Below are 57,671 nucleotides of genomic sequence, written 5' to 3' on the forward strand. Positions count from 1 at the left end.
TGCTGGGGCACCCACAAGAGGAAAACTGGATGTTCTCCCAACCGGACGTAATCTGTATACGGTTGATCCACGTGGTATTCCCACTCGTACTGCCTATCTTCTGGCAGAAAAGATGGCAGGACAGCTTTTGCTGAAATTTATACAGGAAAATGGTGATCACCTGCGACATATTGTTATTGATTTATGGGGAAGCACCAATCTTAGAACAGGCGGTGAGGACCTGGCTCTGGCCTATATTCTCATGGGGGTCAAACCCATCTGGGATACAAGTTCAAATCGTGTTACTTCAATTGAAATCATCCCATTGGCAAAATTGAACCGACCGCGCGTCGACGTAACACTCCGCATTTCAGGATTTTTCCGTGATGCGTTTGAAGATCAGATCACATTGTTTGATCAAACGGTTAAAACCCTTGCCCAACGTGCCGAAGATAAAGATTGGAATTACTTGGCATATCTCTTTCAAAATACCCCCCCCGGAAGCCATCATTCCCGGCTTAATCGCATTTATGGTACAGCCCAACGCACATATGGAACGGGCATAGAATATGCCTTGAATACTGGAAATTGGCGTGAACAAGCGGAACTGGGCGAAAAATGGCTGGAAAATTCAGCATATAGTTATGGAAACGGGCAAGATGGCATTTACGATAGACAAGGGCTTTCAGAACGTTTAAAAACAACACAGGCTTTTTTTCACAGTCAAGACCATGCCGAAATTGACCTTCTGGATAGCGCTGACTACGCTGCCCATGAAGGTGGTTTTGCGGCAGCTGCAAAACTCTTTGACAATACACCCAACTTATATCACGGTGACACTTCAAAAGCAGAAAATCCAAAAATCCGTTTATTGGTTGAGGAAGTCAACCGTATAGTGCGTGGACGTGTTGCCAATCCCATGTGGATAAAGGCAATGATGAATCATTCCTATCGTGGAGCCGCGGAAATAGCCCGTTCTGTCGATGCACTTTTCAGTTTTTCAGCAACGCTTTCCCATTGTTTTGATCAACAGTTTGAACTCGTCTTTGCAGCAACGCTTGGAAATGATACTGTTAACCGATTTTTACAAAATTCTAATCCAGCGGCAAAAAAATCCATTCAAAATCGCTTCAATGAATCCCTTAAACGTGGCTTGTGGCATCCAAAATCAAACAGCGTTTTCATGAAACTGGAAGAAAGCGATGAATAATATACGTCGGGGATGGTGTCCATCGCTTTATCATCCTATGGTGACAGGAGATGGATGGTTATGTCGAGTTAAGCCTTCTTTTGCAAAATTAACCAGTCGACAGGCCCGTTTTATTGCAAGATCAGCATCTGATTTGGGAAATGGCTTTATTAATTTATCACAAAAGGCCAATCTGCAACTACGGGGGTTTACCCGGGAACATATCCAACAATTCATGCCTTTAGCCAAAAATGAGAATCTATGCAGTCCCGATGCATTGGAAGAAGGTAAACGCAATATTCTTATTTCACCCTTGGCCGGTATCGACCCTTCTTGCCACCAAGATACCATACGCTATGCCCAGTGTATACAACATGAAATCATTGAAAATGAGACTGTAAAATTTCTGACTGGCAAATTCAGTTTCGTTATTGACGGGGGCGGGTTATTCCCCTTAACCCGTCATCATGCCGATATTAATCTACGTATCCATCATGACCAATGGATTTTGCAATTAGGTCATGCAAAACAGGTAATACCCTGTAACTTGGATAATTGTGCCAAACTGCTTAAACAGATTTTGCAATTTTGCCATAAACACAATTATTTCCGCCTGCTTCATCAAGACTATGCTGATCAATTTATAAAGGAAAATTCATGCTCCAAACAATTCTATACCTATCCAACTTCAATTGAAAAACTTTCAATTGGTCAATTTTCACATGGTTATCATCTCGGCATTCCCTTTGGATTGCTCCATAGTCAAGATTTAAGTCTACTGGCAGACATCTCTGATCAATATGGAAATTCCACCCTGCAGCTCACCCCCGATCGGACAATTATACTGCCCTATTGTTCAAACGCAGCTCATACCCATTTGAAATCATTTATTACCGATAAACAGGATCCTCGTTTAAATATCATCTTATGTCCGGGTAAACCCTATTGTCTTCAGGGAATGCAACCCGTGATGAAAGATGTTAAAAAACTTATACGCTTCTGGCATTCCAAACTACAGACACTGCATATATCTGGCTGTGCAAAAGGATGCGCATCTCCCCTGAAAAATCCTTTAACCCTATGTGCAACCCCCAAGGGATATAATTTTATATTACACGGCAGGGCAAATGATGAAAGCCTTTACAAAAATCTAGACTTGGAAGAAATCAGCGCTAAACTCATTACATATTCTGAAATGAAATAGGAAAAACATTCATGCCTCTTTATGACTATATCCATGATGGCAAGATTATTTATCAAAATTCCTTCGCAACCATTCGCAAAGAAGCTGACCTATCTAATTTTACAGAAGATGAAGCCAGAATTGCCGTCAGGGTTATCCATGCATGTGGACGGATCGAAATAACAAAAAATATCGTATTCAGTCCCGATTTTATTGAAAAAAGTGAACAGGCCCTGTTCATGGGTTCCATGATTTTTTGTGATTCAGAAATGGTTGCTCATGGAATTACTCGACATAGACTGCCCGCCAATAATAAAATTATTTGCACCCTGAACCATCCCGATACAGTCAAGATTGCCCAAGATATAAAAAACACACGTTCAGCTGCTGCCATCCATTTATGGGGGGACACCCTGAAACAGGCGGTTGTGGTCATTGGTAATGCACCAACAGCCTTGTTTCATTTGATCAATTTATTAGACCAGAAGAAAATCCCCCAGCCTGCAGCAATTATCGGTGTCCCTGTAGGTTTTGTGGGTGCGGCTGAATCAAAACTGGCATTGCAAGAATGGGGAAAAATTCCATATATGATCATAACGGGCAGACAGGGTGGAAGCGCCATGGGTGTTGCCGCATTGAACGCTTTGGCCCAAAAACAGGAAATATAAAATGAAAGGCACATTATTTATATTGGGTATGGGACCGGGCGATCCTGAATTGGTGACAAAAAAAGCCGGACGCATTCTAAATTCTCTTTCTTTTATCGCTTATTTCTGTAAAAAAGGTGAAATGGGTCATGCACGTCAAATTGCCACACCATTCCTTATCCATGATTTAACAGAATTACGTTTTGAATACCCCTTGACTACAGAAATCCCTCATTATGCTCCTGAATATAAAGAAACGTTAGAAACATTTTATGATCACTGTGCCTCTAAGATTCAAAAAAAACTCGATGAAGGACAAGATATAGGATTGTTATGTGAAGGCGATCCATTATTGTATGGATCTGCAATTTATATATTGGAAAGATTACAAGAACAATATACCATAGAGACCATTCCAGGCGTTATGGCAATGAATGGTTGCTGGAGCCGATTACATTTACCGATTGTTCGCAATGATCAAACCTTAACCATTTTGTCCGCGACTTTACCCCTCGACAAACTTTTGGTAAAATTGAACCAGTGTGAATCCATCGTCATCATGAAAATTGGCCGCAATCTTGCAAAGGTTAAAACCGCTTTAAAGCAGACCCATTTGCTTGAACAAGCAACCTATATTGAACGTGGCACCCAAAACCAGGAACGTATCTTGCCATTATCACAAATGCAGGATGAAAAAGCTCCCTATTTTTCACTGATCCTTATCGCCGGTAAGGAGAATTGAGATGACGGGACATCTATACATCATAGGCCTTGGTCCTGGAGATCCTGATTTACTGACGATTGAAGCATCAAAAATTTTGCCAACCTTAACAGACCTGATTGGCTATGGTCCTTACCTTGATCGCATCCCTGATAGACCATCTTTACGAAAACATAAATCAGATAATCGCGAAGAACTCGATCGTGCCGAACATGCGTTAACACTTGCCGGAAAAGGCTATAAGGTTGGGGTTGTCTCTTCAGGAGATGCCGGCGTTTTTGCCATGGCCAGTGCTATTTTTGAAACCATTGATCATGGAAAACCAATATGGAAAGAGATTGAAATAACTGTCTTACCAGGAATTTCCGCCATGTTTGCGGCTGCTGCAAGACTAGGGGCGCCTTTAGGTCATGATTTTTGCGCCATTTCCCTTTCCGATAACCTGAAACCTTGGAAACTTATCCTGCACCGTTTAAGGCTTGCGGCTCAGGCTGATTTTGTCATAGCCCTTTATAATGCCGTTTCCAAAGCGAGACCATGGCAACTTGATAAAGCTTTTGAATTATTGAAGGAAATTTTACCTCCCTATATTCCAGTGGCTTTTTGTCAGGCAATTTCCCGAAAAAACGAACATATTCACCTAACCACCCTGGGCGATGCCAAAGGTTCCATGGGAAATATGCAAACCCTGGTCTTGATTGGCAGCCGTTATAGTCAATTAATTCCCCAGTCACGGGAAAATATACGTCCCTGGTTCTACACATCTCGTTCGATTATAACCGAATAAATTATCCCTGAAGATGACTCATCAACCATTGATAAGCCTTATCCATAGTTGAAACAGAAGGAAGTTGGGGCATAACAGGTCTTTGAATCATGATCACAGGAATTGACAATTTTCTTGCCGCATCAATTTTCGCACAAACAGTCTGACCACCGGAGTTTTTCGTAACAATACATTCAATATGGTATTGTTTTAAAAAATCATATTCGCTTTGCACATCAAAAGGCCCTCTGGCAGCAATGACCTCGGCATGACTTGGCAAAACCGTATCATCAGGCTTATCAACACTTCTTATCCAATAATGATGCTGGATAATATTCTCTTTAAATAATAATATATCTTTACGACCGATAGTTAAAAATACCCTTAACGTTCTATGACCCAAAACCTTTACAGCTTCAGGAATTGAATTTACCTCATGCCAATGATCACCATCCCGCTTCTTCCATGCCGGACGTTGCAAATTCAAAAAGGGAATTCTGCAAATCTTCGCTGCCTTCCAGGCATTATTAGTCATCTGTAGGGCAAAAGGATGTGTTGCATCAATTAGGAAATCTATTTGATTATTCTTTAACCACATTATCAATCCGGTGACACCACCAAACCCACCCACACGTGATATCACATTTTCGGGTAATACAGGATTTTTTGTCACACCCGCTAGAGAAAAAATAACTTCTATGGAATCATTATTTTGCAGACAGTGTATTAATTGGGAAGCCTCACTGGTGCCACCTAAAAGCAAAACCTTTTTTCTTTTTTGTCCCACTAAAGATACCTATAAAAATTTGTCATTACATAAATAGATTACATGATTTTTTCAATTACCCCAGCTATAATTCATTTCCGTTACCTGATAGAATTAATAAGTGATTTTTGTAAATAATATGACTTACCCTTTTCTTAGCATTATTGGTATTGGCGAAGATGGTATCAACTCCCTTTCCGATCAGGCTCGTAAATGTCTAAAAAACGCATCCTACGTTTTCGGTGGTAAGCGTCATTTGAGACTTGCAAACACCCTTATTCAAGGTCAAACAGAAATATGGTCGTCGCCCATTCAAGAATCCATAAACAAAATCAATAACCTTAAACCTGAATCAGTTGCAATTCTTGCATCAGGTGACCCGTTCTGGTATGGGATTGGTCCTTTAGCCGTTCAAACCTTGGCTATCAATGATTGGCAAAGTTTTCCAACCCTTTCATCCTATAGCCTTGCCTGCAACCGGTTAGGTTGGTCAGGACAAACCATTGAGACAATCTCCTTATGTGGTCGCTCGTTGGAAACCTTGCGCCCAGCCTTAATACCGGGTCGTAAAACACTTATTTTATCCGAAAATGAATCAACACCTCATAACGTCAAGGCATATCTGGAAAAATGGCAAATCCCATATAAATTATTTTATATTCTTGAAGCACTTGGTGGACCGCGGGAACGGATACGTTCTTTTTTATTAAAAGAATCCCTGCCCGGAACAATTGACCCTTTAAACATGATTGCCCTTGAATTAGACCGGTTTGAAGGGCTTCCCTATTGCCATGGACGAAAAGATTCCTATTTTCGACATGATGGTCAATTAACAAAGCAATATATCCGCACGGCAACTTTATCAGCATTGCAACCTTTTCCTGGCGCTTTGTTATGGGATATTGGCACGGGATCCGGTTCCATTGCCATCGAATGGATGTTAACCCATCCCGGCTGTAAGGCCATTGCCATTGAATCACGTCATGATCGGGCTGTAAGAGCAAGGGAAAACGCATATAGTCTGGGTGTCCCCTCCCTGAAAATCATTGAAGGCAAGGCCCCCGAAGTTTTAGATAAACTGCCACGTCCTGATGCCGTTTTTATCGGAGGTGGATTAACAGCACCTGATCTTTTAAAAACTGTATGGAGAAACCTTCATCCTTATGGACGGCTGGTTATTAATTCCGTAACGACCGAAAGCGATCAAATTCTTTTTCAAACTCAACAACAATTGGGCGGAACAATCAGCCGCCTTCAAATCCAGCATTATGAATCTTTAGGGAATTACCATGGTTTCAGACCCGACCGTACCATTACCCAATATTGCGTCACGCGCCTCCCCTGACACTTTATTAATTGGTCTGGGCAGTCAAAAAAAAACAAATGCCAAACATATATATTGTACACTGCAAGAAATTAAACGAAACTATCGGGCTTCTATTTATTTAATTGCTGCGCCTGCTTTTAAACAAAAAGATAGCACTTATCTAATCCTGCAACATCATTATAAACTACCCATTCAATTCATTGCATTGGACACGCTCAAAAATCTTCAGTCCCAATGTCAATCTTATTCAAACAGAATTTATGAACTAACCGGTTTTGGTGCTGTTTCAGAAGCCTGTCTTTTAGCCATTATGCACAAAAAAGATCATTTACTGATACGAAAGATGATCTATAAAGGAATTACCTTATCTTTAGCCTATAAAGGATCCTCAACACCATGACCGTCCATTTTATCGGGGCAGGCCCAGGGGCTGCTGACCTTATAACATTACGTGGGAAAAAGCTTTTGGAACAATGTCCAGTATGTCTTTACGCCGGATCTATTATTCCTAAAGATATTCTGAAATTTTGCTCTTTTGATACACAATTAATTGATTCGGCCCCATTAAATTTGGATCAGATTGAAGCTGAATTTGTAAAGGCAAATCAAGCGGGAAAAGATGTCGCCCGTTTACATTCAGGGGATCTCTCTGTTTATAGTGCTGTTGCTGAACAAATCCGCCGACTTGAAAAACACGCCATTCCCTATACACTTACACCCGGTGTACCCGCTTTTGCAGCCGCTGCTGCAATCATAAAAAAAGAATTGACTATTCCAACAATAGCACAATCCATTGTTTTAACACGCATTTCTGGACGTGCATCAGTAATGCCAGAAAAAGAAAAATTAGAAACCTATGCACAAACTGGCACTACACTGATTATTCATCTCGCCATTCATCGTATTGAAGAAATTGTTCAGCGTTTGGTTCCTTTTTATGGAGAAAATTGTCCAATCGTCATCGCTGCGCATGTAAGCTGGCCAAATGAAAAAATTATACAAGGAACATTGGCCACTATTTTAAAAAAAATAAACGCCAATCCAATCCAACGTACTGCGTTAATTATGGTTGGTCCTGCTATGGGTAGTAAAAACCATATGGAAAGTGCCCTATATAATGTTAACTATCAACGTCGTTTTAAAAATCAATAATATTTATTCTATTCAATAAATATTAAAACCTTTTTCGATCATTTTTCAGTCCTTTGATTTTTATCACGTGTAATTATAAAAAAACAATTCATACAGAATGAAATCATTTTTTAAAACATATCTCTTACCATTGCCAACATTAATTCCAGTTGTTGTGAACAGTAAATGCATTTAAAAAATTTTAAAATACAAACCTATTTTCATACAAAAGTAATTTGTGACAAGAAATTGCAAGATTTAACCCAGCAATCTGGATTCATATTACCCCTAAAACCATATTCAGGAACTAAAAAAATTCATAATAATAAAATATTTAATGTTATCTCAAACTAACAACATATTCCGTTGGATCACATTCCCATACAATACTTTACGAAAAATTGAGTTAAACACCTTCGATCCTAAAACACTTAATCAAAATGCATAACATAAACAAGACACGACTAATAACCTTAACACATGTCAAAATTATTTTAATTAATTATTAAGAATTAGGTAAAAAAAATATATAAAATTTATCTTTACCTATTCTTGAAATTAACTTGATATAAAATTTAATTCTAAATTTTTACCTTTCTTTTCAATAAAGTATTCCAATATTCTTTAGTGGTTGTTTTTTTTCTAAATTGCAGCATTTGTTCCCTAAACTTACTTTGTCGCAAAAAGATACATAAATAATTTTTAATAAAAAATGTAATATAAAAAATTAAATGTTTTCTCTCAAAAAAATGTTTCTCACCACATTGTTTATGAAAATCATATACAATTACTTCACGTTTTCTTATAAAATCAGAAGGTCTACGATTAAATCCTTTTTGTGAAACACCTTGTTCAGAAGGTGAAAGAATAAAATTCAATAAAAATAACAAAATCTTTTTTCTTAACCTGATATGCGTATACTGATTTTCATAATAAACAAACCCTTCAACACTACTTTTCTTTTTAACAGAATTATAAACATTGACAATTCTTTGATGATTTTCATATGGATTTGCTTCATATCTACCTGAAATGAAATCCTCAACAGCCATCATATTCATTTTTAAGGCTACATAATTCCAAGTCGTAATATTTCTAATGAATTTGTTACGAAAAAAACGCATGCCAAATTCGATTAAATTTTGAGGCGTAGAAAATGAAAAAATCAATACATTACGCAGGAGATAGTAATCTTCCATAATTTCAGAGTATTTTTTGTAAAAAGGCTCATGCCAAACACAAATTCCAGGCAATGACAATATTTTAGCATTACAACGTCGAGAAAATTCGATATCATCACCACGGATAAAAATTGGCAACGGCATTCCATAATCTTTTAAATGCTGGGTTGAAAATGCACAAAACCACCAACCAGCAACACCATTGACCAATCCACAAGTCGCGTTTTGTAAAATTTCCCCATACAAACGCAGGTCTTGACAATGACCCTGATGATGCATGCCATAATTGTCAATGATTGTATTTCTTTCATATTGCAACCATTTTTCATCTAAAGAAAACATGGAACCAGAAAGAAAAATATTCTTATATTTACTGGCTATAAAACTATAAAAAGCATAAGTTCTAAATACGGACTCAAAATTTAACTCGATATCATCATCCATGAATATAATATGAGTACAGCCCATCTCAGAGGCCATTAATGCAGCTCTTGTAAAACCGCCCGCCCCACCATAATTATCGCTATTTTCCAAATGAATAATATCATTATTTTTTATATTTATTTTTTTTCCATTATTAGAAATAAAAATTAAACTATTTATTTGTGAATTAACAATACCTTCATGAATTTTCTTAACATTTTTTATTATATAATTTTCTCTATTATATGTACAAAAACAACATCCTAATTTTACATCCTGTGTCGGTTCATCTTTGGTATAAAAAAATATTTTTTTCAAAACAACAACATCTTCACATGAAGCCAATCGACAATAAACAGCATCATATTTTGACCAGTTTTCAATTGTTAAATTCACTTCATTAGTAAAATAATGCGATAGTAAGTTAACTTCATAGGAATGTGCCAATTCTTGTTTAATCCCATATACTTCTATCTTTGCTTTACCTTTTACAACCACCCCAACATTTAAATCTTTAATATTCGTATACTTAACATATTGTTTGGAAGGAAAGATATTATAATAAGTGTTAAAAGACACATGTGAAAAAGCATCAATATAAATATTACCATCCTGTATAACAATATCTTTTGGGCATCTGAAAAAAATTTCATTTTCTGCAACATATGGAGTTTCTACGCCCCAAGAAAAATTATGTAATATGTGCTTTTCCATTAAAATTGTTCCTTTCTTTTTAAATCATAATTATTTAAAAAAATATCAAAAATCAATTTACTTTCTTATAAGAATAATTTTAAGCTCAATATAAAAATTTATTGTTTTTATATTTTTTAAACACATTATTAGGGTTAATATAGTAATGATTTATGTTTCTTTGCTCGTTCATGAAAATATTGATGTAATCATTAATCAAATTGATAATTTAAACAAATTTTATTCTAACTGCATCATAATCATACATATTTCCAAAATTTCGAAAATAACAACAAATAATTTAAATGAAAAAATAAAAAATTTAAAAATCAAAAATGTTATTATCAATAATAACCAAACTGACACATCATGGGGAAATGTAATAGCAGGGCATATTGCCAATATTGAGTATATTAAAAATATGAAAGAGAGAGGCATTATCGTATTTCATGCATCAAATGATATGCTTATTTCCAATGAAGTTGAAGATTACGTTTCTACCACAAAATCTGCCTATAATTTAAGATTGGTTTTACCCGGATCTTATTGGTGGCCTGCACATATGGTTTTACAGGATAAGATTTTCACTAACTTTGTTAACTCTTTTAATTCAGGCGCTATCTTTGCATCACAAATAGAAGGATCCTTTTATGAAACAGATGTTTTATTCGAAATTATAACCCTTATTAACAAACACGATTTGCTGGATACTAACTATCACTACACTAAAGAAGAAATATTTTTTTCAACGCTAGCTCATTGCATAGGATATCAACCCAATGGATTACCCTATATTTTTTCAGAAGTTCATGATTTTGATAGGATACTATGGAGTAAATTTACAAAAATAGACAATAACAAATTTCTTAATCCATTCATTAAGAATAAATTAAAAAAAATCTTAAATAATAAACTGTTTAAAAAAGGTAATTACAAAATTAATATTAAAACGGTTCTATCTCTCCTAAATAAAGATACAGATTTCCTTCAAAAAAAAGAATACCTTAATGATGGCAATTATATTTGGCAAATTTATGATAAAAACCATTTATATGGGGTTAAAAGAATTAATAGAAATATTTGTGATCCTGTCAGAAAGTTTATTTCTAATTTGTAATTAGATTACAATCTATCATTAAATCAACAGTGAATTTGTTTATGATCATTAATTATTTTTTTTGATATAACTTTTATTTAATATCAATTAAGGTTAATGTATCGAAATATAAATCTTCATATATGTTCAAAATATTAAATTTTCATAAGATTTCTACATCAGTTTAACAATTAAAGACATTAAAAATAATGATGCAAAAAATATGGTTTCCTTCTAAAGTTTTTGACTTAGGAAAAGAAAATACAATTGATACACTTCATATCAAAAACTTTAATAACAATGATATCAGTATACCTTTATTTTCAATATTCTTATCTAACAATAACCAGGATTGGGTATGTTATTATACACAACCCAGTCATCATTGGGATAATCCAACCGAATTTGATATTCATTTAAGTAAAAAGGTTCAAGCACAGTATATTAAATTTCAATTAAATTCTAAAGGCAATTTAGATAAATTGGAAATAACACTGGACAATAACCACATCGACAATAATGAAGAAATAATAAATATCTCCTCTTTTATAAAAAAAACAAAAAAAGAGGCAGCTAATAGCAGGGTAGTTATTAGTACATTATTCAATGAATCTGATGATTATTTAATGTTATATATTAATAACTTTCTTTTTTTTACACCAGAAAATGTTATTTTAATATTAAATTTTCCACATAATAGACCCATTCCTAAGGCTGCTTTAACAATTAGTGACCGTATTATCATCATTAATGGAGGGTTTAAAAGACACAAATGGGGAAATACTCTATTATTAGGACATCTTGAAACGTTGGATTACGCAAAAAATAATCTTGTTTTTGACTACTTTTGTACAATGGCTTCAAATAGTCTTTTTGTAAGGCACCTTACAATATCCTCCATACTAAATCAATTGAATCAAAAAGCTTTAACTCCAATTGCCTCACAAAGATCTTACGATTATGATGTTGATCTTGACGCTGAAATCACTACTAATCATGGAACTTGGATGTGGCATCACTATAAATCTCTTCCCCAATTAAAAGAACATATCATTAATGAAATCGGACTTACCCGTATTTCAGCAACCCAAATCGAAGGATTATTTGCCCATAAAAAGGATTGGTTTTTAATTCTTGAAAAAGTTGAAGAGATAAAAAACTTGGCACCTTTTTTATCCTCTCATTTTTTCGTTGCACTTGAAGAAGTCATTCCTATTTCCATTTTCAACCAGTTCGGCTCTGGATATTATACTCATATCTGTTTTATGTTATGGACAAAACCTAACTATTTAATAGAAATCAAGGAAATTTTATCTATAGGATCACAATTACCAGATCATATTTCATCCATTAAATGGTTTCCGAGAGATTGTTATGCATCAACAACCTTGGCTGTTTGTACATCATGGGGAAGACAATTAATTGGACTAGAAAAAAAAGAAAGATTGCCTAACAAATTACAAGCTTCAATCATCCTTAATGATTTTTTGCAAGCCATTAAATCCAGAATACAGACATTGCCACTGACTGAAAAATGGAAACTGGATAAAAAAAAATCGGCTTTAGATTTTCACTGGAACTATAATAATTATCCAGTGGAACGACAAAGATTTTATTTAGATATAGGTCAGTCCTTCACAGATTCAGAAGATCCAGAAACAGGACCTGCACACTTATTTTTTGAAAATACAAATCACCTTGTTGATTTATCCCTTTTTCTCATCGAGAAAAAAAATACCTGTAATATTTTACGCTATTTTTGTCTCTCCTTTGATGCCCAGAAAAAAACTTTGGTTTCTAATATTTCCGAATTGGAGGGATATTTGTATTTATCATCACAGCAAAAGAATAAATCAATAAAAATCTCAATCGATAAAAATAAGATGAATAACTATCATCATTATCAAAAATTATTTGAACGTTTTGTAGAACATACAAATATTGAAGGGCCTCATAATTATTTTGTAAGAAATTGGGATTTAAAGGAAGAAAATGAAAATAAAATAGATTACTATTTTCTTAATTGCCAATGTATTGGTACCCCAATTATTTCAAACAATTTAATTGAAGTTGAAATGTCAATTTTTTAACATTTATATATAATTTTATACATATTAATAATGAATTGAATATTTATATGAAACGTTTGGTTTTCGACCTTGATGATACCTTAACAATTAATACTTCGGGTGTTTCCTATGCTGACAAACTCCCGAATCTACCAGTTATTCAAAAATTAAGGGAATACAAGAAACAAGGATTTGAAATTATTATTCAAACAGCCAGAAATATGTATACTTATAACGGTGATATTGGAAAGATTAATGCCAATACTTTACCAATTATCATTGAATGGTTAAAAAAACATGAAATTCCATATGATGAAATTTATGTAGGAAAACCATGGTGTGGAAAAGAGGGATTTTATATTGATGATCGTGCCATACGACCGTCTGAATTCATTTCAATGTCTTTCGATGAAATTACAAAATTAATTGAAACAAAAAAATGACTTCATCTTGCGTAAATATTATCACTTCTGCCGCATATGTGAATCAAGAACTGGCAGCCGAATTTGGTTTAATTCCCCCTTCCTTTCTACCTTTGGGAACGGGAAGATTATTTGAAATACAGGTTAAAAATTTTAGAAAAAACTTAATTGAAAATTCACCGATCTACCTGACTTTGCCTGATAGCTTTATTGTTACTCCCTATGATCAACATACTTTAAAAGAAAAAGGTGTAGTAATCGTTTCTGTCCCGGATGACATGTCTCTAGGAAATTCCCTAGTATATACGATTAACGTCATCAATGCATACAATTCAAACATACGTATTTTACACGGTGATACAATTCTTGATGATATTCCTCAAGAAATGGATATTATTGCAAGTTATCCTGATGGTGACGATTATTCTTGGGCAGTAATCAATCAAGCTGATAATAAATATATTAAAAACCTTGAAACCATCAAATCAACCAAAGATGAAAATAATTACCGTCCAGTAGCTTGTGGCTATTTTTCTTTCTCAAAGGGGAATGAACTGATCAAGTCCTTATGTCAAGCACGTGGAAATTTTATTGAGGGAATAAACTTATATAACAAACATCAGCCCTTAAAAATAAAAGCTATTAAAAACTGGTATGACTTTGGACATATTCAGACTTATTTTCAATCAAGACGTTTGGTTACAACTGCAAGGGCCTTTAATTCACTCCAAATTACCTCAAATACAGTTAAAAAAATTTCTTCTGATTCTTTTAAGATGCTTGCTGAAGCAGAGTGGTTGGAATCAACTCCACCAAATCTAAAACCCTTCACCGCTCGTCTTTTCGAATACGGACAAGATAATGACAAAACATTCTATTCCACTGAATATCAATACACACCAACGCTAGCTGAATTATTCGTATTTTCAGATATTGGAAAAGCTACATGGAACAAAATTCTGGCCTCTTGTACTGATTTCCTGAATTTATGCGCAAAACAAAAAGGTAAAAAAAAGCGGGACGATTACACTGCACATTTAGTAGGTAACAAAACCTTTGAACGTTTGAAACTCTTTTCAAATCAAACAGGTTTTAATATCATGCATGACCTCGTTTTCAATGGTAATAAATATCCATCATTATTAACTATTGCAAATAATTTGTCAGATTTTATTACAAAAAATCCTGAAGAATTATGTACAATCATGCATGGCGATTTTTGTTTCAGTAACATTTTATATAATTCACGCAATCGTCGTATTACAGTGATTGATCCAAGAGGATATGTATTTCCCCATATAAAGGAAAATTATGGTGATTTACGTTATGATATGGCCAAGCTATCCCATTCAATTAACGGGTTATATGACTTTATCATAACAGGACGCTATAATCTTATTAACAATAATCAATATGATTTCGAACTAACATTTGATTTATCATCTTCCCATAAATGGCTACAGACATATTTTAATAAAATAAATATTGCAAATATTACGGTTTCAAGCAAAGAAATCCAAGCTATGACCATAGCATTATTTTTGTCGATGTTACCTTTACATGCTGATCGCCCTGATCGACAAAAAGCATTTATTGCAAATGCCTTACGTTTATATTCGATATTTGAAAGAAAAGATTAATGATAGTTATTCCAATGGCGGGACTGTCCAGCCGTTTTTCAAAAGCTGGATATACGCAACCTAAATACATGTTGCCTTTAAATGGGAAAACAGTTTTTGCCCATTCAGTTGAAAGTTTCAAAGCATATTTCCAAGATACTCCATTTCTGTTCATTGCCCGTTCAATTATGAATACGGAAAATTTTATACAAACTGAAATTGACAAGCTTGGTATCAAAAAAGCAAATATAGTCATTCTAGATCATCCTACCGCTGGACAGGCAGAAACTGTAGAATATGGAATTCACAAAGCCGGTCTTGAAAATAACATGACGCTGACAATATTCAATATTGATACCTTTAGAAGGGATTTTCATTTTCCCAAACAAGAATGGTTTAAACGTTCTGACGGATATCTAGAAGTATTTAAGGGTGATGGTGAAAACTGGTCTTACGTGGAACCAGATTCTGAAAGTCAAGAGCCTATCGCTCTAAGAACCGCAGAAAAAAAACCAATATCCGATTTATGTTGTAACGGTCTTTATCACTTCAAGAAATCTGGAGATTTCCTATATGCTCTTCAACAAGAAAGAAAAACGCCTTCTACATCCGAATTATATATAGCGCCCTTATATAATTATTTAATTCAAAATAATAAAAAAATTCACTATAAACTTGTTAATAAAGATTGCATAACATTCTGTGGGATTCCCGCGGAATATGAAGCTTTATGCAAAAACTCTTAGCTTTGATATAAAACTGGACTATGTCCAGTTAACCAATCATCTCTTGAATTGATAAACCTTTCTCCAAAATTTTTCTGTCATGATTTTTGGAACCACTTGTCTATATTCTCTTTTTAATTTTTTGAATCTAACAACAAATTGAATCATCAATTTCAAACCTAAAAACAATTCGGAAAAAAATTTTTTTTTATTATATATCGCTACATAACCTTTATTATATTCACTTGAATAATATAATATATTCCTCTCTAGAAATATTTCATATGGAAAATGTTTTATTTCCTTTTTACTCAGAATAAGTCTGTCTCTAATAAAAAAATCAGGAAGAAAAAAACCATTGAAGGTCATAATAATAATGATTTTTTTCAATATGGGAAAACGAACTTGCCTGATACTTGGTTTTAGTTGATCTATATCAACATCATCCATTTTCTCTTCCGACAATACATTCGAAATGGCAGGATATATATCTGTTAAGGATAAATAGCGTGTCCAGAATTCTGGACCTCGCATAACATGTTGCAAAGCAATGCTAGTAGCTCGGGCAGAAGCATAACGATAGGTTAAAATGGAAATAAATATCCAACGTATATAACGCCAGACATAAATCCATAAAGAACAATCTGAATATATCAAAGCCAAAGCAAAATTGGCCCTTACGCTTAAATATCGGGGTAAGGGGCCATCCTTGTAACGGAAATCCTCTCCAAAAACACATATGCCATTCACAGTAATGATATTGAAATGATTCATTAATCCGAAAAGCATATCATCTCCCTTAACAAAAAAAGGAAATGGAAAATAATTTACATCTTCAATCTTAAAGGCAAAATGCCACCAGGCACCATATTCAATTTTCTTTTTATCTAAATCAGTCGCTATAATAGTTTCAAATTTCGATATATCAAGACCACAATATAGCTGTATCAAGCTTAAGGGCTTATACTGGGCACCCTTCTCATGAATGATTGTCGATTCTTTTTCATATAACATGGTTCCAGCTATTGCCAATCGCTCCACGACTGAATATTGCAATAATCTGAAAGTCTTGATTATAGATTCAATTTCACAACTGGCATCATCATCCATAAAAAGACAATGTGTATAATGACGATCTTTCAAATACAGTAATCCGCGTGTAAATCCCCCGGATCCTCCATAATTGAGATTAGAAATAACAATCGCCTCCCCTGCCTCTTCTGAAGAAACATCTCGAGAATTATCTACAATAATAAGATCAATGTTGTTTTTAAAAGATTCATTAGATAAAAGCTGCGTTTCTATCCGCCGAATGGCAGGGATCAGATATTTTTTACGATTATAGTGCGTAATAACTATTCCTAATTTTACATAGTTAACAGGATCTGTTTTGGTGCAAAAAGAACCACCCTGTATGAAACATTCGCCCTTTGTATCTATTGTAAAATGAAGAATGCCTTGTTTTTTCAATAAAAATGAGCAATCAATGCAAAAACAATCTTGATCTTTATTTAAATAAACTTGTTTTTCAATAACACGCTTTGATGAAGAAGGCTGGTAATTTTTGTCTGTCAGCCAGAACCTCAATACAAATTCACCTTTTCCCTGTAACTGAAAATGAAGATCTTTGAGTTGGCAATATTTACGCCATGTATTTAAGGAAAAATAATTGAAATATGTTCCAAAAGAAATTCTGCTATTTTTTTCAAGAATAATTCCATCATTTTCCGATAACGGTTGTATACCGCCTTTTTGAATATCAAAATATAATTTTTCTGAAATATCTGATAAATGATTATTAAAAAGCAGATTTTGAAGAACATGCATATAATATCGGACCCGCTTTCATCTAATGATTGATCTAAACACTTACCTTATTTTAGCAATATTTTCTAATAAAATATGATAATCTAATAATTAATCAGAAATCCAATATTTGATATTATTAATACATTATGCAAACGCCCTCCCAAGACAATTACCCTTACGATCAACCATCAGAATTTCGATTTTAAAAATCACGGGATCAAGTGTTTCTTTTACAACTGCCCGTGCCTTTTCTGCAATAAAATCAGCCAGGGGCAACCGTTTTACATGACAGTTCCTGAAAACCTCCAGGGCAGTATTAGCCAGCCTGACTTTCTCAACAAAACTATCCTCCGCCCCCAATTCCGCAACCCATTCTGCCAATTGTGCAAAATCTACCTGTGAACGACCAGAATGAAGATCCAGATGACCTTGTGCCAATTTTGTAAATTTGGCAACACCTCCTGCCAAGGTTAGCCATTGAACTGGATGTGTTTTTAGATATTTCAGAACTCCCCCAACAAAATCACCCATTTCAATAAAGGCTGATTCGGGCAGTGTATAGATTTTTTTGGCCGTTTCTTCAGATACATTCCCGACAGAGGCAATCAGATGCGTCAAATTTGCAGCCCGTGCCACATCTATCCCGCGATAAATGCTCGCGATCCATGCTGCGCAAGAAAACGGTACAACAATGCCTGTTGTTCCTAAAATCGATAATCCACCCATAATACCCAATTTTGGATTCATCGTTTTTTTTGCAAGCTCCTCTCCATTAACAACGCTTATTTCCACCTCTACATCAGGGGAAGGAAATACCTCGTTCAATGCATACCGGATCATTTGACGAGGTACTGGATTGATTGCAGGCTGACCAACAGGCAATTGTAATCCCGGTTTAGTAATTGTCCCCACACCTTTTCCTGCCTTGAAAACAATTCCACGATCAATGGACAAGATTGTTATTCTTACACGGATTTCCGCTCCGTGGGTAATATCAGGATCATCCCCCGCATCTTTGATAACCGAGGCAATTGCACAGTGCCGATCCAGAATTTTGTGGTTAAAAATCCTAAATGAAACTCTTTTCCCCTGTGGAAGAGTAATTGTAACACGATCCGAAAAAAAACCACGTTTTAAAGCCAAATAAGCCGCTTTTGCAGCTGCTGTCGCACAAGCCCCCGTTGTCCAACCATATTTTAATTTTTTGACATGTTCCAATATTCCTCCTTTTCACGAAATGGTAATTTTTTTAATTTAATTCTAAATCAGGGAAAATTGATCTATGATTACTATTCTTCAAATGGCTTGTATTTTACAGGTTATTTCAATCATCAATAAACTTTTTTTCATTCAAGTTCAAATATTTATATGAACAATCAACCGCATTCTATCAAAGCGTTTATGATCGCCGCTCCCAAATCGGCAAGTGGAAAAACAACCATCACCCTAGGATTATTAACTGCTTTACGCCGTAAAAACATACATGTTCGTGCGGCAAAATCAGGACCAGATTATATCGATCCCGCCTTTCACGCCATCGCAACGCAAGACACATCCTTTAATTTAGATAGCTGGGCCATGCCTTTTCCTTTACTTGACCATTTATTTAATGCCTCAACAAAAAGTGCAGAATTATTCATCATTGAATCCTCAATGGGGTTTTTGGACGGCATCGAAAATGAAGAAGGCAAAAGAGGATGTGGAGCCGATCTGGCAATACGCTACAACATTCCAATCATATTGGTTCTGGATATTACTGGTCAGGCGCAATCGGCCGCTGCTATTGCCTATGGTTTCGCCAATATAAACCCGAAATTCAAGATTCTCGGTGTAATTTTAAATAATGTGGCATCCCCCCGTCATTATCAAAATACCAAAGCTGCCTTTGACCGGATTAATATTCCGATATTGGGCAGTGTTCCCCGTAATTCAAAACTTCATTTACCGACAAGGCATCTGGGATTAATTCAAGCCGAAGAACATGAGGATCTGGATAATCACCTTGATTTTCTGGCTGATTTTATTGAAGAAAATATAGATCTGGATAAATTATTGTCATATATTCCTCAGCTTTCCATCCCATCAGATAATTCAATTATTGCCCTACCACCCCTTGGTCAAAGAATAGCAATCGCAAGAGATCTCGCTTTCAGTTTCATTTATCCCCATATTCTTGATGGATGGCATCGACAGGGAGCATCCATCCATTTTTTTTCTCCACTGCAAGATGAGGCACCATCAGAAAAATGTGATAGTTGCTGGCTACCAGGAGGATATCCAGAGCTATATGCGGAAAAAATTGCCAATGCCAATCAGTTTTTACAGGGTTTACAAAACTTTGCCCAAACTAAAACTGTGCATGGTGAATGCGGGGGATATATGGTTATGGGGAAAAGCCTCATTGACAAAAACGGGCAAGCACATAGAATGAGTGGGCTGCTCAGCCATAGCTGCAGTTATGCAAAACCTAAAATTCATTTAGGATATCGTATAGCGAGGTTACCTAACCAAAACGGGGATCTTACAATATATGGCCATGAATTTCATTACGCAACCCTTTCAGATCCAGGATCTGACCAGCCATATGCCTTACTGAGCGATGGAACAGACAATTATCTTGGCCCGGAAGGTGGAAGACGTAATAAAGTTACAGGCTGTTTTTTCCATAGTATTGCATTAAAATCATGAAACACTTTAAGTCTATTACCGAATTAAGAAAATTGTGCCTTGTACTGCCCGAAAAGGATAAAAAAGCTGAACAGGCCACTTTTACCCGCCAGAATAACCTTTTAAAACCTCCTGGCAGTTTAGGAGAACTTGAAAATCTGGTTGCATGGCTAGCATCCTGGCAAAAAAAAGAAATGCCCAGCCTCGATAAGGTATGTATCATGATTTTTGCTGGAAACCATGGCATTACCGACGAAAGTGTCACACCCTACAATGCTGTCGTTACGGAATTGATGGTCACCCAGATCGAACAGGGACATGCAGCCATTAACCAGCTGGCAAAAACTGCGGGAGCAGAACTGCGTATTATCCCTCTAAATCATTTTGAGAAAACCAAAAACTTCTGTCATGAAGCGGCCATGTCAGAACATGATTTCCTTAAGGCGGTCGAGACGGGATATAATGCCGTAACACCCAATATCAATCTGCTTTGTTTAGGGGAAGTTGGAATTGGCAATACAACAATAGCTGCCGCTTTGAGTGCCGCCCTGTTTGGTGGAAATGGTGCCCAATGGGTCAGCAAAGGCACAAGTCAATCGCCTGAATATATCCAGAACAAACAACGTGTTGTTGATGAGGCTCTAGCCAAACATCAGGATATTCTCGATGACCCACTTGAAATTTGCCGCCACTTTGGTGGATATGAAGAAGCGGCTTTGTTGGGGGCCACTTTGGCTGCTCGTTATCTCAATATTCCGGTATTATTAGATGGTTTTGTTTGCACCAGCGCTGTTGCTGCATTGCAAAAGCTAAACCCGTCAGGTCTTGATCATGCAAAAATCAGCCATCTTTCTGCAGAAAAAGGGCATTTGTTATTGGCCGGAAACCTGAACCAATATCCTTTGATAGCCTTTAATATGCGATTGGGAGAAGGCAGCGGATGCGCAATAACCATTCCAATTCTTCAAGGTGCCCTAGCCTGTTATAGAGGTATGTCCACCTATGATGAGGCCGGATTACCGTATCCTAAATGATTTTTCTTTTCATAAGGAAAGTCATAACTGATTTTTTCAGTAGTCTTTCCTTTTTTTCACGATTGCCAATTCATTATATTTATAATGATTTTCATTTCTTTTCATTTGCCAGATCCATATGGATTTGGCCATTTATTTCCGCTTTTATCGGTGGGCTTGAAGGATGTTTTATTTATACCCTTTCTTTCACCACTCTATCTTCGTCAATTATCGCCTTTTCAGCATTAGGATTTCATCTATTGCTAACCGGTTGTTTACACGAGGATGGATTGGCAGATTGTGCAGATGGATTTGGTGGCGGACATAGTATTGATCAAAAATTGACCATTATGAAAGATAGCCGTTTAGGCACATACGGGGTTCTAACATTATTTATTGTACTCGGAATACAGATCACCTCCTTGATCTCTCTAATGACACTTCATCAGAAAATTATTCCGCTTTTAACAGCCATTGCGATTTTATCCAGATCATCCATGTTGATCCCCATTTTTATCCTTTCCCCTGTTCAATCAAAAAGTATGGCCAGTCAGCTTGATCATATTCCATTTATTTCCAGTTTCATTCATTTCACCATAACGATAAGCATATGTCTCTATCTCTTAAACTGGAAATTTACAATCTTGTATCTTTTGGTTTCCTTTATAACCGGTTTTTTATCCAGCTTGATTATCAACAACCATATTAAAGGATATAACGGAGATTGCCTGGGCGCTGTTCAGGTATTATCCACAACCGCTTTACTCGTTACAAGCAATTTGTTGTTTATCTAAATAATGTTTTGAAAAGGTAAATAATTCAATTCGACCAAAATCTGGTAATGGACCTAACAGTTCAATTGATTTTTCTAACGCAATCTGCCTTAAAAGCCGTAAAGGGCCACCATGTGAGACAATCAAAATATTTTGACCCTTTTTTTTAATTTCATGCCAAATTTCAATAACCCTAGCAAGAAGTAACCGACCTGTTTCTCCTTCCGGAATCTGCCAATCCCAAGGATTTTCTGCCCATGCATCAATGAATTCCTTAGGAATTTCATCCCATTTTTTTCCTTCCCATAAACCGAAATTCAATTCGATCAAGCGCCTATCTTCCTGATATGGGATCTGATATTGCAATGCAATGGCACGGGCCAACTTGAGACAACGTGACAAAGGGGAGGTATAAATCTGATCAATTGCAAACCCTTCTGGAATCGAAACATATTGTTCCCATCCATTTCGTAAAGGTATATCTGAATGCCCGTAACACATGCCAGCAGGAACCTGAACAGGTGGATGACGCATTAAACCAATCTGGAAATGATCATTTATGCTCATAATAATGAATCAACCTGTCCTTTCATTCATCAAAATCATTAAGATCCTGTTGAAAATTTTTTTTCTGTTCTTCTCTGCTCCAACGCCCCAATATCACATCCCATAACGCACAGATTATGGAATACATTACCAGTAAAACAATACAGGTTGATAAGAAAATAATTGCTGCCGCCATATTCTTTTCCTTTCTTACCAACCTGCTATCAGAAAATTTTATAAAAAAATTAATTTATTCTATTCTTTAAACTATAATCCAGATTGTCATAAAATCCGACCGTTTGTAAACTATACGTTTTTTTTACATGAAATAGAATTCTTAATTTTCAAACCACATTGTTATTACGGTAAATTTTCCTTAATATATGGCGGGAGACAAAAAGATGCCATATGAACATCTGGAGACCAGTACCGTGTCAATCCTTCAAGTTTTGCCACCTTTGCTCGTTGCTTAATTATATCAACTGTTTGATTGGTTTGATTTTCTTTTTTTCCTGCAATCCCTAGCGTCATAAATCCACCCACATAGGTTGGAACCGCAGCGACATAAGCCGATACATATGAAAAGAATTTTTTACGACGCAAACTGGTTTCCCGCAATTCCTCGGCTTGCATAAACGGAACACCACATTGATTCACAATCAGGCCGTCTCCAGTTAAAATTCTGGCTGCATTTCGATAAAAATCATCCGTAAATAAAACTTCACCAACACCAATTGGATCAGTGCTATCCACAATTATAACATCAAAACTTTCCTTTGGCGCATCGGCAACATACTGGATACCATCCCCAATAATCACTTCCGCACGTAGATCATTCCAGCAATCTTTTGAAATTTCAGGCAGAAATTCCTTGGACAGAGCGACAACATCCCCATCAATCTCCACCATAACCGCCTTTTCAACTGTTTGATGCTGTAAAACCCGACGTAAAACCCCACCATCTCCAGCACCAATAATCAGAACACGCTTTGCATTGCCATGTGTCAACAAGGGAACATGAACAAGCATTTCCTGATATACAAATTCATCTTTTTCAGTAATCTGGGTCACGCCATCCAGGAATAAAACCTTGCCATATTCTTCATTTTCAATAATGCGTATATCCTGAAATAAAGATTTTTTATGCACGATTTCCCTATCAGCACGGAAGCTCTGTTTCCAGGCCGGATACAACGTTTCATCAACCCATTTAAAAGACATTAAATTCTGCTTTCACCTTTATTGAATGACAAAAAAAACTGGACAATATTCTTTTGTCCAGTGTTTGTTACTGCTATAGAAATATCGTTTTTCTATAAATTTTCTTTCCCACGCCTCTGTTCGTCCAGTACAATTCTTTCAGGTTTAAAGAAATGTTGTAAAACAGGAATGGCAAGATACGGATCACAAGAACCACACATGAAAATGTCCAGAGCAGCAAAATTCCGTTCTGGCCAGGTATGAATGGAAATATGGCTTTCCGCCAAAACAACAACACCAGAAACCCCACCATTCGGTGAAAAATGATGAAAATGACTGTGTAATATCGTGGCCCCAGCTACAACAGCAGCTTCACACAAGATGCGATCAATCTCTTCTGGATTATCCAGATTGGTTGCATCCCACAAATCAACAAGAAGATGCGTTCCTGCAAAACGCATACCATCTTTAACAATAAAATAATCTTTACGATCTTCCATATTTTCTGAAAAATCAATTGAAACCTGGTTATTTCTCGGAGTTTCCGAGACCATCCCCAGTTGAGCAAGTCCGTTCATCACGTACCCCTAAACCAGTAGACGGCCTGTTGGGCAATATGCCCCCTTGGGCCAAAGAATAAAGTGAAACTAGAACATACATAAACTTCAATCAGAAACGAACCCTGTTCTAGTAATCAAACAGAATTTGTCCTAATCAATAATATATCATATATTCCGCGAAATAACGACCACCGTTATATTTAGGTTAGTATATGACCCCTTCACTGACGAATCTCAAGTTTTTTTTTATATTTTTTCAAAAAAATATTTTTTTTACATTTTTAGACCCAAAATCTTGTTTTTATTAATTTACCCACTATTTTTTAAAATTTATTTTTTTTACTTGGCGAAATAGTTACTCGCTATTATAAAGCTCTAATAAAAGTAATTTAGGCTACTTTATTATTCCATATCTATAGCAGGTGCATAATGAATACGTTACCGCTTGATAAAAACTATCGCCCTTCTGAAGATGAGGAATTCATGAATCCTCGTCAGCTTGCATATTTTAAAAAGAAATTGGAAGATTGGCGGGATTCTCTTTTGCAAAATTCAACTGAGGCCCTTAATCATCTCTCAGAAGACAAAAATGTTGATATTGATCTCAATGACCGGGCCAGTTCTGAAACAGACCGCGCAATTGAGCTGCGTACTCATGACCGGGCCAGAAAACTGCTTGCAAAAATCAATAACGCACTTCAGAAAATTGAAGATGGTTCTTATGGCTATTGTGAGGTAACAGGAGAACCCATCAGTTTGAAGCGGCTAGAGGCCCGCCCCATCGCCACTCTTTCCATTGAAGCTCAAGAACAACATGAGAGAAAAGAACGCGTTTATCGAGATGACCAACCAATCGACTAAACCATGACTTATTTTCCATTTCAATTAAATAAATGGAAAATAAATTTCATATATTATCCAATAATCGTACACTTCCCAGTTTTACCGCTGCAATAAGACGTGCATTATCATTCCACTTGGTTATTTTCTGTAGAGAATTTCCATCAACCGCACAAAAATAATCCACTTTAAACTCTTTTTTTTCCAATGCCTCTATTGCGTTTGATAAAATAAGTGAAATATTACCTCCACTTTTTAACTTTAGATAAGCCTCTTGTAATATTTTATACAAAAACGGTGCTCGCGAACGCTCTTCACTCGTAAGAAAACGATTCCTGGATGATTTTGCAAGACCATCTTTTTCACGCACGATTGGCACATTCACCAAAGTAACAGGTAAAAGCAAATCCTTTACCATTCTGTGAATCACCTGAATTTGTTGCCAATCCTTTTCCCCAAAGCAGGCAAATTTAGGTCTGACTAAAGAAAACAATCGATAAACAACGGTTGCAACGCCTGAAAAATGACCTTTACGCAATGCACCTTCCCATTGTAAAGCTGGTCCACCTATCTCAATACGCGTGTCAAAACCTTTTGGATAGATATCCTCGACTTTTGGAAACCACACTATATCGACCTGATTTTGTTCAAGCAAATGAACATCCTCTTTTTCAAGTTTAGGATATCGAAGAAAATCCTCTTTCTGATCAAATTGTAAAGGATTGACAAAAACACTTACAATGCAATGTTTGGCTATTTTCTTGGCTTTCTTTACCAAAGCAAGATGACCCTCATGTAAAGCTCCCATCGTTGGAACAAAGGATACATCAATCATGTCCAAATGCCCTCTCTCCCTTAAAAACTCATTCAAATCATGGGTAATAATCATATCTTCCCCTATTTCCCTGGTATATTTATGTAATATGGTTTTTAATAATAACTTTTTAAAATTCATGGCCGTTTAATTAGAATACCAACGATTCCTTTCCTTATCGTAAAATGAAGATGTTTTAAAGCCACAGTTTGTTTTGAATAACATTATTTACGAAAGAAAAATCATTTCAAAAAGACTAATTATCAGAGATAATATATTCATTTCTTAATATTTTTAACATTCAAGATGATTTATTAAAATGATCCGTAAAATTATCTCGGTTTTCTTCCTTACGTTTCTTGTCGCCTGTGGTGGACCACCAAATAACCCCCGTATAACACCAACTCAACAAACAGCATCATCGCAAAAACCGGTCGGATATTATTATAATGACCGTGTTCCAGATTTTGCCATTAGAAATTATGAACCTTTTTCCCGCCAGGAAGTAGTAGCGTTAACCTTACGCGAATGGCGCGTATTTAACCAACCCATTGCCGATGAAGATCCCCTTCAGCGTCCTGAACCAACAAGTCCGGATGTAAAGGCTGAACGTTCATCTGGTTTATGGCAACGGGTGGGTGAATATTGGTGGATTGGTATGGATCCCGGCATGAAAGAAGGAAGTTATACTGGAAAACATAATAGTAATGGAACCGTTTTCAACTTTATCAACGATGGAAATTATGCCTGGTCCGCGGCTTTTATCTCTTATATCATGAGAATTGCAGGTGCAAATGACCGTTTCCCCTATTCACCCAATCATTCAACCTATATCAATGCGGCCGCTTCTGGAACATCTCCTGTCTTAAGGGGGCATGATCCAGCCACTTATGCACCAAAACTGGGTGACATGATTTGTACCGCCAGAGGTAAAAACCGGAACACTATCCGTTTTAATACACTTCCCACAACATACGGATTTCCTGCACATTGCGGTATTGTCGTTATGACAAACCAGAACATGCAACCTTTTGGCAAGGAAATCAGTATTATTGGCGGCAACGTAAATGATTCCGTTGCATTGACCCATGTACCTGTTGACACTCAGGGCATGATATCCAATGCAAATGGTGCAAGCTATGACTATCGTTATCCCTGGTGTATTGTCATTGAAATCGTATATGATGCAGAGGCAAGCCCTTCTACAAATATGTGAAAATTATTTAAGATTTTTTCGTGAAAGGTAAATTATCTGCTAGCCAACCAGCAATTGTCCCCCTTACTCCATTGACATTTGCTGGCCCTTCAAAACCTTCTTTTATATTATAAACATTTTTATAGCCTTCATCTTTTGCCAAGATTGCAGCGATTCGACTTCGTCCTCCCATAAGACATAGGAATAATAAAGGCCGATCTAATTGCGTTACGGTTTTTTTCAACTCCCGTATGAAATTCACATTTCTATTTCCCATCCTGTCTTGTAGGCTAATCTTGATAACTTCCTTGCCTAGAGATGATAACTCTGGATAGCCGACCTGTTCCCACTCCTCCGGCGTTCTGACATCAATTAACAGAGCCTGCCCATCCTTTTTTAACAAATCCCAAGCCTCTTTAGGCTTTATTTCTGGTATCATGATAATCTATCCTTTACTTTAATTTAATTGATTTTCACTATAAAATAATTTCCAAAAGAAAAAACATCATTACTCAAAGTTTTGTTAATAAATAATATTTGCCTTTAATCACGTTATCTATTCTGACCAGATTTTAACTTTTCTTGTTTTTGATATCTTATGGAACAAACTATACATCTTTTAATAATTGATGATGATCACGAAATTGTAGATCTGCTCTCTCAATTCTTGCAAAAACATCATTTCAAGGTTTCCTATGCATATAATGGGGAGCAAGTGCGCCAAATTTGGAAAAACAATCATTTTGACCTTGTGATTCTCGACCTTATGCTACCTCAGGAAAGTGGTTTCGAGATAGCCCATTGGTTAAGAAAAAAAGCTGATATTCCTATCATTATGTTAACCGCTATGGGAGACGAAGCAGATCGGATTATCGGGCTAGAACTAGGTGCCGACGATTATATGGCAAAACCTTTCAACCCAAGAGAATTACTGGCCCGTATCCATGCCGTTTTGCATCGTTCACAACGTAAACAATTCGCTCACAACCCCTACATACAGAAAATCATCCAGTTTGGAGACTGGAAGGTCAATTTACTTCACAGACAGCTACTGAATCCTCAAAATGTTGAGGTTTCCCTGACAAGCAAGGAATATGACCTGTTAATTGCTTTAATCGAACATGCCCCAGAAATTGTTACCCGGGAAACTTTATCCGAAATTCTATATGGGCATCAGCTTCCTTCCACCGATCGTACAATTGACGTTACATTAAGCCGATTGCGTCGAAAACTGCAAGATGACAGCCGCCAGCCAAAAATAATTAAAACCGTTCACCGAGGGGGCTATTTGTTGGCCCTACCCATTCACTATGTCACAACATAAACCAAGAAAGTGGCATTTATGGCCCTATTCTCTAGCAGCTCGTACAGCCTTGATCTTAATCATTGGGATGGGTTTGATCGAGGCATGTGGCTTGTTAATCAATACTTTGGATCGGCTAGATTTCAATCGCCTCACCCAAGAACAGGAAGCTGTAAATCGCGCAACAGCTATTTATCGTGATATTTCGGAAGTCGATAGCAAGGATCGGTCCGATGAGATTAATGATCTAGATCCAATACATGGATTTACCATTTTTCTTTCAAACGAACCCAATCTTAAAAATGTCAATCTCCCTTCCCCTAAATTGGAACAAACTGTTTCCCACCTTCTTACAACAATCTTGTTCCCACCCGAATTACGTCCAACCAAAATTATTGCCACCTCTGATCCAGACAAACATAAAAATGCAATCGCATTTCAGTTACCAGATGATAAACAATGGTTAAACATCATATATGAATTAACCACACCAAACCCTTTCAAATCAGCAACGTTTCCGATCAGCTTTTTTATCATGGCAACAGCAACAAGCCTGCTTACTTTGTGGAGTGTTCGACGATTAATTGCCCCTGTCAGTACATTAGCCGCAGCAGCGGGAAGGCTGGGACAAGATGTCAATGCCACTCCTCTTGTTGAATCTGGACCAGAAGAAGTTGCCCAAGCCGCACGGGCATTTAACGATATGGCACGGCGTATAAATCGTTTTGTAAATGATCGTACACAACTTCTTTTGGCAATTGGTCATGATCTGCGCACACCGATTACACGATTGAAATTAAGATCTGAATTTATCAATGATAAACATTTACAAAAAAAATTTATCTCAGATCTTGATGAACTTGAAAAAATGATTGATGCGACCCTGGCATTCGGACGTGACAATACGCATCATGAACCTGTTATCAATCTTGATTTAACAAGCCTGATTGAAACCCTTATCCATGAATTACAGGAAACCCATCCGGATAAAATTGATCAAATCCGTCTTCACCATCCCTTACCCAGTTATACAATCAAGGCTCGTCCGATCAACCTAAAAAGAGCCCTACAAAACCTAATGAATAATGCGCTTAATTATGGAGGGAATGTTACTGTATCGCTAACCTCAAAACCTCCCTTCCCATCACTTTATAACCAGAAAGACAAACATATCTTCATATTGATCGAAGATGATGGACCCGGATTGAAACAGGAAAATCTTGAATATGTTTTTGAACCCTTTGTCCGTATGGAAACAAGCCGCAACCGTTCTACAGGAGGAACTGGGCTGGGACTTTCAATCGCAAGAAATATTATTCGCGGACAAGGTGGAGATATTACTTTACATAATCGTATTCCTCATGGATTATGTGCAGTCGTTATGCTTATAGAATAACTTTCCCGAAACGAATTTCGTTACATTAACCTCAATCTATACAAATATAAAACATTTATTTATTTTATGCTCAAACATCTTTATGCACGCGCCTTACAACTCGCCGCAAGTCAGTACGCGATATTCTGGCTTATGCTAACCGCGTTTTCCGAGGCAAGCTTTTTCCCAATACCGCCGGATATTCTCCTTTGTCCAATGATTCTCGCTAAACGATGCAAAGCATGGCTATATGCAATAGTTACAACTTCAAGTAGTGTTGTCGGAGGGTTATTGGGATGGATAATAGGTGCTTTTTTACTTCATTATCTTGCAATGCCCATCATTCATTTCTATCACGCAGAACAGCAACTCATCAATTTGCAGGATAAATTCAATACATATGGCGTATGGATTATTCTAATCAAAGGATTAACACCGATCCCCTATAAATTCATCACCATTACTGCCGGTGCGGCACATTTTGCCCTGATACCCTTCCTGCTCGCAAGTTTAATTACCCGAGGCTCCCGTTTTTTCCTGGAAGCTGTTCTACTTTATTTTTTTGGGTCATCTATTCAGGATTTTATTGAAAAGCGATTAATATGGGTAACCAGTTTTATCTGCTTATTGCTTATATCGGGTATCATCGCTTTTAAATATATCTAACTATAACATTTATTTCTTGATTTTCAGACCTTTTTGTAATGCCTTGACATATTCCTTAACTTGTTGGTCAGATAAAACAAACCCAAGTGGACCAAACCCTGGATGTTGAAAAGCAAGCAAAGTTTCTGCTTTTTCAATATTCTTCTGAATTGCCCATTTGGTTTGATATGCAGGTTTGATCTGCGCCCCGGTTATTTCAGCTATTTTTTGACCTTCTGCCATCATCCATCGAACAGATCCCAAAGCTTGGATAAGATTGTCCAGTTCCAGCTGATTTAATTCTAATTGACCGGTTACGCCACTATCAGGTGAAAAAGTTAAAATTGTTTTTTTACGGTCTTCCGTAATCCGTATATTCACATCAATAGCCATTTGTAACCTCTTTATCCCTCTAAAATATTTTATATCTATAAAATTTAAATTAATGAATAGCTTTCCCCCCCCATATCCACCAAGAATATTTTGAGGATAAAATCTCCGCCGCTTTTTGTGCTTGCTCAACCGTTTCAAATAATCCAAAACAAGTTGCACCCGATCCACTCATTCGTGCCAAGCGACAGTGGGGTAACATCTTAATTTCTTCCAAAACTTTTTCAATTTTAGAATTTAGTAAAATAGCAGGCTCCTGTAAATTATTATCATAGGTCATTATATCATGAATAAATGAATTAACATTATCGAAACTATTTTTCAAATTAACTTTGTCAAAAAAAGAAGATTGACGCTTCTTAAACACTTCCGCCGTTGACACCCCTTCTCCATGATTCACTAAAATCATGCCAAAAGAGGGAATTTCTATATCCCTTGAAATGACTTCACCAATTCCCTGCATGCGTTGTGTGACCGGATTAAGACAAACGGGAACATCTGCCCCCAATTGTAATGCAATCTTCTGTAATGAATCATTGTCAATTACAAGATTCCAATAACGCATCAATAACCGTAAAGTAGCCGCTGCATCTGAAGATCCACCACCAATTCCTGAGGCGACAGGAAGATTTTTAATCAGTTGGATTTTAACAGGCTTTAAAGGTTGTTTTGTACATGCTGCAAGTTTATAGGCTGCTTTAACAATCAGGTTATCGTCCTGATTTTCCTGAGATAACTGCGATACAAATTGCCCCGTTATTTCAAGCTCGACAAGTCTGTCCTCTTTACCTGAAACTGGAAACAGGATCAATTCATCCCCTACATCAGGAAAAACAACCAGACTATCCAGAATATGATATCCATCAGGACGTTTGTCCGTCACATGCAAAAAAAGGTTTATTTTGGCGTACGCTTTTTCTATAAACATTGAATCTTTTTTCAAATAGTGAAATTACCTAGTGGTGAGAGGACAAGAATTTATTTTTTTTAGCTTTTTGTAATGCATTCAATATTAAATTTCTATTTTCAGGATTTGGATTGCAAGTCAAGGCTACATTCCATTGATTAATCGCCTCTTGATAGCGTCCAACCTTCCAATAGGCAACCCCTAGATGGTAATTTAATTCAGGATCCTGTGGAATGGTCTCGGCAGCCAGCTCCAACTGTTGTATGGCTAAAGCTGTTTGATTATTCAAAACCATAATCCAGCCTAAACTATCACGGATTGCCCCTTCATCCGGTGCAATATCAATGGCTTTCTGTAGCATTATCTGGGCTTTCTGCAAGTTTTTATGTCTTAGTGCCCATGAATAACCCAGATAATTCAATAAAATTGGCTCATTTGGTGCCAATTTTAATGCCATTTGTAGATCCTGTTCAGCTTTTAGCCATTGTTTTTGTTTTTCATAAGCAACCCCTCTTATGAAAAACATTGTCCAATCATATTTAGTTTTGTTTTTCTTTAACTGAATGACTTTACTGTAGATTTGAATGGTTTTTGGATAATTTTTCTGATCAAAATAAATATCACCCAACGTTTGCCATAAACTAATTTCTTGTGGGTAATCCTTTAACAATTCTTCCAAGGATTTTTCCGCCCGAGAATAATGTTTTAATAATGCATCATAACGGGCAAGTTGTAACTGTATATTGGTCTTTAACGGATCATCCGGATTAACGGGAAATAAGATTTTACGGGCCTGTTCAGGGTGTTTTTGTTCCGCAAGAATGCCCGATAACATAATTTTGGCTTCAGAAAGATTTGGATTGAGCTGTAAAGCAAACCGTAAAAATATCTGTTCAGTATGAAGGGCAACCTTATACGAAATTTTAGCCTCCCTGTCATTTTCATCAACAGTCTGATTGGCCAAATCCTGCTGAATCAGGGAGGCCATTGCCAAGTAAACCTGAGCAACCGCCCCTTGAGCATCATGCACTGGAAATTGAGAAAGATTGCGACGTAAATTATTTTTTGAAATGGATAAAAAAGGCAAAATATCAGTCAAATTATCGACCATTGTCTCCGCTTTTCCAGCCCGATGATGCTGATAAAGCCAATTTCCATAAGCCCGCATTAACAGCAAATCCGCCCCGGGAAAAACCCGATAGGCTTTTTCAAATAAAATGCCAGCTTTTTTATCATGATGTGATAAAGTTTCCGCAACGCCATAATGAATTAGAAAAACTCCACTAATAGGCGTATTAATTCCTTTTTCAAACAGAGCGTTTGCCTGATCAATCTGACCAGCACCATATAGGCACCATGCTTGCAACAGTAAAAACGTCATCTGACCCAATGGATCACCAGGAGGAGAAGTAAAATATTTTAATGCCTCTTTCCAGTTTCCCTTAACAATTGCATCATTTCTTAATACCAGGGCGGAAATTGGATCCTTATCTTCTTGTTTTGCCAAATTTACTGCAGCTGGATTGCCGGCGATCACACTATAGTAAAATGCCCTTTCACGTGCATCCGTGTTTTTTAGATCATGATTAAACACATTATTATAAAATTTTGCAGCGGTCACATTATCATCGGTCTGCGCCGCATAATAGGCAGACAGATAATCCCCGTACCCGCCCCTTTGATGCACCAGGGGAATAACAGGCTCTGGATCCTTTACAATTACGGACGCTTTAGATGCCGAGCTCATCCCAGCAATTAGAGAAAAAGATAAAAGCATGGTGCGTAGAAAGCGTGGGCATTGCATAATCACTATCTTCTCAATAAACTGAAATCTTAGTATATAAGGTTTCGTTAACCATCATTATATTCATCGTAATCTAAAATGTATGACCATTTATCATTGTTACAGCTATATTCTGAATGGGGTATAGATGAAAATTTAACTTCAGTAAGTATCAACCATTTAGAAAATAGAAAACCTATTCCTACTCTTCCTTTACCTAAAAAACAATCTGTTTCAACGAAAATTATAACAAAAACAAATCGACACTCCGCTTTTCAAACCAATAGTTTACAAGAAATAAACCAGGCTATCCTGGAATTCAAAGACTGTTCGCTTAAAAACACAGCCATGAATACAATACTTTCTGTTGGAGATCCAAAATCCCATATTTACATTATCGGGGATGTTCCCGATGCCGATGAAGATCGTAGCGGAAGGGTTTTCGCAGATACGGGAAATTTCTGGCTTGAACAGATGCTTGATAACATCGATATTTCTCTTGATGCTTGTTTTCGTATTCCGCTTGTTCCATGGCGCCCCCCAGGTGGACGACAAATATCAACGAATGAATTAGAACTTTGCCTACCTTTTTTATATAAATTACTAATCCTGTATCAACCCAGATATATCCTGACAATTGGACAATTACCTGCTAAGACCTTACTAAAAACCCCAGTCAATTTTAACCAGCTAAAAAATCAATGGCATTCATTCACATACTCTGGAATTCCTAACCCCATCCAACTTTTTCCATTACACCATCTTTCCCAAATTAACATTAATGCCAAGATCCGCCAGGTAACCTGGAAAAATCTCCTTTACATTCGTGCCACCATAGATAAAAACACTTGATTGAAGCATTATATATATTTCAGCGATAATATTTAATTACCTAAAATAAATAACTCTTGAATTACATGACACTCTTTCCTAATTAATATGTATTATGCAAGGGACAAACATTCTTTCCCCTTTGGCTGTCCGGGCTTTATTGGCAAGCGCAGCCTTGTTTGCAGGCGTATCAACTGTATCCATACGGGCAACTACGCCAAAACAGTTAGATCAGCGTGAAGAAACAATCATTACACAAGCTAGAAATATTATTCGAAATGGTAATGGTCGTGTCAGCTTTCCTCGTCCGTTAAATTCAATGGATGAACAGCGTATTCGCTATATATTTGATCTACAACGCAAAGGGGATTTCACAACGGCTCAATCTGAAACAATTCAGATTTCAGACAATTTGTTGCTCGGCGATATTCTTGCCGAGCGTTACCTAAACCCACATTTTTTACCAAATACAGGGCAATTAAAGTTATGGCTGAAAAATTTTGCATCTTATCCTGATTCATCTGATATTCAAAAGCGTCTGAACAATCTTGGCGCTATTAAAGTATCAATTCCCGTCAGTCAGAATCTACCTATTGATAACAACAATAATGTCATGGCTTATTTGCAAAGCCTTGATCATCTTAATTTCGAAACCAATTCCTTCAAAAGAAATCCTTTGTTGGATCAAACTGTTCGTGAACGCAGCGCATCAGGTTGGCAGGGAGCGAAAAGTGCCTTGCAGCTTATTCAACAGACACGCGGAATGAATAATCTATATGCCGCACAATTACAGGCAGAAATAGCTCAACAGCTCTTTGCAATGAATTATTCAGATCATGCCTATCAACTGGCTAAAAATGCGTTTAAATCATCCAATTACCGTGTTGGTTTGGCTGGATATGTCGCTGGATTAATTGCCTGGAAAAATAATGATATTGATCAATCCTTGAAATTTTTTGCACAGGCTTCAAAGGCAGATATTATCACTACCAATATTAGAGCAGGTACTTATTTCTGGGCTGCACGTTCATGTCTAAGAAAGGAAAATAAACAGGAATATATTATCTGGTTGCGCAGATCGGCTTCGTTTGTGCATACTTTTTATGGTATTTTGGCCAACCAGATTCTAAAAGAAAACGATCATGATACTTCAACAGAGAAGACTGATTTTCATCCTTTACTAAATTTCCTTAAATTTTCTTCTACAACACTTTCTCAAGTGGATATCAACACTATTGAAGCCACTGCTGAGGGAAAAAGGTTTTTTGCCTTACTACAAGTGGACGAAAAAAAACGGGCTGAGATTATTTTAAAACAGATATGGATAAAAAATAGAAAGAATCTTGCCCTTTTGCATTCCATTCAATTGATTGCAAAAACCATAGGCGCAAACGATTTATCTAAACAGCTTGTTGAGATAATTGCACAAAATGAAAATCTTCTCGACCACAATAAAAGCTTACCCTTACCCAATTTACATCCAAGGAATGGCTACAGAATCAATCCGGCACTTATCTATGCGTTGATCCGTTTAGAATCAAATTTCAATAGCAAGGCTGTTTCGAATACAGGGGCACGTGGCCTAATGCAAATCATGCCTATGACAGCAAAATATATTGCAAAACAAAAAAATAACGTATCGATTCATCGTTTGGATGAACTGCAAAATTCCGCTTTAAATTTGGAAATTGGTCAATTATACCTTATCCATTTATCAGGACTTTATAACAAGAAAAGCTATGATATGCTTCCAAAAGGGGGAAGCCTTATTCATATGCTGGCCAGTTATAATGCCGGACCTGTAATAACATCAAAATGGTTGAATTCAGCTGAGAATAATCAAGATCCATTACTGTTCATGGAAACAATTCCCATCAAGGAAACAAAAAACTATTTGCATAAAGCGCTGACTTTTCTTTGGATTTATTCTGATAAGCTTGATTTACCCTCTCCTTCCTTAAAGGCTCTGGCTCAAAACAAATGGCCTAAATTTACAAATGAAGTAAAATTGGCCCAAGCCATTACATTACATTAAAAAAAATCCCTTTTCTTTTTTTTAAGAAAAGGGATTTTTAAATACCTACTAGTTTTTTGCCACAGGTTGTCGACTTGCCTTTACACGAGTAACCCGACGATTTTCCATCTCCAAAACCTCAAAAAGCCAACCTGAAAAAACAACCTTGTCACCTGTAACCGGGACTCTTCGTAAAAGTGCCAAAATCAATCCGGCGACCGTATGATAACTTCCTTCCGCAGGTAAATCTCCTAAATCCAGCTGATCCCTGACTTCATCGACCTGAGTCGTCCCTTCCAGTAAATATTCATTACTTATCCCTGACTCAAGACGGGGGGCATCCAGAGACTGATTAATTTCACCCACAATTATTTTAAAAATATCCGAAACCGTTACAATTCCCTCAAATGAGCCATATTCGTCAAGAACCAGTAATATTCCTAATAAATCACCCCTCAATCGTTCCAGAGCGTCCAAGGCAGACATACTATCCGGAACAACAAGAGGACGCTGTAAACAGGCATTAATTGACAAGCTGTTTTTATGTAAAAGCTGGCTGAACAAATCATTAACCAAAACCACACCAACAGGATTATCAATTCCATTCTCACAAACAACCAATCGTGTATGTGAAATATTGTACAAAGCCTGTTTCAATTTGTCCCCTGAAATAGAACGATCAATCCATATAATTTCATTCCTTGGACGCATAACAGCCCTGACAGGTCGGTCAGCCAGTCGTAGCAAACGTTCAATCATATCCCGTTCTTCAACTTCCAGCACACCAACCTTGGCACCCTCGGCAATGTAGGCCCTTAATTCCTCTTCTGTTACAGAGACAGAAACTTTATTATGTCTTCTTAATAATTTCAAAACGCATTCAGAGGATTTACTGAGGACCCAAACTGCAGGAGAGGCAATCTTTGATATAATTATAAATAGCCAGGACAGGCGGACAGCAATGACCTCAGGCTCTAGTAACGCCAACTGCTTTGGAACCAGTTCCCCAAAAATTAGCATAAAAAAAGTAATAACCAAAACAACGATAAGAATCGACAAGTCATCTGCCCAGATTTTGATTAACGAAAATTGTTCAAGCCAATGCCTTAGACAATTTTCAATACGGGATCCCCCAAAGGCTCCCTCAAATATTGAAACAAGCGTAATACCAACCTGAATAGTGGGTAAAAAACTTTGTGGTTTATCAATTAATCGTAAAGCCCCTTCAACACCCTTCACCCCTTGATGTTGCATCGCAACCAGCCGGGCTTTTCGGCTTGATATTAAAGCAAGTTCGCCCATAGCGAAAATACCATTCAAAAAAATCAAGCATAAAATAACAATAATTGAAACAAGCATTTACTTAAATCCAATAAATGTAATCATAATAAAAAACAGAAATTACAAAAATAATCTAACAAAATTGTTACTAATAAAAAATAATAAATCTGTTATACTTATTTTTACTTTGAGTATGATTTAACATTTTTATTTTTATTTCTGTAATAAATTTGTTCCTTACACAACTATTAAAAAAGGCAAGCTTGAAAAAGTAAGCTTGCCTTTCCTTTTATTCCACAAAAGATACCAATGTATAATCAGGCTTCCTGAACAGCCACCTTTTTAACACGACGAACTGCTGTCCGTTTTTTAACTGAATCCTTAGGCAGTTTCTTCATTAATTCCGCCACCTGTTCATTATAATCATATTTTGCCTGTCTCTGTTGTGACAAATCTATTTCGGGTGCCATCACACCTTCAACCTTGGGTCCTGTTAAAGCAACCTGAGCAATATGCCATGGACGTTTGATCGCATCCTTAACAGCGGTAGCTTCATATCCGGAATGAACCATGCAATTGGCGCATTTTTCGTAATTGCCCGTACCGTACTGATCCCATTGAGTTTCATTCATCAATGCTTCAAACGTCGGTGCATAACCTTCTCCCAACAGATAGCATGGACGTTGCCATCCAAAAACTGTTCTTAAAGGCTTACCCCAAGGAGTACAGTGATATTGCTCATTTCCAGCCAGAAAATTCAGGAATAATGGAGATTGCGTGAAACGCCATTTATGTCCCTTTCCCAATCTGAAAATTTCACGAAATAATTTTTTGGTATTTTGACGGTTCAGGAAATGTTCTTGATCTGGCGCCCTTTCATAGGCATAGCCAGGAGCAGTCATAATACCATCAACCCCCAACTCCATAACACTGTCAAAAAATGCCGCTACACGATATGGATCGGCATTATCAAACAGGGTGCAGTTGATTGAAACCCTGAACCCTTTAGACTTGGCAAGTTTTATTGCTGAAACGGCACGATCGTAAACCCCCTGCTGACAGACAGAAGCGTCATGCATGGACTTGTCACCATCCAAATGAATATCCCATGAAAAGAATGGAGATGGTTTATAATCGTCAATCTTTTTTTCAAGCAACAATCCATTAGTACACAGATATACATACCGTTTACGAGCGATCAATCCCTCAATAATCTGTGGCATTTCCTTATGCAACAAGGGTTCACCCCCTGCAACTGCCACGACAGGGGCGCCACATTCAGCATCAGCATCCAAACATTCCTGCACACTCAATCGCTGATTCAATATCTCAGCAGGATAATCAATCTTTCCGCAACCAGAACAGGCCAAGTTACAACGTAATAAAGGCTCCAACATCAAAACGAGTGGATATTTTTCACGTCTTTTTAGATGTTGTTTAACAACGTAGCTACCGACTCGTACTGCCTGCATCAGAGGAACAGCCATTTATCTAAGCTCCCAAACCGGTTTAACCGATATTAACATATAACAAATGCGTCATTCATAAGATAAATGACCCTTAACAACAAGAAAAAAATATTATTAGTAAAAAACGTACTTTACGACAAAAACGTTTTATTTTAAATTTCAAAAGCCTTGCCGTCTCTCTTTTTCCTTCTTTAAAGTAACAATTTACTTCATAGATGTGTTCCTCAAGCAACAAATTTAATATCTCGTTTGAAAAAAAAGATAAAATCAGCCATAAAAGCTTAATAAAAAAGTGTAATATATTGTTCGCTTTTTATCCTTTTTTATTCATGAAAGGTGATAGATTTTACATAACGTGTATTTGAATATCATCTAAACTCGAGTATAAGCTAAAAAACTTAACATTTATATTAAGCTATTATGTAACAGTTACGGACGAAATATAACATGGATGAACAAACCGAAACGCCTAAGAACAAAGAAAATCTTATGGAAAATGAATCGGCTAATCATTTAAAATCCATTCCTACTTATGGACGTTTCCCTTTATTAGACCGCGTTCATACCCCAACAGATCTCAAAAACCTTTCCATTGAACAGCTAGAACAGCTAGCCAAGGAATTACGTGCCGAAACAATAGATGTCGTTTCCACAACAGGTGGACATTTAGGGGCCTCTTTGGGTGTGGTTGAACTTACTGTTGCATTACATGCTGTTTTTGATACACCAAATGACTCACTAATATGGGATGTTGGTCATCAGGCTTATCCCCACAAAATATTAACTGGTCGTCGTGAATTTATTCGTACATTACGTCAACCTGGAGGATTATCAGGCTTTACAAAACGTTCAGAAAGTATATACGACCCTTTCGGAGCCGCCCATTCCTCAACCTCGATCTCGGCAGGATTGGGTATAGCTGTTGCAAACCATTTTAAGGCCAAAAAAGATCCAGCATATGATGAACGCAGTGTCATAGCGGTAATCGGTGACGGATCCATTTCAGCTGGTATGGCCTATGAGGCCATGAATAATGCTGCAGTTGCTGGGCCAGGTGCAGAACGATTAATTGTCATCCTGAACGATAATGAAATGTCCATTGCCCCACCTGTCGGTTCAATGTCCGTTTATCTATCGCAGCTTCTCTCGTCACGTCATTTCTTGGGGCTAAGAGATCTTGCCGCCAGAGTTGCCAGCAAATTACCCGAGAGTCTTGAAAAAAAGGCAAAACGGGCCGAAGAATATGCCCGTGCTTTAATGACGGGCGGGACATTGTTTGAAGAACTAGGTTTCTATTATGTGGGGCCAATTGATGGACATAATTTACAACAACTGGTTCCTGTCTTAAGAAATCTGCGCGATGCCGAACATATCGGTCCAGTACTTTTACATGTCGTAACCCAAAAGGGACATGGATATAAACCGGCTGAATCTTCAGGCGATAAATATCATGCTGTCTCCAAATTCAATGTCATAACAGGAAAACAGAATAAAGGACCGCCCGGACCACCATCGTATACCTCGGTTTTCAGTAATGAACTGCTAAAATGCGCTGAAAAAGATGACAAAATTATTGCCATAACCGCTGCGATGCCATCTGGTACAGGATTAGACAAATTTGAACAGAAATTTCCTGAACGTTATTTTGACGTCGGCATTGCTGAACAACATGCGGTTACATTTGCCGCAGGTCTGGCAACCGAGGGGTTAAGACCTTTCTGTGCTATATATTCCTCTTTTCTGCAACGTGCCTATGATCAAGTCATGCATGACGTTGTCCTGCAGAATTTACCTGTTCGTTTCGCCATTGATCGCGCTGGACTGGTTGGAGCTGATGGGGCAACCCACGCTGGTACCTTTGATATTGCATATTTGGGATGTCTACCAAATATTGTTATCATGGCTCCCAGCAATGAAGTTGAATTAGCTCATATGACAGCAACCGCAGCAGCTTTTGATGAAGGTCCAATCGCCTTCAGATATCCACGTGGCCCTGGTATTGGTCTTTCTTTACCGGCAGAAAGTCAAATTCTTCCAATTGGTAAAGGAAAAATCATTCAGGAAATGGGAGAGCAGACCGGTGATGAAAAGGGGGGAATTGCCATCTTGTCTTTCGGAGCCCGTTTGGCAGAATGTTTAAAAGCTGCCGAAACCCTTAAACAATATGGATTGCCCCCTACAATTGTCGACGCTCGTTTTGCTAAGCCTCTTGACAAAGGATTAATTGATCAGCTGGCTAGAAACCATAAGGTTCTTATCACTATTGAGGAGGGATCAACAGGCGGATTTGGAGCATTTGTCATGCAACATCTTGCCCAGAACGGTCTTTTAGATCATGTAAGGTTCAGGCCAATGGTTCTACCTGATTATTTCATTAACCATAATAACCAAACCGCGCAATATATTGAGGCAGGTTTAGATGCTCCATCTATTGTCAAAACCGCTTTAAAAGCTTTAGATGTACCTTTGGAAATTTAAATATAAAAAGTTTAGGTAGATTCAACTATGAAATTTCATCGTCATATCCTGTTATGCAGTGTTACAGCCTTTATAGGCTTTAATTCTCCAATCGCAATTCATGCAAATGATACTGCCGTCCGTCCTGTTTCTGTAACCGGATCTGATACAGAAAATTCCATTAAAACACCTGTTGTCAATCTGTATCGCATCCTAAGCCAACTTCAACAGTCCAAGCAAACCCCTGCTGAAAAAGGCATGACCGCCCTTAGAAAAGTTTTAAATGATTCCTATGATTTCTCTTCAATTTTAAGCAGTACGGTTGGCTATCGTTACGATTCATATTCCGAAGCTGAAAAAGAGCAGCTTTTGCAAGCTTTCACTAATTATACAGTTGCACGGTATTATTCCAGTTTTGCCAAAGAAAAAGGTACGGGATTTAAAATTTTACCAAATGTTAAAAATGCAACGACAAACGATGATAAAATTATTAAAACCAGGGTTGGGGACGCAAGTGATATGGGATCAGCAACAGAAATCAACTATCTGTTGCGTAAAACCCCACAAGGATGGAAAATTGTCGATGTGTTGCTGAATGGTCATATCAGTCAAATCGCCATTCAACATGGTGACTTTAGTTCGACCCTGGCAAAAGGTGGCAGTCAAGGATTGATTGAAATGTTAAACAAGAAAACACAATCCTTCATGTCAAAAAACAACTCCTAATCTAACAGTCTATATGTTTTGGTCCTTACAAACGAAAATTAAATTAACACGAATTTTATCCATTTGTACATTACTGGGGTGCATTCAATCTGGAATCAGCTGTCTGCTTATCTATTTCTTTAAAAAAAAAATCAAAAAACAAAAAAAATATACAGCCCCCTCTTCCCTTCCCCCAGTAACAATCTTAAAGCCTTTGGCTAATACAGAACCCCTCCTTTATGAAGCTTTACAAAGTTTCTGCGAACAGAATTATCCAGATTTTCAATTAATTTTTGGCGTTCAAGATAGAAAAGACCCTGCAATTGAAATTGTTCATCATCTACAGAATCAATATCCCAATCGCGATATTAAACTGGTTATCAATCCAGAGATTCACGGGGTAAACCGCAAAGTATCAAATTTAATAAACATGTTTTCCTACGCAATCCATGACTGTCTGCTTATTTCAGATTCCGATATTCATACACCGCATCAGAATTATTTAAGAGAAACCATTCCCTTATTGGATAATGACAATGTTGGACTGATAACCTCTTTATATAGTGGATTACCTTATGAATCCTCTATTGTCCAAATGCTGGCCAGTGCTCATATCAATTATAACTTTATGCCGGGCGTGATACTTTCACGCTATCTGGGCCGTCAGGATTGTTTTGGTGCCTGTGTTGCAATCAAACGATCCATACTTATGAAAATTGGCGGATTAAAAGCTCTGTTACCCTATATTGCAGACGATGCAAAACTTGGAGAGCTTATCAGAAAACAAAATTTAGAGGTTATTCTTTCACCTTCCATCGTTAAGACAACTGTTTCTGAAAATACTTTTCAAGCTTTATATAAACATGAGTTGCGCTGGAATCGTACCGTTTTTACGGTGGAACCCCTTGGTTTTACATGCTCTTTCATCCAGCTTCCCCTATTCTGGATTTCTCTTGCTGTTTTACTGAACCCTCTGGAAAAAAAATCATGGATTAATTTTTTAAGCTGCTGGATTTTTCAATCTATTTGTTGTTTAGTAATCAATAAAAAGATTAAACTTGACCTTAAGTTAATTCCTTTCCTGTTACCCTTAAGGGACTGGACCTCGGCTTCTATTATGATGAGAAGTATTTTCAAAGAAGATATTGAATGGCGTGGACAAAAAATGACTTTTAAAAAAAACCAAGGTTCCAATAGTTAAACGATAGTGATAGATAATTGAACCAATTAAGTATTTTTAAACAACCATAATAAAATAGAAAAAATCAAAGGATTAGTTCCATCATGATGAAGACTCTGTTTCTACAACCTCCCTCCTTTGAAGGTTTTGATGGAGGTGCAGGTTCCCGCTACCAAGCCAAGCGCGAAATTAAATCATTCTGGTATCCAACTTGGTTGGCCCAACCGGCAGCCCTTATCCCGAACAGTCGCCTGATTGATGCGCCCCCTGCAAGAATGACGATGGAACCCATTCTTGCTGATGTGAAAAACCGTGATCTGGTGATCATGCATACTTCTACCCCATCCTTTTCATCGGATGTCAAGGTTGCAAAAATGCTCAAGGATGCAAATCCTTCCCTCAAAATTGGCATGGTCGGTGCAAAGGTTGCTGTTCAACCCCAGGAAAGTCTTGAAAAGAGCGATGTTATTGATTTTGTAGCCCGGAATGAATTTGACTTTACATTGAAAGAAGTCGCAGAAGGTCGCGATTTCAAAGATATTGACGGCATATCCTGGCGGGATGCAAATGGCAAAATTGTTCATAATAAAAACAGGGCAATGATTGAAAATATGGATTCCTTGCCTTTTGTTACCGAGGTTTACAAAAGGGATCTTCATATTGAAGATTATTTCATTGGATATTTAAAACATCCATATCTTTCCCTATATACTGGCCGTGGATGCAAATCACGCTGCACGTTCTGCCTGTGGCCACAAACAGTAGGTGGACATCGTTATCGTACACGAAGTCCAGAACATGTCGCGGCAGAAATTCGTTTGGCTCAACAATATTTTCCACAAGTTAAAGAATTTTTCTTTGATGATGATACATTTACAGATGATCTTCCTCGTGCGGAGGCAATCGCTCGTGAATTGGGAAAATTAGGGGTGACCTGGTCCTGTAACGCCAAGGCGAATGTTCCCCGTAGCACCTTGAAAGTGTTAAAGGATAATGGGCTGCGCCTATTGCTGGTTGGTTATGAAAGCGGAAATCAGCAAATCCTGCATAACATTAAAAAGGGAATGCGAATCGAGGTTGCACGTGAATTCACAAAAAACTGTCATGAACTTGGAATTAAAATCCACGGCACCTTTATTCTCGGTTTACCAGGAGAGACCAAGGAAACAATCCAGGAAACAATCAAATTCGCCACTGAAATCAACCCTCATACTTTACAGGTTTCCCTAGCCGCTCCATATCCAGGAACATTTCTGCATCAGCAGGCACTTGAAAATGGATGGCTGGATGAAAATAATGCGGAATTGATTGATGAACATGGCGTTCAGATCGCCCCTTTGCATTATCCTCATTTATCTCATACGGAAATTTTTGATAGCGTTGAAACATTTTACAAGAAATTTTACTTTCGCGCTCCCAAAATAGCATCTATTGTAGGAGAGATGATCACCAGCCCACAAATGATGAAACGTCGCTTACGTGAAGGTGTCGAATTTTTCCAATTTCTACGAGATCGCCATACATCATAATAAACGATAAAGAAATTTTGTGACAAGAAAAATTCTTATTTCAGCAGATGATTTCGGTTTATCTGTCGAGGTCAATGAGGCAATTGAAATTGCACATCGGCAAGGAGTCCTGAGTACTGCGAATCTTATGATTGCAGGCGATGCAGCTGAGGATGCAATCATAAGAGCCAAAAGAATGCCAAATTTGCAGGTTGGATTGCATGTTGTTGTCATTGAGGGAAAATCGATTTTGCCAAAAAGTGAGATTCCACTTCTTGTCGATGAAAATCGTCTTTTCCCCTCACAACAACTTAAAATGGGAATCAACTACTTTTTCAATCAACACATCCGTAGACAACTGGAAAAGGAAATCAGGGCTCAATTTGAAACCTTTAGGAAAACAGGACTGGCTCTTGATCATATCGATGTGCATAAACATATGCATCTTCACCCAACCATTGCCCAGCTTATTATAAAAATCAGTCATGATTATCGGTTGCAACGAATAAGACTTCCCAAAGAACCCGTTAAGACTCTCAGATCCATTGATCAGACAACCAATCTAGATAATACAAATAACTTGCTGGTTTATTATTGGTGCAAACTTCTTGAAGAACAGATCAAAAAAGCCGGGATGAAATATTTTGATTGGTGCTTTGGCTTATCCTGGTGTGGGCATATGACATTTGACCGTATCCAGAAATTAATCCCGTCCCTACCACAAGGTAATTCTGAATTGTTTTTCCATCCTGCAACCACAAAAACGGGATTATATAATCAACTTATGCCTCAATATGAACCTGAAAAGGAGCTGGAGACCCTCTGTCACCCAGACTTCCCCAAGCTGCTTCAGGAACATGGCATTCATCCAATTACTTGGAAAAACATTTAAAATATCTCAACGGATAGCTGTTTCAATCCAGCCTTTCAATTTTTCCTTTGGTAAGGCTCCTACCTTGGTTGATAAAGGCTGTCCATCTTTGAACAAGATAAGGGTTGGAATTCCCCTAACTCCATAATTTGTTGGCACCTCAGGGTTTTCCTCGACATTAACCTTGGCAACAACTAATTTACCTTGCATTTCTTTTGCTAATTCTTCCAAAACTGGAGCAATCATTTTGCAAGGTCCGCACCATTCCGCCCAGAAATCAACCAAGACGATTTGATCGGATTTCAATACATCCTGTTCAAAACTTTGATCTGTTACTTTTTTAGTAAATTCGCTCATTTCTACCTCATAACTTTTAAAATATTCTTCATATCTACTAAATAGATGACTGTCCTTGATGTCAAATATTATTAAGATTGTCTATATCTGTGCCGGCAAATAATTTTCAAGTAAAGCAATGGGCAATTTCATTATTTTTAGAGCATCCGTCCAAATCAGTAACGGCTCAATTTGATGATATGGATAAATTTCCTTTAATAAGATCCAATAAGATGCCATCTGCCTTAAATAAATTTTGGATACCATTTCAACAGTATCCGGCACTTTTTGACCGGATTTAAAATCACATAGTAAAATTTTATCCGGTAAAATACGCATACGATCAATCTGACCCGTAATGACAAGATCATTGACAATACCTGTTACAGGTTGTTCAACCAAACTATCAGAATCAAACAATTTTTGTAATTCTGGATTATTAATCAACTGGATAACTTGATGAACGATTTTATCCAATTCCTGACCGGATAGTTTAACATTTTCTCGCTTGAACCATTGATATGCCAAGTCATAACGCTTTTCACAAGGGTAATTTGGCAAATATTGTAATAAGGCATGAATGACTCGACCACGATAAAAAGGATCTTTTTTCTTTCTTGTTTTAACCGGTGATATTTTAGAAGGAACCTCACCAAATATTATCCCGTCTGGTCGACTTGGAATATAATGGGGTAATATGACATTTTCATCAGGTAACGCAACAGCCTTTCCTTTTTGTTGCAACCATTTGGGCAAAATTATTGATTTGCTGGATTGATTTCCAAAATCATCCGGTGAACAATTCATATTGTATGAAAGGGAATTACTTTTATTTTCTATAAAATGATGTGTTCCTTCCCAAATTTCTTGGAAAAAACAGGCCTGCAAATCAGGCAACTGCTTCATCGCCTTTTCACAATAATCATACCAAGTGTTTTCAGTTTTTTTATTTTTGGATTTTTGCCAGCCACAAACCAATAACCATTCACTTGCACGCGTTAAAGCAACATAAAGCAGACGATTGCTTTCTTCGGTATCCAATTGCAATTTAAATGACCTATATTCTTTACTTTCCCTAATATCGCAATTTTTATTTGGAACATATAAAGGGATTTTGATATTCTTTTCCGCATCCTCTTTCCAAACCAGAACCTGATCAGATTGAAACCCGCCCTGTTTAGATGCGGGATTCACGGTATCAGGTAAAATGACTAAACGCCCCTGCAGTCCTTTCGCACCATGTACCGTCATAATCCTAACCATATCAAGGTCTGCTTCCGCCTCGTTTTTTATGGTACGTTCGGATTGTTTCAACCAATATAAAAAACCCTGTAAAGATGGGATATGATTATCTTCATATTGCATTGCCTGGAAAAGTAATTCATCAATCGCCTCAAGTGCCTCTTCCCCCAAACGGGCGAGAAATCTTTCCCGTCCACGATGTTCCCCCAAAATCTCAACCAACAAGGCATAGGGCGTAACATAATCCACTCTGGCAAACAATTTTGAGAGCATTAACCATGCCTCCTGCCAGTCTTTCCTTTCCAAATGTCGAATAAACAAGGCATTCCACAAAGTCTGGCCTTTTATTCTTGATCCGGCAAGCTCCATAAGACTTTCTTCATCCAATCCCCCCAAAGGTGATTTTAAGACACATGCCAAGGTCAAATCATCCTGCGGCAATAAAAGCACCTCACAAAGTACCAATAGATCCTGTACGACTATTTGATCAAGCAATTGTGTTTTAACCAGATTGACCAATGGAATATTTTTCATTTTCAGAGCCCGGATCAAGGCCCGTGAAAAATCAGATCGTTTCCGGATTAAAATAAGAATATCACCTGCCCTGATGGGACGCCCACCATAAGGTGGTACCCTGCCGATCTGTCCCTTAATCCAATCGGCAAGACATTCAGCCAAAACCATGTCAGGTGTTGAATGATACTGATTTTTCCTCAATGGTTTCCATAAGGTTTCCAAATCCTCCTTTTCCATATCATCCATCATCGCTAATGGCCATATATCAACCCGCCCGGGAGCAGATATCTTCGCCGAACGATGCTGGCGAAACTGATCCATTGATAAATTATCCCAGACGCCTGTTAATCCATTTTCAGGCGAAAAGACCTGATCTACGAAATCAAGAATAATCTGACTGGAACGAAAGGAAACCCGTAATTGGGGATCCGCCCATAATTCACCTGCCTCTTTTACCTTTTTTGATATTTTTTCACGAAAATTAAAAAATTCCTGTGGCTTTGCCCCCTGAAAAGAATAGATGGATTGTTTGTAATCTCCAACGGCAAAAACCGTTCTGGAATGATGCGAAACAGGATCCTTACCCAATCCCGCAAAAAATTCAGACGAAATATTATCTGCAATCCGCCATTGTTCAGCCGAATTATCCTGTACTTCATCCAACAAAATATGTTCCAAACCGCCATCGAGCTTGAACAAAACCCAAGCGGCACCAGGATTATCAAGCAAATCCAAAGTGTAATTAATCAAATCACTGTAATGCAAAACCCCTTGGGCACGTTTAATATCTTGATAATGTTGCCAAATTAATGAAAAGACATTCAAAAGAGCCCCTGTATATTCATAAATGTCATAGCGATTGATTGTTTCAGCAATCTGATACATATAGTCAGCCTGTTCATTCAACAAAACTGCAATCGCGTTATTTTCCCCCTTATTGACAGTAAAATTTTTAACTTCACCATTTTTTTTAAGCAAGGTCTCCTGTATTATATCCCATTGAACAATTCGTTGATCGCTCGAAAGATCAAACCATCGAATACAGGATTCTATTGCCGCTCTAGATTTTTTATTTTTAATATCCCGATTCAGTTCCAGACATTTTCTAATGTCCTTTTCTGCTGGCCAGATTTCACATACACGAGCTAAATAATCCTGTTTATTGGAAAAATCCAGCTTTAAACATGACCGTAAATAAGCGGAAAATTGTCGCTGTTGAATCAAACGTAAAACTGGCTGTAAATATTGCTGATTTTGTTGTAGTTCCTGTAAAAGCTCCAAAAAATGATTATTATTGATTAATGGGCTTAAGACCTGAATATCATGATCAGAAATTTCATCAATTTTTTCGTTAAAAGCCCTTTTGAAGGTTAATAAATTATCACCCTCCTCAATAACCTTGAACTGAGGAATAATTCTGGCCTCCAAAGGGAAACGCTGCAGGATAGATTGACAAAATGCATGATTGGTTTCAATCCGCATACCCCCTGGTAAATCCAAAATTTCTGCAAACAATGCCCGAGCCGCTCTGCGCATCTTATCGCACGGATTGATTTGTAAATCGAGCAAAGCCCTATCCAGTTCTTGATTCGTATAGCCAACCCATTCACTTAATTTTTTTTGCAACCGAATTGCCATTTCGGCAGCCGCGGATTTGGAATAGGTTAAACATTGGATCCGCTGCGGTTGTATACCGGGATGAATTTTACCCTTTTTATCAGTCCAGGGCATCATTAACCGTAATAAACGATCAACAAGAAGTTTTGTCTTACCGCTTCCTGCCGATGCGGATACAAAAACTGAATAATGCGGATTAGAGGCATCTCTTTGTTGCCTGTTCGCTTCTTCAACAGGATCTGAAAAAGAAAACTGCCGCTGCATCATGATCCCCCAGTTCCCAATCCCCATTCAAGAAAACGAGCCAAATGCTTATAATCTCCAAAAACAGGCAGGGTTTGTACATATTCTTTTATTAAATGAGGACGTGGACGGGATAAATAAGGCTGTTCCTGATCACAATAGGCAATAATCAGCTTTTGAAGAACTTGCCAGTATCTTTCGCTTAAATTTGTGGCATCCCCTTCTTTTTGAATATTATCTATATGGATTTCCTTACCTTCCTCTATTCCCCCCTTTAACTCCCAATATGTAAATTTTGAAATTTCATGTTCAGCCAGACTTTTATCAAACCCGCCATAATAAGCCATTGCCGCTTCCAAGGGTAACTGCGGAAACAATCCGTTCTTCACATTTATACACGCAGGGGTAACACCTGTTTTGTAATCATATATTTCTACAGTTCCATCCGTGTTTAGCTGTATTCGATCCGCAACACCCCGTAAGGTAAAGTCAATTCCTGCGGACAACTGAAAATAATGATGGCCTTCTTTTTCAAGATAAAACTGAGGAAGCATTCGACTATTACGACGTGACTTTTCCTGTTGGTAAACCCAATGGGCAATTTTTAATAACCGTGCATGCCACCATTTCTTATAAGAAATTAAGATATCCTGACGTTTATCCAGTACATCCAAAAGAGTCTGCTCTATTCCGCTTAGCGTCCATTGTTTGCTATAATTTTCATAAACATTCTTTAACCCTTCATGAACTATCAACCCAAAAATACTGGTTGATCGATCTTCCTCCAAACCAACAATTTTTCTTAAATTAAGTATTTTTTTCGCATAAATCTCATAAGGATCCTTTATCCATCGCTCAACATCAGTTATGGAAATGGATTTTGGACGCAACGCCGGCAAAGGTTTCGGAGAAGGACATTCCATTGGGGTTGGAGATCCATCTGGTTGATCAAGATATTTTGTCCACATCAAAGCCGGATGCTGCTGAATTACACTCTTACGCCCCTTCAACCACGCCTTAAGACGGACAATCCAACGCGATTGCACAACTGGCGCATTTTCCTGTCTTAACGGTGAAGACAAAATCACTTCTGGTATCGAACAACACAAAGCCATAAAAGCATAGGCTGTACGACCTATTTCAATATCCGGCAATCCCATCCCCATTTTTTCACGCATCGGGCGGCTTAGCCAAGAACCAGAATCAATGGAGGGTGGCCATACCCCTTCGGATAATCCCCCTAAAATTACCATATCAACATTCTGCAACCGTGCTTCAAGCAATCCCCAGATATATACCCTTGGATGAAGCTGTTTAACCTCTCTCCCTTGTAGGGCACGGCGCGTATGAACAATTAATCCTTGAAACGATGCCCTGAAAATACTGGCAAATTCAGATAAAGTAACCACCTTTATATATTCAGTTTCAACAATAAGATCTCTTAAATGCTCGGCAAGTGCATTTCCCTCTTCAGCCTTCCATAAAATATCCTCTCCATTCTGTTCTTGATTAGAAGCAAGCTGTTCCGCAGCTCTTGCCAAATACGTCACCCATTCGCCAACCGTATATTTTGTAGTTTTTCCCAACAGAGTTTGCACATTCTGTTTCAATCGATCCAGCAAGCTGACCAATTCAGATGAGTTGGAAAAAAAATATGCGATATCGGTTCTTAGGGTATCCTTATCCAACAGCTTAATTTCTTCGATTTTCCGCTTCAATGCCGCTTGAATGACTGATAAACCAGAGGCTGCAAATTGTCTTAGAATAAAGATCTCCAGCAAACGGCTATAATCACGGCATAAACTGGCAGGCAATCCACAACAAGCAAATGGATGTTTAAGTAAGGATAATAAAGATAAAGGGGTAAAATCCTCGACACAAGCTTGTAAAATCAAATTTAAAAAAACTGTGCCGGCCGTTTTATAAAGTGGTTCACCAGCACTATCATCCGCGATAACCCCCCACCGTCCCAATTCCAGAGAAACACGCATTGCCAAATTACGATCAGGCGTAACAAGTGCAATTCTTTTCTGTGGAATTTCCAAAGCATCTCGAATCATTAACGCAATGGCTATTGCCTCTTGCTGCTGATTGAGCGGTTCAATTAAATAACATTGATCCAAATGTACAGGACGCCGATTTATTAACCAGCTTTCCAAACGGTCCGCAGGTAATAAAATTTGCTGAAATGCTGATACACGCTCCTTACCAATTGGTTGAACACATGTATAATCCCAGTATTGAAAATCAGAACGCTTAATACCTAATGCCGAAAACATTTTGACAAGTTCGGCATAAGGATGCGTGATAGGCAAAGCATTCCAGCTTTCCTCTGACAAATCCTCCTGTAACCCGGAAACAATCAAACGTCCACGTGGCAATTGAACAACCGTGGACAGAAATTCAACAATAACGGGCCTTGCATCTGCAAATCCGACCACCCAAACTGGATCCTGGCATCCAGAATTCCGCCAACTTTTAGCCTGGGCTTTTAAAAGAGCTATTACCCTTTCTACGGGATTCATCAATTGATTATCCTGTAACCATTGAGGCCATATCTCGGTTATAATTGATAGAAATTTTAGAATATTTTGCCAGTGCTGTGCATATTCATCCTCAACCGCTTTTGATAAAGCCGTCTTCAAATCACATCCAATCCATTCCGCCTCATCCATTAAATCAGCCAGGGATTTAGCCAAATTCCAAGCTTCACCAGCCTGAATTTGATTACCAAGCTCATAATTCATTTGTATAATTAACGATGTCAGAATTGATAATCTTTTTACAGGATGAACTGCGGGAAAAAGTATCAGTTCCTCTTTGCTATTAAAAGATAATCGTGCCTCTTCTATAGTGCCAATGGAAATAATTTTAGGTAAAAGCAGCGGTTTCCCTTTATTAACTTTAATAAAACTATTAATTAACGCTTTTACGGTTCTCTGATTGGGAACAATAACCATTCCACACGGGTAACCCCCTTGAGAATGCATTTCCTCCATCCATTTTTGAGCAATCGTATCCAAAAATACTGCATTAAAGGGAATCGTGATATATTTAGACATTTTCAAATAATCATGAAGGTCATTTTATTATTCAAGCAAGTTTAGCCGTTCATCCCAGCCTGAAAGGACAACACGACGCCCGGAATCAGAATGTAGGGAAAAATCAATATGCAAAGCCCCGTCAGGAACAAAATCCTGCAAACGCTCTGGCCATTCGACCAAGACAACACCCTCCATCGCATCATCCCAATCCAGCTCAATTAAATCCTGTTCATTTTCCAACCGCCACAAATCATAGTGATATAAAGAAAATTTTGGGCTTTCATAATGTTGTACCAAGGTAAAAGAGGGACTGGGAACTTCCATTTCAGAATCTTCACAAATAGATCGCAAGAATGACCGAACAAAAGCAGTTTTACCAATACCCAAAGGACCTGATAATAAAATGGCGTCACCTGTCTGTATTAAACGGGAAATTTTTACAGCCAAATCATTTGTTGCTTGCAAATTTGGTAAATCATACATTTTTATAATCATGATTACATAAAACTTAACTGGTAATAAAACGATTTAATAATAACTTACAGAAAGTTAACATTTCTAGATTACAGATATGTCTTGATAATAAATATATTCAATAAAATTCATTTTATAACAATTTTTTTTCAAACTATTATTTTATGCTTATTTTAATATGTAAACTCTTTGCAATCATCCTTATAATTCTATTTTTTTCTTATATTAAAGGTCAATATAATGATTGGAACCTCTATCACGACTGATATTGCCATAATTGGTACGGGTCCGGCCGGCTTATTTGCCGCTTTTGAATGCAGTATGCTAAAAATGAAGTCTATCTTGATTGACACACTGGATACAGTGGGGGGACAGTGTTCAGCCCTATATCCAGAAAAACCAATTTATGATATTCCCGCTCATCCAAGTATTACCGCACAATCTCTTATTGATTCTCTAGAAAAACAAATTGAACCTTTTGATATTCCACGCCTATTATCAAACAAGGTTGTAGAAATGGAAGGTCAGAAAGGGAATTTCGCTTTAAAAACCGATAAAAACAATATCATTCATGCCAAAGGCATAATCATTGCCATTGGTGCAGGGTCTTTCGGTCCGAATCGTCCACCGTTGGAAAATATAGAAGCTTATGAACAGGCCAAAACCGTTCATTATTACATCCGAAAAAGTGATTTATTTATAGACAAAAATATTGTCATTGCCGGTGGTGGGGATTCAGCGGTTGACTGGGCACTGGCCTTAAAAGATAAGGCCAAATCCATCACCTTGATTCATAGAAGAGACCGTTTCCGGGCTTCACCGGAAAGTCTTGCACGTCTTGAAACGGCAATTTCAGAAAAAAAAATCAATAAACTTGTCCCCTACCAGCTTCATAAGCTGCATGGAAAACAAGGCTTTCTAGAATCAGTTGATGTTATTTCACTAGACAAACAGATTAGATCTCTTCCAGCCGATCATTTACTGGCCTTTTTTGGCCTGACCACTGATCTTGGCCCTTTACAATCCTGGGATATTGACATTATTCAAGGGAGAATTCCAGTAACTCCATCGACCTGTGAAACAAGTCTGGAAGGAACATTTGCCATCGGAGATATCGCTTTTTATCCAGGAAAATTAAAACTTATATTACAAGGATTCAGCGAGGCCTCTATGGCTGCTTATGCGTTATATAATATTGTTAATCCAGAAACACCACTGCATTTTGAACATTCCACAACACACGGAATTCCAGTAAAATCCTAGATCCCAGTTTCCAAGGTCTTTATAATGATACAGCCCTATATTTCCATAAACCCTGATCTTTTTACCAAAAATGCGGGGGCAACTTTATCTATTGATTTAGGTGCGATTATAAAAAATTATGATTTGCTCAATAACAAAACAAAAATGACACGATGTGGGGCTGTCGTCAAGGCAAACGCTTATGGGCTGGGAATGTTACCGGTGGCAAGGGCATTACAAAAAACAGAATGCAAGGATTTTTTTGTTGCTTATCTAGATGAAGGAATTGCACTTAGATCAATATTGGGAAATGAATACGCAATCTATGTCCTGAACGGTTTTTATCCATATGATGCCAAAACGTTTATCAATTATAACCTGATCCCGATTCTAAATGACCTGAAACAGGTAAAGTTATGGGTACAAATATGTAAAGATGCCAATTTTAATTATCCTGCCGCCTTGCAATTTGATACAGGCATGTCTCGTTTCGGTCTTGACATAAACGATTTCAGAAACATCCAGGAAAAATCTATATCACCTTTCATTCCTACCCTGACCATCAGCCATCTAGCCTGTGCCGATGATCCAAATCATTCATTAAATCTTATTCAATTGCAACGGTTTAAGGCTTTTATCCATCACTTTCCTTCCGTACCGGCAAGTTTATCCGCTTCAAGTGGTATTTTTCTAGGTGAAAATTGGCATTTCGATCTAACACGTCCAGGAGCGGCATTATATGGGATCAACCCTGTTCCTGGACACAAGAATCCCATGTATCCTGTTGTGACATTACGAAGTAAAATCTTACAATTGAGGGAAATTCCCAAAGGGGCCACTGTCGGTTATGGTGCAACGTTCACGGCAGACAAAGCGTTAAAACTGGCTATCGTTTCAACGGGCTATGCAGATGGTTTTTTTCGATCACTCAGCAATAAAATCTGCGTCAAACATATTGATCACCCTGACATTCCCTTACCCGTAATTGGGCGAATTTCGATGGATTGTTTATGTATCAATATATCACCCCTTGCCAACAAAAAAGTTATGATTGACGATGAAATAGAAATTATTGGCCTCAACTGTCCAATTGAAACAATAGCCAACGCGGCAGATACAATTGGTTACGAAATTCTTACCGCCCTGGGAAATCGTTATCGGCGTATTTACAATTAAATAAAAAAGACAGGGTGCTACGATACAACCCTGTCTTGAACAACTAATTAAACGGAATAATTAGTTAGCAGCTGGAGCTGCTGCGTCTGTTGCTGGAGCTTCAGAAGCTGCCGCTTTTTTAGCATGATGCGCTTTTTTACCATGATGCGCTTTTTTACCGTGATGCGCTTTTTTACCATGATGAGTAGCTGGAGCTGCTGCGTCTGTTGCTGGAGCTTCAGAAGCTGCCGCTGCTGGAGCAGATGCTGGTGCTTGAGCCGCTGGTGCAACAGCGGCAGGAGCAGGAGATGCTGGTGCAGCTTCTTGAGCGAAAGCTGGAGCTGCAAAACCTAATACAGCTGCTGTTGATAGAGCGAAAGAAAGACGACGAGCTAATAATTTCATTTTATTCCCAATCAAAATTATCAATTAAAATCGTATCGAAAATCTATATCCGATATGTGAAAAAGTTAGCATAACCTGATGGGTTTGTCTTACATTATAATTGCATTATTTTTGCTATTTTTTACAATTATGCCTTAATTTGGTCTTATTTCATTTCTTAAAAGAAAACAGAAAATCAGCAATCCTTGCAATCGTGTTAATTATAAAATGACCTGTTTTAAAATCAAGTTACAAATTGTTACATACAGGATCATATCCTATTATAATCCTGTATAAATTTATGTATAATCAGCTTTCAGCTCTTTGTCTGACGTGACGTTTCCGCTCATGTGGATCAAGATATAATTTGCGAAGACGAATGGCTGACGGTGTAACTTCCACCAATTCATCATCCTCAATATAAGCAATAGCCTGTTCCAATGACATTTTTCTTGCCGGAGTCAATAAAAGTGCCTCATCTTTACCCGCAGCACGCATATTTGTTAATTTTTTTTCTTTGATTGGATTAACATCCAGATCATTTTCACGAGAATGTTCACCAATAATCATTCCGACATAAACCTTGTCAGAAGGTTCTACAAACAAAACCCCTCGATCCTGTAAAGAGAAAAGGGAATATTGAACGGCAACACCATTTTCAGCAGAAATCAACGAACCATTACGACGCCCAGCAATGGGTCCAGCCCAGGGACCATAACCTGAAAAAAGCCGGTTCATGATCCCGGTTCCCCGTGTATCCGTCAAGAACTCGCTATGATATCCAATCAAACCCCGGGAAGGAATTGAGAAAGTCAATCTCACTTTTCCGCCACCAGATGGATTCATATCCTGCATTATACCTTTTCGTAGGGACATTTTTTCAACAACAACCCCAGAATAAGGTTCATCAACATCAATAAGAACCTCTTCATAGGGTTCTTCTTTCTCACTTGTTTCCTCGTTAATGCGGGTTAGAACTTTTGGACGGCCAATAGTCAGTTCAAATCCTTCCCGACGCATCGTTTCAATCAAAACACCGAGCTGTAGCTCTCCACGTCCAGCCACTTCAAAAGCATCATTTTCAGCACTATCCGTAACACGAATAGCAACATTACCCTCAACCTCGCGATACAGGCGTTCACGAATTTGACGAGAGGTCACCTTTTTTCCTTCACGTCCACCCAAAGGACCGTCATTAATGCGAAAGGTCATAGATAGGGTTGGAGGATCAATCGGGGTAGCATGTAAGGGTTCAGTTATTTCTGGAGAAGCAATGGTTTCTGAAACCGTTGTATTGGATAAACCTGCCACAGCCACGATATCACCAGCCTGGACCTCCTCAACA

At 37.6% G+C, this 57,671-nt stretch carries 51 protein-coding genes (2 of these 51 cut by a window edge); 30 read left to right on the top strand and 21 right to left on the bottom strand.

All coding sequences use genetic code 11. The annotated features are described in order from the left end of the window. The 5 genes in view from cobN to cobJ are tightly spaced (at most 11 nt apart) and all read left to right on the top strand, a layout consistent with a single transcriptional unit that may run on beyond the window. Positions 1–1,189: the 3' portion of a cobaltochelatase subunit CobN gene (cobN, locus tag GM552_RS07355; protein ID WP_155565878.1), read on the top strand. The gene continues 2,162 nt to the left of window position 1, outside the view; the window shows 1,189 of its 3,351 coding nt (coding positions 2,163–3,351); the start codon falls outside the window, past its left edge; its stop codon occupies positions 1,187–1,189. Beyond that, on the top strand, positions 1,182–2,372 hold the full coding sequence (locus GM552_RS07360; protein ID WP_155565879.1) for a hypothetical protein: 1,191 nt from the start codon (positions 1,182–1,184) through the stop codon (positions 2,370–2,372). The genes cobN and GM552_RS07360 overlap by 8 nt, the downstream gene beginning before the upstream one ends. Before the next feature lie 11 nt (positions 2,373–2,383). Beyond that, positions 2,384–3,019, top strand: a complete 636-nt coding sequence (locus GM552_RS07365) for a precorrin-8X methylmutase (RefSeq protein WP_155565880.1) — start codon at positions 2,384–2,386, stop codon at positions 3,017–3,019. Between the two features lies 1 nt (position 3,020). Then, positions 3,021–3,740 (top strand): precorrin-2 C(20)-methyltransferase, encoded by a 720-nt coding sequence (cobI, locus tag GM552_RS07370; RefSeq protein ID WP_155565881.1) that lies wholly within the window; start codon positions 3,021–3,023, stop codon positions 3,738–3,740. 1 nt (position 3,741) lies between these two features. Continuing rightward, positions 3,742–4,506 carry a precorrin-3B C(17)-methyltransferase gene (gene cobJ, locus GM552_RS07375; protein WP_155565882.1) on the top strand — a complete coding sequence of 255 codons (765 nt, stop codon included), beginning with the start codon at positions 3,742–3,744 and terminating at the stop codon, positions 4,504–4,506. 1 nt (position 4,507) lies between these two features. Here the strand turns inward: cobJ and GM552_RS07380 are convergent, their stop codons facing one another. Next, positions 4,508–5,272 carry a cobalt-precorrin-6A reductase gene (locus GM552_RS07380; protein ID WP_155565883.1) on the bottom strand — a complete coding sequence of 255 codons (765 nt, stop codon included), beginning with the start codon at positions 5,270–5,272 and terminating at the stop codon, positions 4,508–4,510. Between the two features lie 118 nt (positions 5,273–5,390). Here GM552_RS07380 and cbiE point away from each other — a divergent pair, with 118 nt between their 5' ends. From cbiE to cobM, 3 genes are read left to right on the top strand one after another with little or no spacing between them, the layout of a single operon-like run. Further along, complete coding sequence (gene cbiE / locus GM552_RS07385; RefSeq protein ID WP_155565884.1) at positions 5,391–6,596, top strand: precorrin-6y C5,15-methyltransferase (decarboxylating) subunit CbiE; 1,206 nt, start codon at positions 5,391–5,393, stop codon at positions 6,594–6,596. Beyond that, entirely contained in the window at positions 6,541–6,978 is a 438-nt protein-coding gene (locus GM552_RS07390) for a cobalamin biosynthesis protein (RefSeq protein WP_155565885.1), read from the top strand. Before cbiE ends, GM552_RS07390 begins: the two co-directional genes overlap by 56 nt. After that, positions 6,975–7,730: a precorrin-4 C(11)-methyltransferase gene (gene cobM, locus GM552_RS07395; RefSeq protein WP_155565886.1), complete on the top strand. Its 756-nt coding sequence runs from the start codon at positions 6,975–6,977 to the stop codon at positions 7,728–7,730. The genes GM552_RS07390 and cobM overlap by 4 nt, the downstream gene beginning before the upstream one ends. 560 nt (positions 7,731–8,290) lie before the next feature. Here cobM and GM552_RS07400 read toward each other — a convergent pair. Then, entirely contained in the window at positions 8,291–10,027 is a 1,737-nt protein-coding gene (locus GM552_RS07400; RefSeq protein ID WP_155565887.1) for a glycosyltransferase family 2 protein, read from the bottom strand. A 145-nt stretch (positions 10,028–10,172) separates the two neighbouring features. Here GM552_RS07400 and GM552_RS07405 point away from each other — a divergent pair, with 145 nt between their 5' ends. The 5 genes from GM552_RS07405 to GM552_RS07425 all read left to right on the top strand — a co-directional run bounded on the left by GM552_RS07405 (position 10,173) and on the right by GM552_RS07425 (position 15,958). Then, positions 10,173–11,123 carry a hypothetical protein gene (locus GM552_RS07405; RefSeq protein ID WP_155565888.1) on the top strand — a complete coding sequence of 317 codons (951 nt, stop codon included), beginning with the start codon at positions 10,173–10,175 and terminating at the stop codon, positions 11,121–11,123. A gap of 188 nt (positions 11,124–11,311) precedes the next feature. Next, on the top strand, positions 11,312–13,192 hold the full coding sequence (locus GM552_RS07410; RefSeq protein ID WP_155565889.1) for a discoidin domain-containing protein: 1,881 nt from the start codon (positions 11,312–11,314) through the stop codon (positions 13,190–13,192). A gap of 47 nt (positions 13,193–13,239) precedes the next feature. Then, positions 13,240–13,614, top strand: a complete 375-nt coding sequence (locus GM552_RS07415) for an HAD-IIIC family phosphatase (protein ID WP_122124011.1) — start codon at positions 13,240–13,242, stop codon at positions 13,612–13,614. Next, positions 13,611–15,233, top strand: coding sequence for a capsular biosynthesis protein (locus tag GM552_RS07420; protein ID WP_155565890.1), 1,623 nt, complete (start codon positions 13,611–13,613; stop codon positions 15,231–15,233). The genes GM552_RS07415 and GM552_RS07420 overlap by 4 nt, the downstream gene beginning before the upstream one ends. After that, positions 15,233–15,958, top strand: coding sequence for a glycosyltransferase family 2 protein (locus tag GM552_RS07425; RefSeq protein WP_155565891.1), 726 nt, complete (start codon positions 15,233–15,235; stop codon positions 15,956–15,958). The genes GM552_RS07420 and GM552_RS07425 overlap by 1 nt, the downstream gene beginning before the upstream one ends. 36 nt (positions 15,959–15,994) lie before the next feature. Here GM552_RS07425 and GM552_RS07430 read toward each other — a convergent pair whose 3' ends face one another. Both GM552_RS07430 and GM552_RS07435 read right to left on the bottom strand, forming a co-directional pair. Beyond that, the gene (locus GM552_RS07430) at positions 15,995–17,764 is read right to left on the bottom strand and encodes a glycosyltransferase family 2 protein (protein ID WP_155565892.1); all 1,770 of its coding nucleotides are present in this window, start codon (positions 17,762–17,764) and stop codon (positions 15,995–15,997) included. Positions 17,765–17,890: 126 nt separating this feature from the next. Continuing rightward, complete coding sequence (locus GM552_RS07435) at positions 17,891–18,967, bottom strand: cobalt-precorrin-5B (C(1))-methyltransferase (protein ID WP_370533614.1); 1,077 nt, start codon at positions 18,965–18,967, stop codon at positions 17,891–17,893. Positions 18,968–19,114: 147 nt separating this feature from the next. Between GM552_RS07435 and GM552_RS07440 the strand changes: the two genes are divergently transcribed. Genes GM552_RS07440 through cobS form a run of 3 tightly spaced genes read left to right on the top strand, consistent with a single transcriptional unit; the run spans position 19,115 to position 22,220 of the window. Next, positions 19,115–20,434, top strand: a complete 1,320-nt coding sequence (locus GM552_RS07440; RefSeq protein ID WP_155565894.1) for a cobyrinate a,c-diamide synthase — start codon at positions 19,115–19,117, stop codon at positions 20,432–20,434. Then, on the top strand, positions 20,431–21,447 hold the full coding sequence (locus tag GM552_RS07445; RefSeq protein ID WP_155565895.1) for a nicotinate-nucleotide--dimethylbenzimidazole phosphoribosyltransferase: 1,017 nt from the start codon (positions 20,431–20,433) through the stop codon (positions 21,445–21,447). Before GM552_RS07440 ends, GM552_RS07445 begins: the two co-directional genes overlap by 4 nt. Beyond that, on the top strand, positions 21,444–22,220 hold the full coding sequence (cobS, locus tag GM552_RS07450; RefSeq protein ID WP_155565896.1) for an adenosylcobinamide-GDP ribazoletransferase: 777 nt from the start codon (positions 21,444–21,446) through the stop codon (positions 22,218–22,220). The genes GM552_RS07445 and cobS overlap by 4 nt, the downstream gene beginning before the upstream one ends. Here the strand turns inward: cobS and GM552_RS07455 are convergent. The 4 genes from GM552_RS07455 to speD form a co-directional block, all read right to left on the bottom strand. Further along, positions 22,188–22,766, bottom strand: a complete 579-nt coding sequence (locus tag GM552_RS07455) for a histidine phosphatase family protein (RefSeq protein WP_155565897.1) — start codon at positions 22,764–22,766, stop codon at positions 22,188–22,190. The two genes, cobS and GM552_RS07455, sit on opposite strands and share 33 nt — an antisense overlap. 22 nt (positions 22,767–22,788) lie before the next feature. Next, positions 22,789–22,941, bottom strand: coding sequence for a hypothetical protein (locus GM552_RS07460; protein ID WP_155565898.1), 153 nt, complete (start codon positions 22,939–22,941; stop codon positions 22,789–22,791). Positions 22,942–23,105: 164 nt separating this feature from the next. Next, the gene (speE, locus tag GM552_RS07465; RefSeq protein WP_155565899.1) at positions 23,106–23,966 is read right to left on the bottom strand and encodes a polyamine aminopropyltransferase; all 861 of its coding nucleotides are present in this window, start codon (positions 23,964–23,966) and stop codon (positions 23,106–23,108) included. Between the two features lie 92 nt (positions 23,967–24,058). After that, positions 24,059–24,523 carry an adenosylmethionine decarboxylase gene (speD, locus tag GM552_RS07470; protein ID WP_110438541.1) on the bottom strand — a complete coding sequence of 155 codons (465 nt, stop codon included), beginning with the start codon at positions 24,521–24,523 and terminating at the stop codon, positions 24,059–24,061. Positions 24,524–24,934: 411 nt separating this feature from the next. Here speD and dksA point away from each other — a divergent pair, with 411 nt between their 5' ends. Then, on the top strand, positions 24,935–25,366 hold the full coding sequence (gene dksA / locus GM552_RS07475; RefSeq protein WP_110438542.1) for an RNA polymerase-binding protein DksA: 432 nt from the start codon (positions 24,935–24,937) through the stop codon (positions 25,364–25,366). A 46-nt stretch (positions 25,367–25,412) separates the two neighbouring features. Here the strand turns inward: dksA and panC are convergent, their stop codons facing one another. Beyond that, positions 25,413–26,234, bottom strand: coding sequence for a pantoate--beta-alanine ligase (gene panC, locus GM552_RS07480; protein WP_155565900.1), 822 nt, complete (start codon positions 26,232–26,234; stop codon positions 25,413–25,415). A 244-nt stretch (positions 26,235–26,478) separates the two neighbouring features. Here panC and GM552_RS07485 point away from each other — a divergent pair, with 244 nt between their 5' ends. Further along, the gene (locus GM552_RS07485) at positions 26,479–27,375 is read left to right on the top strand and encodes a DUF2272 domain-containing protein (RefSeq protein WP_155565901.1); all 897 of its coding nucleotides are present in this window, start codon (positions 26,479–26,481) and stop codon (positions 27,373–27,375) included. A 7-nt stretch (positions 27,376–27,382) separates the two neighbouring features. Here GM552_RS07485 and GM552_RS07490 read toward each other — a convergent pair whose 3' ends face one another. Continuing rightward, complete coding sequence (locus GM552_RS07490) at positions 27,383–27,793, bottom strand: rhodanese-like domain-containing protein (protein ID WP_155565902.1); 411 nt, start codon at positions 27,791–27,793, stop codon at positions 27,383–27,385. Positions 27,794–27,952: 159 nt separating this feature from the next. Between GM552_RS07490 and GM552_RS07495 the strand changes: the two genes are divergently transcribed. The 3 genes from GM552_RS07495 (at position 27,953) to GM552_RS07505 (ending at position 30,698) form a co-directional block, all read left to right on the top strand. Continuing rightward, a complete protein-coding gene (locus tag GM552_RS07495) occupies positions 27,953–28,678 on the top strand; it encodes a response regulator (RefSeq protein ID WP_110438546.1) in 726 nt (241 codons plus the stop codon). Continuing rightward, positions 28,665–30,053, top strand: coding sequence for an ATP-binding protein (locus GM552_RS07500; RefSeq protein ID WP_155565903.1), 1,389 nt, complete (start codon positions 28,665–28,667; stop codon positions 30,051–30,053). Before GM552_RS07495 ends, GM552_RS07500 begins: the two co-directional genes overlap by 14 nt. A gap of 66 nt (positions 30,054–30,119) precedes the next feature. Beyond that, positions 30,120–30,698: a YqaA family protein gene (locus GM552_RS07505; protein WP_155565904.1), complete on the top strand. Its 579-nt coding sequence runs from the start codon at positions 30,120–30,122 to the stop codon at positions 30,696–30,698. A 9-nt stretch (positions 30,699–30,707) separates the two neighbouring features. On the opposite strand, the gene GM552_RS07510 is transcribed toward GM552_RS07505, so the two are convergent. The 3 genes from GM552_RS07510 to GM552_RS07520 are packed head-to-tail and all read right to left on the bottom strand — an operon-like array spanning position 30,708 to position 33,778. Beyond that, the gene (locus GM552_RS07510) at positions 30,708–31,070 is read right to left on the bottom strand and encodes a hypothetical protein (RefSeq protein ID WP_110438549.1); all 363 of its coding nucleotides are present in this window, start codon (positions 31,068–31,070) and stop codon (positions 30,708–30,710) included. Between the two features lie 49 nt (positions 31,071–31,119). Next, positions 31,120–31,995 (bottom strand): 4-(cytidine 5'-diphospho)-2-C-methyl-D-erythritol kinase, encoded by an 876-nt coding sequence (locus tag GM552_RS07515; RefSeq protein WP_155565905.1) that lies wholly within the window; start codon positions 31,993–31,995, stop codon positions 31,120–31,122. 28 nt (positions 31,996–32,023) lie between these two features. Then, positions 32,024–33,778 carry a lipopolysaccharide assembly protein LapB gene (locus GM552_RS07520; protein ID WP_230882791.1) on the bottom strand — a complete coding sequence of 585 codons (1,755 nt, stop codon included), beginning with the start codon at positions 33,776–33,778 and terminating at the stop codon, positions 32,024–32,026. Positions 33,779–33,856: 78 nt separating this feature from the next. On the opposite strand from GM552_RS07520, the gene GM552_RS07525 reads away from it, so the two are divergent. Together GM552_RS07525 and GM552_RS07530 are read left to right on the top strand one after the other, a co-directional pair. Continuing rightward, positions 33,857–34,609: a uracil-DNA glycosylase gene (locus GM552_RS07525; protein ID WP_155565907.1), complete on the top strand. Its 753-nt coding sequence runs from the start codon at positions 33,857–33,859 to the stop codon at positions 34,607–34,609. 94 nt (positions 34,610–34,703) lie between these two features. Continuing rightward, entirely contained in the window at positions 34,704–36,623 is a 1,920-nt protein-coding gene (locus GM552_RS07530; protein WP_155565908.1) for a lytic transglycosylase domain-containing protein, read from the top strand. A 48-nt stretch (positions 36,624–36,671) separates the two neighbouring features. Here the strand turns inward: GM552_RS07530 and GM552_RS07535 are convergent, their stop codons facing one another. Next, positions 36,672–37,961 (bottom strand): hemolysin family protein, encoded by a 1,290-nt coding sequence (locus GM552_RS07535; protein ID WP_155565909.1) that lies wholly within the window; start codon positions 37,959–37,961, stop codon positions 36,672–36,674. A gap of 239 nt (positions 37,962–38,200) precedes the next feature. Continuing rightward, a complete protein-coding gene (gene hpnH, locus GM552_RS07540) occupies positions 38,201–39,370 on the bottom strand; it encodes an adenosyl-hopene transferase HpnH (RefSeq protein ID WP_155565910.1) in 1,170 nt (389 codons plus the stop codon). Positions 39,371–39,841: 471 nt separating this feature from the next. Between hpnH and dxs the strand changes: the two genes are divergently transcribed. The 5 genes from dxs to hpnK all read left to right on the top strand — a co-directional run bounded on the left by dxs (position 39,842) and on the right by hpnK (position 46,094). Then, positions 39,842–41,830, top strand: coding sequence for a 1-deoxy-D-xylulose-5-phosphate synthase (gene dxs, locus GM552_RS07545; RefSeq protein WP_155565968.1), 1,989 nt, complete (start codon positions 39,842–39,844; stop codon positions 41,828–41,830). A gap of 27 nt (positions 41,831–41,857) precedes the next feature. Further along, the gene (locus tag GM552_RS07550; protein WP_155565911.1) at positions 41,858–42,535 is read left to right on the top strand and encodes an ABC transporter substrate-binding protein; all 678 of its coding nucleotides are present in this window, start codon (positions 41,858–41,860) and stop codon (positions 42,533–42,535) included. 13 nt (positions 42,536–42,548) lie between these two features. Further along, positions 42,549–43,715, top strand: coding sequence for a bacteriohopanetetrol glucosamine biosynthesis glycosyltransferase HpnI (hpnI, locus tag GM552_RS07555; RefSeq protein ID WP_155565912.1), 1,167 nt, complete (start codon positions 42,549–42,551; stop codon positions 43,713–43,715). 83 nt (positions 43,716–43,798) lie between these two features. Further along, positions 43,799–45,223 (top strand): hopanoid biosynthesis associated radical SAM protein HpnJ, encoded by a 1,425-nt coding sequence (gene hpnJ, locus GM552_RS07560; protein ID WP_155565913.1) that lies wholly within the window; start codon positions 43,799–43,801, stop codon positions 45,221–45,223. 19 nt (positions 45,224–45,242) lie between these two features. After that, positions 45,243–46,094 (top strand): hopanoid biosynthesis-associated protein HpnK, encoded by an 852-nt coding sequence (hpnK, locus tag GM552_RS07565; RefSeq protein WP_370533609.1) that lies wholly within the window; start codon positions 45,243–45,245, stop codon positions 46,092–46,094. A gap of 6 nt (positions 46,095–46,100) precedes the next feature. Here hpnK and trxA read toward each other — a convergent pair whose 3' ends face one another. The 4 genes from trxA to tsaE are packed head-to-tail and all read right to left on the bottom strand — an operon-like array spanning position 46,101 to position 53,554. Beyond that, positions 46,101–46,490 (bottom strand): thioredoxin TrxA, encoded by a 390-nt coding sequence (trxA, locus tag GM552_RS07570; protein WP_370533615.1) that lies wholly within the window; start codon positions 46,488–46,490, stop codon positions 46,101–46,103. A gap of 21 nt (positions 46,491–46,511) precedes the next feature. Next, complete coding sequence (gene addA, locus GM552_RS07575) at positions 46,512–50,075, bottom strand: double-strand break repair helicase AddA (RefSeq protein ID WP_155565914.1); 3,564 nt, start codon at positions 50,073–50,075, stop codon at positions 46,512–46,514. After that, positions 50,048–53,089, bottom strand: coding sequence for a double-strand break repair protein AddB (gene addB / locus GM552_RS07580; RefSeq protein WP_155565915.1), 3,042 nt, complete (start codon positions 53,087–53,089; stop codon positions 50,048–50,050). Before addB ends, addA begins: the two co-directional genes overlap by 28 nt. Before the next feature lie 27 nt (positions 53,090–53,116). Further along, positions 53,117–53,554, bottom strand: a complete 438-nt coding sequence (tsaE, locus tag GM552_RS07585) for a tRNA (adenosine(37)-N6)-threonylcarbamoyltransferase complex ATPase subunit type 1 TsaE (protein WP_230873090.1) — start codon at positions 53,552–53,554, stop codon at positions 53,117–53,119. Between the two features lie 231 nt (positions 53,555–53,785). Between tsaE and GM552_RS07590 the strand changes: the two genes are divergently transcribed. Together GM552_RS07590 and alr are read left to right on the top strand one after the other, a co-directional pair. Further along, positions 53,786–54,808 carry an NAD(P)/FAD-dependent oxidoreductase gene (locus GM552_RS07590; protein WP_155565917.1) on the top strand — a complete coding sequence of 341 codons (1,023 nt, stop codon included), beginning with the start codon at positions 53,786–53,788 and terminating at the stop codon, positions 54,806–54,808. 24 nt (positions 54,809–54,832) lie between these two features. After that, positions 54,833–55,963 carry an alanine racemase gene (gene alr / locus GM552_RS07595; protein ID WP_155565918.1) on the top strand — a complete coding sequence of 377 codons (1,131 nt, stop codon included), beginning with the start codon at positions 54,833–54,835 and terminating at the stop codon, positions 55,961–55,963. Between the two features lie 60 nt (positions 55,964–56,023). Here the strand turns inward: alr and GM552_RS07600 are convergent, their stop codons facing one another. Together GM552_RS07600 and typA are read right to left on the bottom strand one after the other, a co-directional pair. Further along, positions 56,024–56,347, bottom strand: a complete 324-nt coding sequence (locus GM552_RS07600; RefSeq protein WP_155565919.1) for a hypothetical protein — start codon at positions 56,345–56,347, stop codon at positions 56,024–56,026. A gap of 288 nt (positions 56,348–56,635) precedes the next feature. Beyond that, positions 56,636–57,671, bottom strand: partial view of a translational GTPase TypA gene (gene typA, locus GM552_RS07605; protein WP_122124041.1) — the 3' portion only. 788 nt of this gene lie beyond the right edge of the window; the window shows 1,036 of its 1,824 coding nt (coding positions 789–1,824); the start codon falls outside the window, past its right edge — the gene reads right to left on this strand; its stop codon occupies positions 56,636–56,638.

It is taken from the genome of Commensalibacter sp. ESL0382, from assembly GCF_009725775.1.
Taxonomy (GTDB): domain Bacteria; phylum Pseudomonadota; class Alphaproteobacteria; order Acetobacterales; family Acetobacteraceae; genus Commensalibacter; species Commensalibacter melissae.

Bases quoted from the DNA above. Each gene is read 5' to 3' on its own strand.
- alr (WP_155565918.1), top strand. From the start codon at position 54,833: ATGATACAGCCCTATATTTCCATAAACCCTGATCTTTTTACCAAAAAT.
- cobJ (WP_155565882.1), top strand. From the start codon at position 3,742: ATGACGGGACATCTATACATCATAGGCCTTGGTCCTGGAGATCCTGAT.
- cobM (WP_155565886.1), top strand. From the start codon at position 6,975: ATGACCGTCCATTTTATCGGGGCAGGCCCAGGGGCTGCTGACCTTATA.
- GM552_RS07400 (WP_155565887.1), bottom strand. From the start codon at position 10,027: ATGGAAAAGCACATATTACATAATTTTTCTTGGGGCGTAGAAACTCCA.
- dksA (WP_110438542.1), top strand. From the start codon at position 24,935: ATGAATACGTTACCGCTTGATAAAAACTATCGCCCTTCTGAAGATGAG.
- GM552_RS07420 (WP_155565890.1), top strand. From the start codon at position 13,611: ATGACTTCATCTTGCGTAAATATTATCACTTCTGCCGCATATGTGAAT.
- GM552_RS07495 (WP_110438546.1), top strand. From the start codon at position 27,953: ATGGAACAAACTATACATCTTTTAATAATTGATGATGATCACGAAATT.
- GM552_RS07390 (WP_155565885.1), top strand. From the start codon at position 6,541: ATGGTTTCAGACCCGACCGTACCATTACCCAATATTGCGTCACGCGCC.
- GM552_RS07535 (WP_155565909.1), bottom strand. From the start codon at position 37,961: ATGCTTGTTTCAATTATTGTTATTTTATGCTTGATTTTTTTGAATGGT.
- speE (WP_155565899.1), bottom strand. From the start codon at position 23,966: ATGTCTTTTAAATGGGTTGATGAAACGTTGTATCCGGCCTGGAAACAG.
- GM552_RS07455 (WP_155565897.1), bottom strand. From the start codon at position 22,766: ATGAGCATAAATGATCATTTCCAGATTGGTTTAATGCGTCATCCACCT.
- panC (WP_155565900.1), bottom strand. From the start codon at position 26,234: ATGATTATTACCCATGATTTGAATGAGTTTTTAAGGGAGAGAGGGCAT.
- GM552_RS07460 (WP_155565898.1), bottom strand. From the start codon at position 22,941: ATGGCGGCAGCAATTATTTTCTTATCAACCTGTATTGTTTTACTGGTA.
- GM552_RS07485 (WP_155565901.1), top strand. From the start codon at position 26,479: ATGATCCGTAAAATTATCTCGGTTTTCTTCCTTACGTTTCTTGTCGCC.
- cobI (WP_155565881.1), top strand. From the start codon at position 3,021: ATGAAAGGCACATTATTTATATTGGGTATGGGACCGGGCGATCCTGAA.
- addA (WP_155565914.1), bottom strand. From the start codon at position 50,075: ATGGGGATTGGGAACTGGGGGATCATGATGCAGCGGCAGTTTTCTTTT.
- GM552_RS07550 (WP_155565911.1), top strand. From the start codon at position 41,858: ATGAAATTTCATCGTCATATCCTGTTATGCAGTGTTACAGCCTTTATA.
- GM552_RS07510 (WP_110438549.1), bottom strand. From the start codon at position 31,070: ATGGCTATTGATGTGAATATACGGATTACGGAAGACCGTAAAAAAACA.
- GM552_RS07365 (WP_155565880.1), top strand. From the start codon at position 2,384: ATGCCTCTTTATGACTATATCCATGATGGCAAGATTATTTATCAAAAT.
- GM552_RS07445 (WP_155565895.1), top strand. From the start codon at position 20,431: ATGAAACACTTTAAGTCTATTACCGAATTAAGAAAATTGTGCCTTGTA.
- GM552_RS07440 (WP_155565894.1), top strand. From the start codon at position 19,115: ATGAACAATCAACCGCATTCTATCAAAGCGTTTATGATCGCCGCTCCC.
- hpnI (WP_155565912.1), top strand. From the start codon at position 42,549: ATGTTTTGGTCCTTACAAACGAAAATTAAATTAACACGAATTTTATCC.
- cobS (WP_155565896.1), top strand. From the start codon at position 21,444: ATGATTTTTCTTTTCATAAGGAAAGTCATAACTGATTTTTTCAGTAGT.
- dxs (WP_155565968.1), top strand. From the start codon at position 39,842: ATGGAAAATGAATCGGCTAATCATTTAAAATCCATTCCTACTTATGGA.
- GM552_RS07430 (WP_155565892.1), bottom strand. From the start codon at position 17,764: ATGCATGTTCTTCAAAATCTGCTTTTTAATAATCATTTATCAGATATT.
- GM552_RS07500 (WP_155565903.1), top strand. From the start codon at position 28,665: ATGTCACAACATAAACCAAGAAAGTGGCATTTATGGCCCTATTCTCTA.
- cbiE (WP_155565884.1), top strand. From the start codon at position 5,391: ATGACTTACCCTTTTCTTAGCATTATTGGTATTGGCGAAGATGGTATC.
- hpnH (WP_155565910.1), bottom strand. From the start codon at position 39,370: ATGGCTGTTCCTCTGATGCAGGCAGTACGAGTCGGTAGCTACGTTGTT.
- GM552_RS07530 (WP_155565908.1), top strand. From the start codon at position 34,704: ATGCAAGGGACAAACATTCTTTCCCCTTTGGCTGTCCGGGCTTTATTG.
- hpnJ (WP_155565913.1), top strand. From the start codon at position 43,799: ATGATGAAGACTCTGTTTCTACAACCTCCCTCCTTTGAAGGTTTTGAT.
- speD (WP_110438541.1), bottom strand. From the start codon at position 24,523: ATGAACGGACTTGCTCAACTGGGGATGGTCTCGGAAACTCCGAGAAAT.
- GM552_RS07515 (WP_155565905.1), bottom strand. From the start codon at position 31,995: ATGTTTATAGAAAAAGCGTACGCCAAAATAAACCTTTTTTTGCATGTG.
- GM552_RS07490 (WP_155565902.1), bottom strand. From the start codon at position 27,793: ATGATACCAGAAATAAAGCCTAAAGAGGCTTGGGATTTGTTAAAAAAG.
- GM552_RS07600 (WP_155565919.1), bottom strand. From the start codon at position 56,347: ATGAAATTATTAGCTCGTCGTCTTTCTTTCGCTCTATCAACAGCAGCT.
- GM552_RS07425 (WP_155565891.1), top strand. From the start codon at position 15,233: ATGATAGTTATTCCAATGGCGGGACTGTCCAGCCGTTTTTCAAAAGCT.
- GM552_RS07505 (WP_155565904.1), top strand. From the start codon at position 30,120: ATGCTCAAACATCTTTATGCACGCGCCTTACAACTCGCCGCAAGTCAG.
- GM552_RS07415 (WP_122124011.1), top strand. From the start codon at position 13,240: ATGAAACGTTTGGTTTTCGACCTTGATGATACCTTAACAATTAATACT.
- GM552_RS07360 (WP_155565879.1), top strand. From the start codon at position 1,182: ATGAATAATATACGTCGGGGATGGTGTCCATCGCTTTATCATCCTATG.
- GM552_RS07590 (WP_155565917.1), top strand. From the start codon at position 53,786: ATGATTGGAACCTCTATCACGACTGATATTGCCATAATTGGTACGGGT.
- GM552_RS07410 (WP_155565889.1), top strand. From the start codon at position 11,312: ATGATGCAAAAAATATGGTTTCCTTCTAAAGTTTTTGACTTAGGAAAA.
- GM552_RS07525 (WP_155565907.1), top strand. From the start codon at position 33,857: ATGTATGACCATTTATCATTGTTACAGCTATATTCTGAATGGGGTATA.
- GM552_RS07520 (WP_230882791.1), bottom strand. From the start codon at position 33,778: ATGCAATGCCCACGCTTTCTACGCACCATGCTTTTATCTTTTTCTCTA.
- addB (WP_155565915.1), bottom strand. From the start codon at position 53,089: ATGTCTAAATATATCACGATTCCCTTTAATGCAGTATTTTTGGATACG.
- tsaE (WP_230873090.1), bottom strand. From the start codon at position 53,554: ATGTATGATTTACCAAATTTGCAAGCAACAAATGATTTGGCTGTAAAA.
- GM552_RS07405 (WP_155565888.1), top strand. From the start codon at position 10,173: ATGATTTATGTTTCTTTGCTCGTTCATGAAAATATTGATGTAATCATT.